The 57671-nt window shown below is 64.5% G+C and carries 43 protein-coding genes, 1 tRNA gene and 2 pseudogenes (1 of these 46 only partly in view); 29 read left to right on the top strand and 17 right to left on the bottom strand.

Annotation, left to right across the window (positions count from 1 at the left end):
• Positions 1–72: 72 nt before the first annotated feature.
• The 8 genes from QP922_RS08175 to QP922_RS08140 all read left to right on the top strand — a co-directional run bounded on the left by QP922_RS08175 (position 73) and on the right by QP922_RS08140 (position 8509).
• Positions 73–1152, top strand: coding sequence for a saccharopine dehydrogenase family protein (locus QP922_RS08175; RefSeq protein ID WP_227486179.1), 1080 nt, complete (start codon positions 73–75; stop codon positions 1150–1152).
• The gene (locus QP922_RS08170) at positions 1149–2192 is read left to right on the top strand and encodes an ABC transporter ATP-binding protein (protein ID WP_284808814.1); all 1044 of its coding nucleotides are present in this window, start codon (positions 1149–1151) and stop codon (positions 2190–2192) included. The genes QP922_RS08175 and QP922_RS08170 overlap by 4 nt, the downstream gene beginning before the upstream one ends.
• Positions 2189–2941: an ABC transporter permease gene (locus QP922_RS08165; protein ID WP_284808813.1), complete on the top strand. Its 753-nt coding sequence runs from the start codon at positions 2189–2191 to the stop codon at positions 2939–2941. Before QP922_RS08170 ends, QP922_RS08165 begins: the two co-directional genes overlap by 4 nt.
• On the top strand, positions 2938–3675 hold the full coding sequence (locus QP922_RS08160; protein ID WP_284808812.1) for an ABC transporter permease: 738 nt from the start codon (positions 2938–2940) through the stop codon (positions 3673–3675). The genes QP922_RS08165 and QP922_RS08160 overlap by 4 nt, the downstream gene beginning before the upstream one ends.
• 73 nt (positions 3676–3748) lie before the next feature.
• The gene (locus QP922_RS08155; RefSeq protein WP_284808811.1) at positions 3749–4432 is read left to right on the top strand and encodes a class I SAM-dependent methyltransferase; all 684 of its coding nucleotides are present in this window, start codon (positions 3749–3751) and stop codon (positions 4430–4432) included.
• Positions 4429–6207, top strand: a complete 1779-nt coding sequence (locus QP922_RS08150; RefSeq protein ID WP_070531852.1) for an ABC transporter ATP-binding protein — start codon at positions 4429–4431, stop codon at positions 6205–6207. Before QP922_RS08155 ends, QP922_RS08150 begins: the two co-directional genes overlap by 4 nt.
• A complete protein-coding gene (locus QP922_RS08145; protein ID WP_284808810.1) occupies positions 6204–7937 on the top strand; it encodes an ABC transporter ATP-binding protein in 1734 nt (577 codons plus the stop codon). The genes QP922_RS08150 and QP922_RS08145 overlap by 4 nt, the downstream gene beginning before the upstream one ends.
• Entirely contained in the window at positions 7907–8509 is a 603-nt protein-coding gene (locus QP922_RS08140; protein WP_204099402.1) for a hypothetical protein, read from the top strand. The genes QP922_RS08145 and QP922_RS08140 overlap by 31 nt, the downstream gene beginning before the upstream one ends.
• 225 nt (positions 8510–8734) lie before the next feature.
• Here the strand turns inward: QP922_RS08140 and QP922_RS08135 are convergent.
• Positions 8735–9435 (bottom strand): annotated as a pseudogene (locus QP922_RS08135) (transposase); the annotation flags it as partial.
• Positions 9436–9795: 360 nt separating this feature from the next.
• On the opposite strand from QP922_RS08135, the pseudogene QP922_RS08130 reads away from it, so the two are divergent.
• The 12 genes and pseudogenes from QP922_RS08130 to QP922_RS08075 form a co-directional block, all read left to right on the top strand.
• Positions 9796–9954: pseudogene (locus QP922_RS08130) on the top strand (three-helix bundle dimerization domain-containing protein); the annotation flags it as partial.
• Between the two features lie 94 nt (positions 9955–10048).
• Positions 10049–12001 (top strand): glycosyltransferase, encoded by a 1953-nt coding sequence (locus QP922_RS08125; protein WP_284808809.1) that lies wholly within the window; start codon positions 10049–10051, stop codon positions 11999–12001.
• Entirely contained in the window at positions 11991–12518 is a 528-nt protein-coding gene (locus QP922_RS08120; protein ID WP_284808808.1) for a phosphatase PAP2 family protein, read from the top strand. Before QP922_RS08125 ends, QP922_RS08120 begins: the two co-directional genes overlap by 11 nt.
• Positions 12515–13516, top strand: coding sequence for a decaprenyl-phosphate phosphoribosyltransferase (locus tag QP922_RS08115; RefSeq protein ID WP_284808807.1), 1002 nt, complete (start codon positions 12515–12517; stop codon positions 13514–13516). Before QP922_RS08120 ends, QP922_RS08115 begins: the two co-directional genes overlap by 4 nt.
• A gap of 36 nt (positions 13517–13552) precedes the next feature.
• A complete protein-coding gene (locus QP922_RS08110) occupies positions 13553–15322 on the top strand; it encodes an arabinofuranosyltransferase AftB family protein (RefSeq protein ID WP_284808806.1) in 1770 nt (589 codons plus the stop codon).
• 126 nt (positions 15323–15448) lie between these two features.
• Positions 15449–16480: an alpha/beta hydrolase gene (locus QP922_RS08105; protein WP_284808805.1), complete on the top strand. Its 1032-nt coding sequence runs from the start codon at positions 15449–15451 to the stop codon at positions 16478–16480.
• Positions 16481–16745: 265 nt separating this feature from the next.
• Entirely contained in the window at positions 16746–18746 is a 2001-nt protein-coding gene (locus tag QP922_RS08100; protein WP_284808804.1) for an alpha/beta hydrolase-fold protein, read from the top strand.
• A gap of 3 nt (positions 18747–18749) precedes the next feature.
• On the top strand, positions 18750–19283 hold the full coding sequence (locus QP922_RS08095; protein ID WP_284808803.1) for a hypothetical protein: 534 nt from the start codon (positions 18750–18752) through the stop codon (positions 19281–19283).
• A 99-nt stretch (positions 19284–19382) separates the two neighbouring features.
• Positions 19383–20318 (top strand): cutinase family protein, encoded by a 936-nt coding sequence (locus QP922_RS08090; protein ID WP_284808802.1) that lies wholly within the window; start codon positions 19383–19385, stop codon positions 20316–20318.
• 91 nt (positions 20319–20409) lie between these two features.
• On the top strand, positions 20410–22269 hold the full coding sequence (locus tag QP922_RS08085) for a FadD32-like long-chain-fatty-acid--AMP ligase (protein WP_284808801.1): 1860 nt from the start codon (positions 20410–20412) through the stop codon (positions 22267–22269).
• Between the two features lie 430 nt (positions 22270–22699).
• Positions 22700–27502, top strand: a complete 4803-nt coding sequence (locus QP922_RS08080) for a type I polyketide synthase (RefSeq protein WP_284808800.1) — start codon at positions 22700–22702, stop codon at positions 27500–27502.
• Positions 27499–29046: an acyl-CoA carboxylase subunit beta gene (locus tag QP922_RS08075; protein WP_042532625.1), complete on the top strand. Its 1548-nt coding sequence runs from the start codon at positions 27499–27501 to the stop codon at positions 29044–29046. Before QP922_RS08080 ends, QP922_RS08075 begins: the two co-directional genes overlap by 4 nt.
• Before the next feature lie 379 nt (positions 29047–29425).
• Here the strand turns inward: QP922_RS08075 and QP922_RS08070 are convergent, their stop codons facing one another.
• The 6 genes from QP922_RS08070 to trmB form a co-directional block, all read right to left on the bottom strand.
• Complete coding sequence (locus QP922_RS08070; protein WP_284808799.1) at positions 29426–30439, bottom strand: HNH endonuclease signature motif containing protein; 1014 nt, start codon at positions 30437–30439, stop codon at positions 29426–29428.
• A gap of 180 nt (positions 30440–30619) precedes the next feature.
• Positions 30620–30967, bottom strand: coding sequence for a DUF3054 domain-containing protein (locus QP922_RS08065; protein WP_284808798.1), 348 nt, complete (start codon positions 30965–30967; stop codon positions 30620–30622).
• Entirely contained in the window at positions 30968–31978 is a 1011-nt protein-coding gene (locus tag QP922_RS08060; RefSeq protein WP_284808797.1) for a lysylphosphatidylglycerol synthase transmembrane domain-containing protein, read from the bottom strand.
• Complete coding sequence (locus QP922_RS08055; RefSeq protein WP_284808796.1) at positions 31975–34332, bottom strand: MMPL family transporter; 2358 nt, start codon at positions 34330–34332, stop codon at positions 31975–31977. Before QP922_RS08055 ends, QP922_RS08060 begins: the two co-directional genes overlap by 4 nt.
• A 7-nt stretch (positions 34333–34339) precedes the next feature.
• Positions 34340–34951: an NYN domain-containing protein gene (locus QP922_RS08050; protein WP_284808795.1), complete on the bottom strand. Its 612-nt coding sequence runs from the start codon at positions 34949–34951 to the stop codon at positions 34340–34342.
• Positions 34951–35724 carry a tRNA (guanosine(46)-N7)-methyltransferase TrmB gene (gene trmB / locus QP922_RS08045; RefSeq protein WP_284808794.1) on the bottom strand — a complete coding sequence of 258 codons (774 nt, stop codon included), beginning with the start codon at positions 35722–35724 and terminating at the stop codon, positions 34951–34953. The genes QP922_RS08050 and trmB overlap by 1 nt, the downstream gene beginning before the upstream one ends.
• 354 nt (positions 35725–36078) lie before the next feature.
• Here trmB and QP922_RS08040 point away from each other — a divergent pair, with 354 nt between their 5' ends.
• Entirely contained in the window at positions 36079–37899 is a 1821-nt protein-coding gene (locus tag QP922_RS08040; protein ID WP_284808793.1) for a phosphoenolpyruvate carboxykinase (GTP), read from the top strand.
• A 54-nt stretch (positions 37900–37953) separates the two neighbouring features.
• On the opposite strand, the gene QP922_RS08035 is transcribed toward QP922_RS08040, so the two are convergent.
• Positions 37954–38712, bottom strand: coding sequence for a class I SAM-dependent methyltransferase (locus QP922_RS08035; RefSeq protein ID WP_284808792.1), 759 nt, complete (start codon positions 38710–38712; stop codon positions 37954–37956).
• A 24-nt stretch (positions 38713–38736) separates the two neighbouring features.
• Here QP922_RS08035 and QP922_RS08030 point away from each other — a divergent pair, with 24 nt between their 5' ends.
• Positions 38737–39819, top strand: coding sequence for a glycosyltransferase family 4 protein (locus QP922_RS08030; protein ID WP_284808791.1), 1083 nt, complete (start codon positions 38737–38739; stop codon positions 39817–39819).
• Here the strand turns inward: QP922_RS08030 and QP922_RS08025 are convergent.
• Together QP922_RS08025 and QP922_RS08020 are read right to left on the bottom strand one after the other, a co-directional pair.
• Positions 39743–41266 carry an MmpA family trehalose lipid delivery protein gene (locus tag QP922_RS08025; protein WP_284808790.1) on the bottom strand — a complete coding sequence of 508 codons (1524 nt, stop codon included), beginning with the start codon at positions 41264–41266 and terminating at the stop codon, positions 39743–39745. The genes QP922_RS08030 and QP922_RS08025 overlap by 77 nt on opposite strands.
• A gap of 11 nt (positions 41267–41277) precedes the next feature.
• Entirely contained in the window at positions 41278–42249 is a 972-nt protein-coding gene (locus QP922_RS08020) for a PorA family protein (protein ID WP_284808789.1), read from the bottom strand.
• Between the two features lie 53 nt (positions 42250–42302).
• On the opposite strand from QP922_RS08020, the gene QP922_RS08015 reads away from it, so the two are divergent.
• The gene (locus tag QP922_RS08015) at positions 42303–43478 is read left to right on the top strand and encodes an acyltransferase family protein (protein ID WP_284808788.1); all 1176 of its coding nucleotides are present in this window, start codon (positions 42303–42305) and stop codon (positions 43476–43478) included.
• Here QP922_RS08015 and QP922_RS08010 read toward each other — a convergent pair.
• Genes QP922_RS08010 through QP922_RS08000 form a run of 3 tightly spaced genes read right to left on the bottom strand, consistent with a single transcriptional unit; the run spans position 43441 to position 47392 of the window.
• Complete coding sequence (locus QP922_RS08010; protein ID WP_284808787.1) at positions 43441–46689, bottom strand: alpha-(1->3)-arabinofuranosyltransferase domain-containing protein; 3249 nt, start codon at positions 46687–46689, stop codon at positions 43441–43443. The two genes, QP922_RS08015 and QP922_RS08010, sit on opposite strands and share 38 nt — an antisense overlap.
• Positions 46690–46691: 2 nt before the next feature.
• The gene (locus QP922_RS08005) at positions 46692–46889 is read right to left on the bottom strand and encodes a DUF2613 domain-containing protein (protein ID WP_284808786.1); all 198 of its coding nucleotides are present in this window, start codon (positions 46887–46889) and stop codon (positions 46692–46694) included.
• Between the two features lie 11 nt (positions 46890–46900).
• Positions 46901–47392: a universal stress protein gene (locus tag QP922_RS08000; protein ID WP_284808785.1), complete on the bottom strand. Its 492-nt coding sequence runs from the start codon at positions 47390–47392 to the stop codon at positions 46901–46903.
• Positions 47393–47450: 58 nt separating this feature from the next.
• Here QP922_RS08000 and QP922_RS07995 point away from each other — a divergent pair, with 58 nt between their 5' ends.
• Genes QP922_RS07995 through QP922_RS07985 form a run of 3 tightly spaced genes read left to right on the top strand, consistent with a single transcriptional unit; the run spans position 47451 to position 52041 of the window.
• Positions 47451–48527, top strand: a complete 1077-nt coding sequence (locus QP922_RS07995; protein ID WP_284808784.1) for a glycoside hydrolase family 3 N-terminal domain-containing protein — start codon at positions 47451–47453, stop codon at positions 48525–48527.
• Positions 48528–48561: 34 nt separating this feature from the next.
• Positions 48562–50265 carry a VanW family protein gene (locus QP922_RS07990; RefSeq protein ID WP_502869595.1) on the top strand — a complete coding sequence of 568 codons (1704 nt, stop codon included), beginning with the start codon at positions 48562–48564 and terminating at the stop codon, positions 50263–50265.
• Positions 50266–50268: 3 nt separating this feature from the next.
• Complete coding sequence (locus QP922_RS07985; protein WP_284808782.1) at positions 50269–52041, top strand: ABC transporter ATP-binding protein; 1773 nt, start codon at positions 50269–50271, stop codon at positions 52039–52041.
• Here QP922_RS07985 and QP922_RS07980 read toward each other — a convergent pair whose 3' ends face one another.
• The 3 genes from QP922_RS07980 to QP922_RS07970 all read right to left on the bottom strand — a co-directional run bounded on the left by QP922_RS07980 (position 52042) and on the right by QP922_RS07970 (position 53092).
• Complete coding sequence (locus tag QP922_RS07980; RefSeq protein WP_070673298.1) at positions 52042–52728, bottom strand: hypothetical protein; 687 nt, start codon at positions 52726–52728, stop codon at positions 52042–52044.
• A 9-nt stretch (positions 52729–52737) separates the two neighbouring features.
• Complete coding sequence (locus QP922_RS07975; RefSeq protein WP_284808780.1) at positions 52738–52926, bottom strand: hypothetical protein; 189 nt, start codon at positions 52924–52926, stop codon at positions 52738–52740.
• A 92-nt stretch (positions 52927–53018) separates the two neighbouring features.
• Positions 53019–53092, bottom strand: a tRNA-Gly gene (locus tag QP922_RS07970).
• 105 nt (positions 53093–53197) lie between these two features.
• On the opposite strand from QP922_RS07970, the gene dcd reads away from it, so the two are divergent.
• Both dcd and QP922_RS07960 read left to right on the top strand, forming a co-directional pair.
• On the top strand, positions 53198–53770 hold the full coding sequence (gene dcd, locus QP922_RS07965) for a dCTP deaminase (RefSeq protein WP_284808779.1): 573 nt from the start codon (positions 53198–53200) through the stop codon (positions 53768–53770).
• Positions 53771–53824: 54 nt separating this feature from the next.
• Positions 53825–55165 (top strand): UDP-glucose dehydrogenase family protein, encoded by a 1341-nt coding sequence (locus QP922_RS07960; protein WP_284808777.1) that lies wholly within the window; start codon positions 53825–53827, stop codon positions 55163–55165.
• On the opposite strand, the gene QP922_RS07955 is transcribed toward QP922_RS07960, so the two are convergent.
• Complete coding sequence (locus tag QP922_RS07955; RefSeq protein WP_284808775.1) at positions 55095–56321, bottom strand: YibE/F family protein; 1227 nt, start codon at positions 56319–56321, stop codon at positions 55095–55097. The genes QP922_RS07960 and QP922_RS07955 overlap by 71 nt on opposite strands.
• Before the next feature lie 121 nt (positions 56322–56442).
• Here QP922_RS07955 and QP922_RS07950 point away from each other — a divergent pair, with 121 nt between their 5' ends.
• A protein-coding gene (locus QP922_RS07950; protein WP_284808773.1) for an HNH endonuclease signature motif containing protein crosses the window boundary here: on the top strand, positions 56443–57671 show its 5' portion. The gene runs 193 nt beyond the window's last position; the window shows 1229 of its 1422 coding nt (coding positions 1–1229); its start codon is at positions 56443–56445; its stop codon lies off the right edge, out of view.

Below are 57671 nucleotides of genomic sequence, written 5' to 3'. Positions count from 1 at the left end.
TCCTCCGGGTCGCGCCATGCGGGCCCGGTCCGCCCGGCACCGGCATGGCGCCGACAACCGAAAGAGGTACCAGTGAACACGATCCGGACCATCAGCGACGTGCCTCGGGACAAGGCCGATGAGACGAAGAAGGGGATCACCTTCGTCGAGAGTCGGCGGGACGTCCTCGTCCCGTACGGCCGGGTCCATGCGGAGGCGGTGGCGGCTGCGACTCGGTTGGCCGAAGCCGGCATTGGCCCGTTCGAGGTGCATGCAGACTCACTCGCCCGTGCTTGCATCGACTCAGGCACCGGGTACATCGACGTCAACGATTCGATCGACGCCCGCCGCGCAATCATGGCCCTCGACGGGGATGCTCGGCGGGAGGGGGTTCCCGTGCTCACCGGGTTCGGCCTGTGCCCGGGCTTGTCGACGGCCCTGTTGATGCTCGGGGCCTGCGCTGCGGGGGCCGAAGAGGTCCGCGATGTGCGGGTCGATCTGCGAATTGGCGCCGACCAGGAATCCGGGGCCGCGTCGGTCGAGTCGATGTTCCGGACCATTCGCGGCGGATACCGCGCGATGCTCGGCGGCGCCATCGTCGAAGTGCGGCGCAACCTGGTGTCGTCGCAAAGCGGAATCGGCTACGAATGCCCGGACATCGACGTCGTACGCGGGGTGTGCCCCTCGATCCTCGGATTTTCCTACCACGTCGCCTTCGATGCTCTCCCCGATGAGTCGGTGGAGAAGATCCGCACGTCGAGACTGTACGCGATGCCCGTCGTCTCCGGTCTGCTCGCCCGTCTCGGGGCGGCCGTGACGTCGCGGAAGGCGCGGGCGAACGGCACTCCGCAACCCGCCGAGCTGGTCATCGCACTGTCCTCCGCCGGCGCGGGCGATGCGGGGTCGGCGGCCGAGACAACCGTCGTCCGGGCGACTGGCCCGGGTTCCTACAAAATGACCGCGGCCATTGCCGCCGCCACCGTTGCGTCGGTCGCGGGGAAGCCGGTCGCGCCGGGGTGCCGGGATCTCGTCAGCCACCCCCGGCTCCTCGAACCGGTCCTCGCCTTCGCCCGCGATGCGGGCATCCATATCGAGGTGCCGCATGACAACCCGACCACGGGGCCGCTGCCGACAGCGGCCCACTGCGATACCAAAGAAAAGGGGAAACGATGACGGATCAAGCTGAACGAGGTGCGGCGATCGTCGTCCGCGACCTCACGAAGAGCTACCCGATTGCGGGCAAAGCCGGCGCCGCGCCCGAAGGCGGGGCAGGTGCTCCGCCGGACGGCGGGCGCAAGGGAAAGCGCGGCGCCCGGATGCGCAAGCATGTGCTCGACAGCGTGAGTTTCACCGTGCCCGCCGGGTCGATCGTGTCGTTCCTCGGCCACAACGGCGCAGGCAAGACCACCCTCATCCGAATCCTGTCGACGCTCATCACCGCAGACTCCGGCGAGGTGAGCATCTTCTCGCGCGATGTGAAAGAGGATCCGGCGGGCGTGCGTGCCGACATTGCCACCACCGGCCAATTCGCGGCGATTGACGAGAACCTCACCGGCCGGGAGAACCTGGAGTTCTTCGGGCGTCTGCGCGGACTCGACCGCGCCGACGCGGCCGCCCGCGCGACGGAACTGCTCGCGCAATTCTCGCTCGCGGACAGTGCCTCGACGCTGGCGTCGGCCTATTCGGGTGGCATGCGGCGCCGCCTCGACATCGCCGCGTCGCTGTGCGTCGTGCCCAGGTTGCTGTTCCTCGACGAACCCACGACGGGGCTGGACCCGGTCAGCCGCGAAGAGTTGTGGGGCTTCATCCGGCAACTGCGGGACGACGGAATGACCCTGGTGCTGACCACCCAGTACCTGGAAGAGGCGGAGGCACTGGCCGACCACGTCCATCTGCTCAAGGACCGCCGCATCGTCGCCAGCGGAACGCCGGAGGAATTGCGCCGCGACTTCGGGTCGCACGTGCTCCGCGTGTCCTTTGCCACCACCGCCGAGGCGGAGGCGTTCGCCCGCTGCCTCGGAGGAACGTGCCTGGACGGCGCCCGCGTCGCGGGGAAGTCGGTGTCCCTCGACGTCGACCCCGGACCGCAGGTCCTCGAGGCGGTGGCGCAGGCGATGGAGGCCTCGGAAGCGTTGCCGGATTCGCTGAGCGTGTCGCCGCCCACCCTCAACGAGGTGTTCATATCGATGAACGCGGGGGGTGCGGCGCGATGAGTGCGACGTCGGTCGCGGCGTTCCTCCGTCGGGATCTGCTGCTGTTGCGACGCAACACCGCGTCGCTGATCTCCATGTTCGTCGTTCCTCCCCTCTTCCTGCTGTGCCTGTACGCGGTGTTTGGGTACTCGGCAGGGCAATCCGGCTTCGGGTATCTGCGTTTCGTGCTCGGCGGCTGCCTGTTCCAGGCGGCGATGTTCACCGCCGCGGCGTCGGCGATGGCGGTGGGACAGGACGTCGAATCCGGGCTCGTCGACCGTGTGCGCGTGTTGCCCGGGGCTACGGGCGGCTATGTCGCCGGCAGGCTCGCCACCGATGCGCTGCGGATGTCCGCGTCGATCGCGGCGCTGCTGATCGTCGCGTGGGCCTGTGGCCTCGACATGGCTCTCGGTGACGTCGCGTGGACAGTCCTGTGGTCACTGCTCGCCGCCGCGGTCCTGTCCCTGGTCACGGACGGGGTGATCCTGATGGTGCCCGCCCCGGTGTCGACGGCCTCATCGATCCAGGCACTGGAAATGCTGCTGCTCATGTTCTCCACCGCGTTCATTCCGGCGACCGCTTTGGACGGCTCCCTGCGCGACATCGTGCGCCACATGCCTTTTTCGCCGGTGATCGAGGTGATCAGGGCGGCGTCCCCGGGCGCCTTCCCGGATCACGCCGGGGAAGAGGCCGCCCTGTGGCTCGGTGTCGCGGTGGTCGCCGGAATCGTCCTGTTCATCCGCCGGTTCACCTCGAGGAGCGAATCATGATCGGCGCCATCTTCGTGCATCTGCGGCGCATCGCCCACATTTGGCTGCGGCGCCCCGACTTCTGGTTCATGACGTTCATTGCTCCGCTCGTGTACCTGTTCATCGTCAACCGCATGTTCGGTGGCCTGGTCAGGCAGCTCACCGGAGAGTTCGAACTCCGGAACGCGGTCATCCTGGTCGTGACGGCGTGGGCGTTCATCTTGGCCATCACGGGATCGTCCACCGTGTTCGTTGAACGCAGCAATGGCCTCCACGAGCGGTTGATCACAATGCCGGCACCGTACGCGGCCGTGCCGACCGCACGGATCATCGCCGAGTTCATCCGGATCATGGCGATGACGGTCGTCGTCGCGGCGGTGGCCGCCTTGCTTTCCGACGGCCCCCCGGAGGTGTCCTGGTGGTGGAGGATCACGGTGACCGGCGCGATGGTTGCCGCGGCGGCCGCATGCACCGGCACGTACATCGCGTTCTCCATCACTAGCCCCCAGGGATCCGTGGCCCTTATCCCGTTGATCATCGTTGCGATGTTCGTCAACACGGTGCTCATGCCCGCCGACCACTTCCGTCCCCTCCTGCGCGGAATCGCCGGGCACACCCCCGTATCCGCGGCCGGCGAGGCCGTCAACGGCACCGGGGCTGCGGGGCTGGTGGTCTGCGCGGCCTGGTTCTTTGGTATCGTCGTGCTCGCGGCGTGGGGCATCGCCGTGAAAACGAGGCCGGGGGAGTCTGCATGACGGCCCGCGAATCCGAGCATCTAACCCGAAACCGCCGCGTGGACGCGGCCCACACACCCGGAGACAGAACCAGATGAAGTCGATCGCCCAGATCGTCCAGAACAACCGCAGGCTCCTCGCTGCCTACGAGGACAAGGTTCAGCCGAGGTTCCTAAGCCGCTATGCGCGCGAACCGATGGACGCCGCCGCCGTGTACCGGAAGCTCCGTGCGCTGGATCCCGGGCCGGATGCGCCGGCCCGGGTCCTCGACCTCGGTTGTGGAACCGGGTGGCTCGCCCGCACGCTCGCCGCTGAGTCTCGCTATCGCAGGGCGAACATCGTCGGCTACGACCTGTCGCCCAATGCGATCCGCATCGCCCGCGAACGCGCCGCCGCCGACGGGCTCGGGGCCCGGACGGAATTCCACGTTGCCGACATCCTCACGCCGCTCGCGGGAGAGCCCGGCGGGGCCTGTGAAATCTGGGTGTGTGGCGCGCTCCACCAAATGAAGGATGCGGGAGCCGCGCTCGGCAGGGTCTCCGGGCTGCTCGCCGACGGCGGCATCGCTTACGTGCAGACGTTCGTCGAGGATCCCGACGTGAACGAGCGGGTCGACATGGCCGTCATGGCGAAGATGGGCCACCGGGTGTTCCGGGGCAGCGAGCTCGAGGACCTCGCCGAAGCCAACGGGCTGAAGCTGGACGGAGCCTCACGCGCCGGCATGGTGTATTTCTGCACTCTCGCGAAGAAAAGCGTGATCGGGGAGGCGGGGAAGTGAGCGCCGTGGACGGGACCGTCGGCCCGTGGTCGCTGCTCGCCCCGATCCGGACCCGGATGCGTGCGGTGGTCGCGTTGTCCGTCCTGTCGTCGGTGGCTACCGTCGCTTCGCTGGTCGGCATCATCGACATCGCGATGACGTACCCGGAGGCCCCGGTGCATCGGACGTGGTTGGCCGTGGCTGTCATCGTCGTCGCCGCGACGGTGCGAATGGCTGCAGACGGCGCCGCCGGCATGCTCTCGCACCGGGCGGATAACGACCTGCAGCTCCACCTCCGGCGCCGGTTGGTTGCCCATATCCGGAAGCTGCCGCTGGGCTGGCTGGACGCCCGGCGCTCGTCGGGGATCATCGGGTCGGTTGAGAAGGACGTCGCGGCCGTCCACCAGCTCATGGGCCACACCGTCGGCGAGACCGTGGTGGCGGTGCTGGTTCCCCTGCTTTCCCTCATCGCGCTCGTCGCGGTCGATTGGCGGATCGCGGCGGTGGCGGTCGTCCCAGTGCTGGTCACCTTCGCCCTGATGGGCATGATGATTTCGCGCGGAGCCGATCTTCAGCGCGACTACGAGCGAGCCTCTGAAAAAGTGACGGCTGCGGTCATTGAGTTGGTGCGCGGCATCCCTGTGATGAAGTCCTTCGGACGCGCCAACCAGGGCGCGGGCCGCTACGATGCCGCGGCGTCGTCGTTCGTCCGCGCGTGGTCCGCCTGGTCCCGGCAGTCGAACATCTATCTCGGGCTCATCGACGTGGTGACGTCCCCGATCACGGTCCTCGCAGTGGTGTGCGGCGCCGGCCTCGCTTTGAGGGACACCGCGGGCGGCAAACCCGAGGGTCTCGTCGCCGGGCTGGTTCTCGGCCTTGGACTCTCCGCGGCGATCGTGCGGGTGGCCATGAACTCCGAACCCATCATCGCGGGGCTCGCCGCTCTGAAGTCCATTGCGAAGGTGCTGAGCACGCCGCCGATCGCCGAGCCCGCCGATCCGGTGCCCGCGCGCGGGGGCGCGCTCGAGGTTCGGAACCTGGTCTTCTCCTACGGGGATGGGCCGCGGGTCCTCGACGGGATGTCCGCGACGTTCGAACCGGGGACCCTCACGGCGCTGGTGGGGTCCTCCGGTTCCGGAAAGTCCACCGTCGCCCGGCTGTTGGCACGTTTCCACGACCCTGTCGAAGGCTCGGTGCTGCTGGGCGGCGACGATCTTCGCGACATCGCCGTGCGCGACGTGCACCGTTCGGTGTCGGTGGTGTTCCAGGATCCGCAGTTGCTCACGCTGCCCTTGCGGGAGAACATCCGGCTGGCCAGGAGAGACGCCACCGACGGCGAAATCATGGCGGCCGCGAAGCTCGCGAACCTCGATACGGTCATCGCGGCGCTGCCGAAGGGCCTGGATTCGGTGGTCAACGTCGACGTGACCTTTTCCGGTGGTGAGGCGCAGCGCGTGGCCATCGCGAGGTCGATTGTCACGGACGCGCCGGTGCTCATCTTCGACGAGGCAACCGCTTACGCGGATCCGGCTTCCGAGGCCCTCATTCAGTCCGCAATCGAGCGTTTGGCTCGTTCGCGGACGGTGATCGTGATTGCGCACAGATTGAGCACGATCCGCAACGCCGACCGCATCCTCGTTCTCGATGGGGGAGCGGTCGCGGAGGCGGGCACCCACGACGAGTTGCTTGCGCGCGGTGGCCGCTACCGGGATCTGTGGCGCGCGTTCGCGCTCGACGACGAACCATCCGCCCCGCGGGGCACTGAAGCAGACGATGAAAAGGCAGGGAACCGATGATCCGGGACTTGTGGTCGATGACGGATCGGCGCTCGAAGATGACGCTGGCGTGGCTCATTGCGTTGGCCGCGCTTGCCGCGCTGGCACAGGGTGCGGCGTTCGTCGCGCTGCTGCCGCTGCTGTCGGCTCTGGCCGTGGGAGATGATGCGACGGCGTGGCGTTTCACCGGCGTCATCGCCGGCCTCGCGGCCGCCCATGCGGTGCTGTCCCTCGCCGCGGGGACGGTCGGCAGGGCGAATTCCGCAGCGGTGCTGTCGTCCCTGCTGCGTTCCCTGGGCGAACGCGTGCTGACGTTGCCACTCGGGTACGTCACCAAGTCCACGGCCGGCCGCTTTTCGGAGATGGCGTCTTCGGGCATGGCGTTCGCGGCGTCCGTGCCGCACGTGATCCTGAGGCCCGTCATCGCTGCTGTGGTTGCGCCGACCGTCATCGCTCTCGGAATTCTGGCGGTGGATTGGCGCGTCGGGTTGGTTCTCGTCGCGTCGGCGCCGGTGCTCTTCTTCGCCTACCGGGCCATTGGCCGGGTTGGCGGGGAGTCGGACGAAGCGCATGCTGACGCCGTCGCTGCCGTCTCCGGCAGGCTGATCGAGTTCACCCGCGGCCAGCAGGTGATTCGCGCCGCGGGCGACGGTTCGGCGGCGGACGCGATGGTGGATGAGGCGATCCAGGCCCAACACGATGCGTTCGCGAAGGCGACGTCGACGCAAGGCGCGGCCATCGGACGGTTGGGCTCGGTCGTCCATGCGGTGTTCACGGCGGCGGTGGTCGTCGCCGTGGCGGTCGCCGCGACGGGCGGGATGTCACCGGCGCATTTGGCGCCGATGCTCATTGTGGTCGTCCAGTTCACCGGACCGATCACCACGGCGGGAGCGTTGTCCGGCGGTTTCGGCGCGGGCCGCAACACGTTGGCTGCGCTGCGTGACCTGCGGGCGATCCCCGCCCTTCCCGAGCCTGCCGCACCGGAGCTGCCCGACGGGCATGACGTGGAGTTCCGCGGCGTGAGCTTCGGGTACGGGGAGAAGAAGGTCCTCGACGGCGTCAGCTTCCGTGCGCCTCAGGGAGCGCTGGTCGCCATAGTGGGACCTTCGGGGGCGGGCAAGACGACGGTCATGCGGCTGCTGTCGCGGTTTCATGATCCGGACTCGGGGGAGATCCTCATTGGCGGGGTGCCCTTGCCTCGGATCGGCACCGACGGCGTGAACTCGCTGGTGACCCCGGTGTTCCAGGAGACGTTCCTCTTCGACGCGTCCGTGCAGGACAACGTGGTCTTCGCCGACCCCGGATTCGGTTCCGGGCCCGGCGACGGAGACCGCTTGCGCGAGGCCGCCCGGCGATCCGGGGTGGACCGCATCGTGGAGCTGCTGCCTTCCGGGTGGGATAACCCGGTGGGGGAGGAGGGGACGCTGCTGTCGGGAGGCGAGCGGCAGCGCGTCGCCATCGCCCGGGCGCTTCTGAAGGATTCCCCGGTGGTGCTTTTCGACGAGCCGACGTCCTCGCTGGATGCGGCCACTGAGCGGGCGATTGTCGGCACGATGGAAGCGTTGCGCGGCGATCGCACCGTGATCGTCGTCGCCCATCGCCTGCACACCGTCCGCGATGCCGACCTCATCGTCGTGCTTTCGGAGGACGGGACGGTCGCAGAACGGGGCACGCACGATGAATTGCTGGCGAAGGGCGGCCGCTACGCCGAGTCGTGGACGTGCCGGACGGGAGGCTCCCCGGGCGCCTGATCCTCGTCCGTCGAGGACTATCGCTCCGGTCCGGTACCGGTGCAGTGGTCCCGCCACGCCGTCCCGGTCAGCGGGTCCTCGACGATGCCCTGGGCGACAGGGTCGTAATTGAAGCCGTAGTGCTCGGTGCGGTGGGCGGGGCACACGTCTTGGACGGTGATGTTGGTGACGCCGGGTTCCCGCACGAAGGAGTTTTAGTGGGGGAGCACGGCATTGTCGTGCCGCGTGCCCAGGAAGGTGTACCGCACGCCCGGTCGAGTGATGTCGCCGATGGTCAGCTCATTCAGCAGCATGGAACCGGAGATCTGCTGTTCCCAGGCAAGCGCGTTCGTTTTGCCGGCGTTTCGGGAGTATCCGTGGCGCATCTCGGGGTGGACGTCAAAGCGATCGGCTGCGCTGTGCGCCCGGGGCCCGTGGTTCGAGGCACCGGTACCGATGAGCTGTTCGACGACCCGGTCCCGGGAATGAGGATGACGGGCAATTCACCGTCCCGGGGCGGCACCGGAAGTCGTTGGCGCCGGGGGCACCAGACCGGGCTTGGCCATGGACAGGGCCCGGGCGGCCGCGGGTGAGGTTTGCCGGCGGCCGGGCCACCGGTCGGGAAACCGCCGTCCGACAGCGACGAGGGGATTCTCGTCACCTCGTCGGGGCGTGTTCCTATATAGGTTGTCAACTCCGCGGGTGGGCTTGTTGGGGGTGTGAACGGCTTCTGCTTCGTCTCGTAGATGTTGTTTTGGGTACCTCGAGGAGCCGATTGGGCTTGCTGTGCAATCGGCTTGGATGGGGGTCTGGTGGCTTTAGGCTGCTGCGGCCTCCTGGATTGTGGGGATGTCTCGGTAGAGCTCGCCGTTTCGCATCATGGCGAAGAGGACGTTGAGGCGTCGGCGTGCGAGTGCGACGACTGCGGCGTTATGTCTTTTGCCTTCTTTGCGTTTTCGTTCATAGAATTGCCGGGAACGCTCGTGGAATCTGATCGATGCAAAAGACGATTGCCATAGGGCGTTCTTTAATTTTTGTTGCCAGCGCGGTTGGGCGAATTCGACATAATGGACGTTCCTGATTGATTTGTCCGTGGTGATAGGCCTGCATAGGACGCTAGGTGCGCTGCATCGGGGAAGTCGGACATATCGCCAACAGTCATGAGGATCTGTGCTGCGCTACGTGGGCCGATGCCGGGCATGGATAAAAGAATCTCGGTTTGAGGAATGTCCTGAATGAGCTTGAGTACCACCTGTGCTTCTATTTCCTTGCGATGCTCTAGTTTGGCCAGTGCGTCTTTGGCGGACATTGCTACGCCAAGTTCGGCGTATTCTGCGCCGGCAATGGACACGGTCTGTCCGTGGATGGCAGCAAGCATGGCATCGATGACAGGCTCGGGATTGCGCGCTTTGTGACTGCGCGCAAAGGCTGCTAGGCGTGTTTTACCGATGCGTCGCATCTTGGTGGGGCCACCGTATTTCGCAAGTAGGTGGAGGATCCATTTTCGGTGAATCAATTGGGGCATGTGATGGCGGGGATTTCTCTGAAGGTTTCGTTTTCCCTTGCTGGCGTTTTTGCAGCATTTCTTGTTTGTACCGGCGTTTATCTCACTTGGGGAGCAGTTGGGAAGAGGTTCGCTAAAGCCGACTCTTTGAGCTGACTGAAATAGGAAGAAAGACACACTGATCATGTGTTGCTATGAGGAGTATCCTTCTTATTGCACAGAGTTAATAGTTGTCAGTTAGCGAAAAATTAGTCAGTATTGTTCTCTACTTTCTCAATCTCCCTCCGATTCGACACTCTCTTGAGCCTCTGACAATTGCGGCCACGAGTTCGTGACCATCGAGGTCGATTTCCTTTTGGCGCCGCAATCATAGGCGACGAAGTCGGCAAGGACATCAAGATTTGGGATATCGCTACGGCAGAAACCGTAGAGGAGACCCGCGAGCTGGCTGACGACCTCGGCGCCCGCGTGCTTTACATGCTCAACCGTCTGGGCATCGAACCCATCTCGGAGGATGCACCCCTCTCGGCTTAGCTTTCAGCCGCGTGGGAACTCAGCTGAAGAGTGCGAAACCACTAATCTTGGTTCCTGAATACTGTCGAAAACTGTGTGGAGAACCGAAGATATCGTGACTGCCAACAATTCTGCTGCGTACGAACCCGTACAGCGCATCCTGCTGCCGAAGCGCGGCGAGCCGAGCGACGTCCGCATGCTCTACCTCATCGAGTCCGAGCAGAACCGCGAGCGCCTCAGCTGGAACGACCGCACCTCCGTCACCATCCCGGCGGGCGAGGAAGCCTCCTTCGAGACCTACTTCAACGCTTTCCCGGCCGCCTACTGGCGCCGCTGGTCCCAGCTGAAGTCCATCGTGTTGGTGATGGACGTCGAGGGCGAGGCCAACATTTCCCTCTACCGCTCCAAGCAGGACGGCCAGCGCATTTCCGTGGCCAACCACGTGGTTACCACTGGCCACCATGAGTTCGAGCTGCCCCTGAAGAACTTCGAGGACGGCGGCCTGCTGTGGTTCGACGTCGCGGCGGTGGCAGACACCGTGCTTGCCGACGCCTCCTGGGCCGCCCCCCACGCCCCGAACCCGCAGCTGCTCCCGGACGGCAGCGAATACCCAGCGCAGGACAAGCGCGTGGCGGTGGGTATCCCGACTTTCAACCGCCCGACCGATGCCGTCGCGGCACTGAAGGCGTTGGCAGAGGACCCGGTGGTGGACGGCATCATCGACTACGTCCTCATGCCGGATCAGGGCAACCAGCACCCGGCAGACGAGCCGGGCTACGACGAGGCGGTGGCGCACTTTGGTGAGCGCTTCCGCGAGTTCCGCCAGGGCAATCTGGGCGGCTCGGGCGGCTACTCCCGCATCATGTTTGAAGCACTGGAGAATACCGACTCGCCCTACATCCTTTACATGGACGATGACATTGCCATCGAGCCGGATTCCATCCTGCGTGCGGTCCAAGCAGCACGTTACGCCGCCAAGCCCTTCATCGTGGGTGGTGAGATGCTCAACCTGCAGGAGCGCTCCCAGCTGCGCACCACCGGTGAGCGCGTCAACCGCGCTGACTTTATGTGGGGCGCGGCCGAGCATGCTGTGTACGACCATGACTTTGCCAAGTACCCGCTGCGCGCCATCGGCACCAAGGAGTCCCGCTTGGACCCGAAGAAGTACGACTCCCGCGCGCTGCACCGCCGCATTGATGTGGAATACAACGGCTGGTGGATGTGCCTCTTCCCGCGCATCGTGGCGGAGACCACTGGTCAGCCGCTGCCGCTGTTCATCAAGTGGGATGACACCGAATATTCGCTACGTGCTGCGTCCAAGGGTTTCCCCACGGTGACGTGGCCGGGTGCAGCTATCTGGCACATGGCCTGGGCAGATAAAGACGATGCCATCGACTGGCAGGCCTACTTCCACCTGCGCAACCGCCTTATTGTGGCGGCGCTTTACCACGAGGGCGACCCGCGCGGCATTACACGCAGCATCTTCAAGTCCACGCTCAAGCACACCATGTGCATGGAGTACTCCACCATGGCCATCCAGCTGGAAGCCATGAAGGATTTCCTGGCCGGACCGGATCGTCTCTTCGACATTCTGGAGTCCTCCCTGCCGCGCATTGCGGATATTCGCAAGGGCTATTCCGATGCGGTCATCATCGAATCCGCCGACCAGCTTCCCCCAGCTACCGGCGCGCCGGGCGTGCCCACCAAGAATGTGGGCGGCCGCCTTGGCAAGATTAAGAAGATTCCGTGGCTTATCCAGTCCGCCAAGCACCTGGTGAGCAAGGAGGACCGCGCTCACCACGAGGCACCGCAGCTCAACCTCACCCCGGAAGAGGCGCGGTGGTTCACGCTTTCCCGCGTCGATTCCGCCACGGTCTCCACCGCAGGTGGCACCGGAGTGGCCTTCCGCAAGCGCGACCGCGACCTGGCCAAGGAGCTGGTGAGCTCTACCCGCGAGCTGCTCAAGGAAATCGAGGATAACTTCGATGACCTGCGGGCTGAGTACCGCGCAGCCCTGCCGGAGCTGACCTCCCGTGAGTCCTGGCGAAAGGTGTTCGATGCCCAGTAAGTTCTCCGTCGCTGAATCCCACGTTCTAGAAAAGATCCAGGATGTGGCCTTCGACGCCCCCGGCGTCCTGCCCACTGCCCGAGCACTTAGCCACTTCGGTGAACATGCACTGGGCTGGATGGCCCTGTCCGCGATGGGTGCGGGCGTGAACTACAAGAAACCGGCGGTGCGCCGCCAGTGGATTGCGGTGGGCGCGGGCGCTTTCACGGCCCACGCGGCCAGCGTTGTGATCAAGCGCATTGTGCGCCGCAAGCGCCCGGACTATGACTACGTGAAGGTCGGCGTGAAAACGCCGTCTAAGCTGTCGTTTCCGTCGTCCCACGCGACGTCGACAAGCGCGTTCCTCGTCGGCGCCGCCCACGTTATGGGAACCCCAGCGCCGCTCGTGGGCGTGCCGGTCATGATGGCCTCGCGTATGGTGCTCGGAGTACATTATCCGTCCGATACCGCGCTCGGCGCCCTCCTCGGCGCCGCCACCGCAGAGGCCTGTCACCGCTATGAAAGGAAGACCCGATGAGCACCCGACGCGTTGATGACGGCGACCAGAAAGTCTTCCACTCGGAGCCGCACACGTCTGGCATCGATACCGGTCGCAAGCGCAAGCCGCCGAAGAACCTTGCCGATGGCATGGTCAAGGCCCTGCGCCCCAAGCAATGGGTCAAGAACGTCCTCGTCCTCGCCGCACCCGCCGCGGCTGGTGCGGACGCGCTGTTTCATACGCGCGTGCTTCTCGACGTCCTCCTCGCCTTCATCGTCTTCTGCATGGGCGCGTCCTCTATCTATCTGATCAATGATGCCCGCGACGTGGAAGCGGACCGCGAACACCCCACGAAACGATTCCGTCCCATTGCGGCGGGCGTGCTGCCGATCGGCCTGGCCTATGCGATGGCCGGTGTGCTCATCGTCGGCTCGATTGGCCTGTCCTTCTTGGCTACTGCGGGGCCGCACCTGGCCATCGTTATGGCGATCTATATCGGCCTGCAGCTGGGCTATTGCTTTGGCTGGAAGCACTTGCCGGTGATCGATATCGGCTTGGTATCCTCCGGCTTTATGCTGCGCACCATGGCCGGTGGCGTGGCTGCGGGCATTGAGCTGTCCCAGTGGTTCCTGCTGGTGGCGGCCTTCGGCTCCCTGTTTATGGCCTCCGGTAAGCGCTACTCGGAGATTCTCCTGGCTGAGCGCACGGGCGCGAAGATCCGCAAGTCCCTGGAGGGCTATACGCCGACCTACCTGCGCTTTGTGTGGACCCTGGCCGCCACCGCGGTGGTCATGTCCTACTCGCTGTGGGGTTTCCAGCTGTCCAATGAGTCTGATGGTCCGGCGGGCGTGTGGTACCAGGTGTCCATGGTTCCGTTTACTATCGCCATCCTGCGCTACGCTGCGGACGTCGACCGCGGCAATGGCGGCGCCCCGGATGAGATTGCATTGGAGGATCGCGTCCTGCAGATCCTGGCGTTGGCGTGGCTGGCCTGCATCGCCATGGCGGTCTATGTCATGCCGGTTATCGGCGGATAAGTACTCGCAACTGTCTCGGTGCTAGACTCTCTCCTCATGCGAAAACCCGATTCACGTACTTTGGCGGCGTTGAGCGCGCTGGCCTCGGTCCTGGTGATCGGGGTTTTCTCGTTCTGGGGAGGATACGCGCGCCGCTGGATTTCTGATGACGGCCTCATTGTCCTGCGCACCGTCCGCAATCTCGAGGCCGGCAATGGGCCGGTCTTTAACGTGGGCGAGCGCGTCGAAGCCAACACGTCCACGCTGTGGCAGTACCTCATTCTGCTGGTGCACTGGGTTTCTGATGCCTCTTTGGATTCCATTGCGGTGAATCTGGGCCTGCTGTTTTCGGTGGCGGCCATGATGCTCGGCGTGTGGGCGACCTCGCGTGGCCTGTATCGTTCCCGCTCCGAAGCCGCTGGCACGGGGTTGAGTGCCGTCCCGCTCGTCGCACCTGCTGGCGCACTGGTTTACCTGGCGCTCCCGCCTGCCCGGGACTTTTTCACCTCCGGGCTCGAATGGGGTCTGTCCATTTTCTACCTCGCGGCCTTGTGGGCTTTACTGCAGCGCTGGGCCGAAGGTACCAGCACCTGGAGCGCCTACGGGCTGGCCTTCTGGGCGGGCCTATCGTGGCTCGTGCGCCCAGAGCTTGCACTGTATGGCGGACTGACCGGCTTTCTGCTTTTGGCCACGCACCGCAATTGGAAGGTGTGGCTCGGCATCCTTGGCGCGGCCCTGCCTATCCCGGGCGCGTACCAGGTTTTCCGCATGGGATACTACGGGTTGGTGACGCCGCATACGGCGGTGGCGAAGTCGGCGTCGGAAAGCGCATGGGCCAGCGGCCTGAACTATCTGCAAGATTTCGTGGGGCCCTACGCCCTGTACCTGCCCGTCATCGTGCTGGCGGCCGCCGGCATCTGGGCTTTCCGTGCGCAGCTGCGCCCAACTGAGCTGCGCAGTTCCACGACGGTGACGTACCTGCTTCTGAGCGCGGTGGTCATCCATGTGCTCTATATCCTGCGCGTCGGCGGTGACTTCATGCACGGCCGCATGCTTCTGTTGCCCCTGTTCGCTGCGCTGCTGCCGGTTTTCGTGCTACCGCTCAAGGGGCTCGTTACCTGGTTGGCTGCGGGCGTGTGCGCGGTGTGGGCTCTCGTCATCGTGCTCAGGGGGCACGACACGGACTGGGATTCCTATGAAAAGACGCTGTCCATCGTGGACGAGCGCGACTTCTGGACCTACGCCACCAACCGTGAGGCAGGCCATCCGCCACGCTCAGCGCGCGACTATCTCACGATGAAGTTCATGAATGGCTACCCGGAGGCGATGAGAAAGCTTGAAGACGGTGATGCCCTCGCCGTTATTTATGTCGAAGATAAAGATACCGACCGCCTCAACTGGCTCACCGTGCCGCGCGAAGAAGGGTGCGAGCAGGCGCCGTCGCTGTTCTTGGTGAACCTTGGTATGACGTCGATGAATGCGCCGCTTGATGTCCGAGTCCAGGACACCATCGGTTTGGCCACCCCGCTGGCGGCGCGGATGCCGCGCGAGGAAGGCGGGCGCATCGGCCACGATAAATCCCTCGCCTTGGAGTGGCAGGCAGCGCAGTCGGGCGCAGATATTGATTACCTGCCGCCGTGGTATGACAAGGACACCACCCGCCGGGCCCGCGCTGCGCTGGAGACCCCGGAGCTCAAGGAGTTGGTGGCGTCGTATAGCGAGCCCATGTCCTGGGAGCGCTTCCGTAAGAACCTGGTCTTTTCCTTGACGACGGGCCGTACGCTACAGCTGTCGGAGGACCCAGCGGACTACCTCCCCGCCGGGTAGGCACCCCCGTAGGAAGACAAAACGCGGGCGGGTAGGTTACCCTACAAAAGATTCTCGTTATTGATCCGTAACCATCGCTGGCGTGTTGGCGATGTACTAGTGGCAGTAAGAATGTTAAGGAGAAACATGAGTGCACTAAGTTCCGCACTGCGGACGCGTGTCATGGCGGTTGTGGCCGCCATTGCTATTGCTCTGGGCCTCGTCGTCACCGCCGGCACCCAGGAGGCCTCTGCGGCTAACCGTGACTGGCTGCGTGGCGATGCCACCGGCGCCTGCGAGTGGGACCGCGTAGGTTTCTGGGTTCAGCGCTGTGATGTCTGGTCTGAGGCTATGGGCCGCACCATCCCGGTGCAGATTCAGCCGGCCAAGAACGGTGGCAACGCGGGCCTGTACCTCCTCGATGGTCTTCGCGCTACCGACCGCACCAACGCGTGGATCAATGACGTTAACGCCGCACGTACCTACGTCGACCACAACATCACCCTCGTGATGCCGGTGGGTGGCGCCGCGTCCTTCTACGCAGACTGGCGCGCCCCGGCCACCTATGACTTGGTGGAACCGGTGAACTACATGTGGGAGACCTTCCTCACTAAGGAGCTTCCGGCTTACCTCGAGGGCAACTTCGGTGTGGCCCGCAACAATAACTCCGTTGCTGGCCTGTCCATGGGTGCTACCGCAGCCATTACGTTGGCCGGCAAGCACACGGAGCAGTTCCGCCAGGCTCTGTCCTACTCCGGTTATCTCACCACGACTCTGCCGGGTGCGCAGACCTTTATGCGCCTCGCGCTTCTCGACGCCGGCGGCTTCAACATCAACGCCATGTACGGTTCCGTCATTAACCCGAAGCGCTTCAGCAATGACCCGTTCAACCTGATTCCGGAGCTGGCCGCTCACGGTACCGACGTGTTTGTCTCCGCCGCCTCCGGTATTCCGGGTCCGCTGGATCAGCAGCGCTATAAGCCGGAGCACATTGCTTCCGGTATGGCGCTTGAAGGTTTTGCTAATGCTACGACCCGCATGTGGGAGCTCAAGGCGCGCGCGATGGGTGTGCGCCTCCAGACGAATTACCCGGCCCAGGGCCTGCACAACTGGGAGCAGTTCGGCTACGAGTTGGAGTACTCCAAGCCGCAAGTTCTTAACGTGATGAACGCGTGGTAGGCGTGTAGACACCTTCCTTGTACGCCGGCTCGTCCGTCGTCCTCTAGCGGAATTATCCTCTGGAGGCGCTGGGCGAGCCGGCTTTGTCGTGTTCGGAAGGGAAAGTGTGGGCGTGTCCCTCTTCCAAAAGTCTCAAGTTCAACTTAAACTTGAGCTCACGTTAGACCGCTCACCGCGTCTGCAGTGGCGTGTTCCGCAGGAGGGGAACCTGCGGAGCCCGCTCGATGCAACGTGCCTTCACTCGACACATCGCAAGGATTCACCAATGCCGAACACTGCGCCTTCTCATAAGTCTGCTCAGCCCTCCAAGGCAGCAGGCCTGCGTTCCCCGTCCGCCGCTCGCAAGGGCCTGACCATCGCCGCACTGCCTACCGCCGTGGCCGTCGGCTTCGCGCTGCTGCCTATGGCTAACGCGCAGTCCTCCAGCTCTAGCTCCGGCGAGGGCATTACCGACATTCTGGGAAGCTCCAACTTCTCCGATTCCTTCGCACCGTCCAACCCGCCACAGCGCACCCCGATTGAGACCGAGTACCCGGACATCGAGGGCCTCCCGGAAGGTGTGTCCGTCTCCCGCGTTGAGTACCTGACCAACCGCCACCTCAAGGTCTACATCAAGTCCGCCGCTATGCCGGACAAGGAGCAGGTCGTGCAGATCCAGTTGGCCCGCGACTGGTACTCCAACCCGGACAAGAAGTTCCCAGAAGTGTGGGCCCTCGACGGCCTACGTGCCCGCGACGACGAGTCTGGCTGGACCATTGAAACCAACATTCTGTCCCAGTTCGCCGACCGCAACGTCAACCTCATCATGCCGGTCGGCGGCGAGTCCTCCTTCTATTCCGATTGGCAGAAGCCGGACAACGGGAAGCACTACAAGTGGGAAAGCTTCCTCATGCAGGAGCTCATCCCAGTCCTAGAGAAGGCATATCGTTCCAACGGCCAGCGTGCCGTCACCGGTATCTCCATGGGCGGTACTGCCGCGATGAACCTGGCGGAGCGCAACCCCTGGGCCTTCAAGTTCGTTGGTTCCTTCTCGGGATACCTCGACACCACGACCACCGGTATGCCGGAGGCCATTACCGCCGCGCAGGCAGATGCCGGCGGCTACACCTCCACCAACATGTGGGGCGACCTCTACTCCCAGGACTGGATTGACCACGACCCGAAGCTGGGTATCGAGAACCTCAAGGATATGAAGGTCTACGTCTCCGCTGGCAACGGCAAGGATGACTACGGCCAGATCGGTTCCGTGGCCAAGGGCCAGGCCAACATGGCAGGCGTAGGCCTCGAAGCGATTTCCCGCATGTCTACTCAAACCTTCGTCGACTACGCCAAGCGCGCCAAGGTCGAGCCGGTGGTCAAGTTCCGCCCGACCGGCGTGCACAGCTGGGAATACTGGCAGTTCGAAATGACCGAAGCGTGGCCGTTCATTGCTGATTCCCTCGGCCTCGATAAGTCCGACCGCGGCGCTGACTGCACCCCGGTGGGCGCCATTGCGGAGGCCACCAAGTCCGGCATCATTGGTTCCTGCGTGAACAACGAGTATGACGTCGCCGAGCGCGGCAAGGCCCAGGACTTCCAGGCCGGTACTGCCTACTGGTCCCCGGAGACCGGTGCCTACGCAGTCTTCGGCCGCATTGGCGCCCGCTACTCTGAGCTGGGTGGCCCGACCTCCTGGCTGGGCTTCCCGACGTCCGGCGAAGGCAAGACCCTCGACGGCCGTGGCCGCTTTGTCCACTTCGAGCACGGCTCCATCTACTGGACCCCGGAGAACGGCGCCTGGCCGATCCCGAAGGATCTCTACGACGAGTGGGGCAAGAACGGCTTCGAGATGGGCGACCTCAAGTACCCGACCTCTGACGTCCACAAGGTCGGCGACGGCGTGGTGCAGGAATTTGAGGATGGTGTGCTGACCCACAACCCGGACGGTTCCTTCCACATTGTGCACGGCGCCATCGGTGCCAAGTACAAGGAGCTCAAGGCCGCCGAGTCCGACCTCGGCTACCCAGTCGGCGAGGAAAAGGCAGTCAATGGCGGCTTCTTCCAGGAATTCGAGCACGGCAACATCTACTGGTCCATGGACTCCGGCGCGCACTACATCCTCAAGGGCGACATCTTTGATGAGTGGGGCAAGCACGGCTTCGAGCAGGGCGAGTTCGGCTGGCCTACCGAAGACTACAAGGAGATCCCAGCCGGCGGTCTGACCCAGACCTTCCAGCATGGCGTCATCCGCAAGGTCATGGGCAACATCCAGGCAGACAAGAACTAAGCCATGCGCACGCGACGACTAAGCTCCTCGGCCGGGGTGACAGCCGCAGCGTTGCTGGCCGCCGGTGCCCTGTTGACCGGCTGCGGCTCCGCAACTGTCGACGAGAGCGAAGCCACCGAAACCTCCGTGGCACCGCTCGAGCGCTCTTCCGGCTCGTCTGAAGGGGCGGAATCCTCCTCGACGTCGAGTTCATCGGCAGCGAGCTCGAGCGACAAGGCCTCGTCCGGCAGCGGCTCCTCCCGCGGTTCCGGCGAAGAACCGGAGGACCGCGGCGCACGCGAAATCTCCGAAATCCCCGCCCCCGCACCCGCCGAAGGCCCGCACCAGGAGTTCCTGGCCGCGCTTTCCGACGGCGGCGTCAACACCGAAGGTGTAGAAGATCAGCTCGTCGGTGCCGCCCAAGCCGCCTGCCAAGGCGATACCGTCACCGTTCCCGCCGTCGCCGGCCAGCTCATCGAGCAAGGCCGCAGCGAGCTCAGCCACGAGCAGCTGATCCAGCTCATCAGTGAGAAGGGCAGCACGCTCTGCGCCGAGTAGGTGTGGCGGGGCGGCGAGGGAGACGTCGTCAAGCGCCCCCAGCCCCATGGCAGGGATTCCCCAGGGAATCCCGCACCTTCCCAAGGTAGAAATTTCCTCATGCGTAAAACAATCACCGTCCTCGCCGTCGTTGTCCTTCTCGTTGTCATCGGCGGCGGAGTGGTCCACTTCCTCAACACCCGCGACCAAGGCGAACCCGGGATTCTCAGCGAACCAGCCGACAACCCCGAGCAGCCCGCCGAGGAGCCACCTGCGCAGCCGGATTGGTGCCCGCGCTTCGAGTTTGTTTCCGCGCCGGGCACGTGGGAATCCGCCGCGGATGATGATCCCATCAACCCCGGCGCCAACCCGAACTCCTTCATGCTCTCCATTACCAATCCTTTGAAGGAGGCGTACGTCCCCGAGGACGTCAAGGTGTGGACGCTGCCTTATACCGCGCAGTTCAAGAACATCAACGCGCAGCACGAGATGAGCTACGACGAATCGCGCGATGAAGGAACCTCCCGTCTGGAGGGCGAGCTGACCTACATGCACGAGACCTGTCCGGACACGAAGTTCCTCTTGTCCGGCTTTTCCCAAGGCGCGGTCATTGTGGGAGATATCGCTGACCGTATCGGTGGCGGCAATGGTCCCATCCCGGCCAGCAGTGTGGCTGGGGTGGCGGTGATTGCGGATGGGCGCCGTCAAGAAGGCGTCGGCATCAACCCCGGTGCCCAAGTAGGTGGCGTCGGCGCGGAGATTGCTCTGCAGCCGGTCTCGACCCTGATCCAGGGCATCGTGCCGGGAGCGACCATGCGCGGAGCGCGCCCCAATGGCTTTGGTGAACTGGCCGACCGTACCTTCCAGATTTGCGCGCCCAACGACTCTATTTGTGATGCGCCGCTGGATGCCAGCAACGGGCTCGATCGCGCAATGGACCTCATTGAGGCCAACGGTGTGCATGCCATGTACGCCTCAAACCCGGACGTTATTGAGGGAACCACTGCCAACCAATGGGTCACGCAGTGGGCTAAGGACACCATCGACGCGCACTAAAAATGGCGCGCCGTGTAACATTCGCCACGCCTTCTCTGATATTTTCAGTGTCAAAAGTACGTGACCTGTCTATCCCACAAAGGAGTCCCACATGGACCTGAAAGCATTGATCGGCCAGTTCTTCGATGAGAAGGGCGCTATCTCCCTGCCGCCGCACCTCACCTTGGCAGGCTTGGCGGAACACGTCTACGCCGCCGAGCAGCAGGCAGGAATCCCCGACCGCCCGGTCATGCGTCAGTGGGTCTTCACTGATAACCCGGATGGTACCCCGCGTGACTTCACCCGCTCCCAGGTCAACACCCGCATCAAGGTAGTGGCCGCGCGTTTGCAGCAGGTAGGAAAAATGGGTGACCGCGTAGCCATCCTGGCCGGCAATTCCCCGGAGTACATCTTCGGCTTCCTTGGCGCCATGTACGCGGGCATGACTCCGATTCCGCTCTATGACCCGAACGAGCCGGGCCACACCGACCACCTGCGTGCGGTGTTTGGGGATGCCAACCCGCCGATTGTTCTCACCAACAACGTGTCGGCCGCAGCCAACCGTGCGTACTTCTCCGACCGCCCCGCCGCCGAGCGCCCGCGCATCATCTCTATTGATTCCCTGCCGGATTCCCTCGCCGCCAGCTGGGTGAACCCGCTGGAGTCCGAAGAGGGCAAGGCGTCCCTCGCCGCGCTGCAGACCGCGCCGGTAGACCACCCGGCCTTCCTGCAGTACACCTCCGGTTCCACGCGCACCCCGGCGGGCGTGCTGCTGACTAACCGCAACATCATGACTAACGTGTTGCAGATCTTCACCGCCGTGCAGATTAAACTGCCTGCGCGCGTGGTCTCCTGGCTGCCGATGCACCACGATATGGGCATCATCCTTGCCGTCTTCGTGACCATTCTGGGTCTCAACTTGGAGATTATGACCCCGCGCGACTTCGTTCAGCAGCCTAAGCGCTGGGTGGACCAGCTCAAGCGCCAGCCTGTCGACGCCCACCTGCAGGGCACCTACGCCGTCGTCCCGAACTTCGCTCTCGAGCTGGCAGCGCGTTATGGTGCGCCGGCAGCGGGGGAGGAGCTGGACTTCAGCAACGTCGATGGCGTTGTGATTGGTTCGGAGCCGGTGACGGAGAGCGCGGTGAACTCCTTCTGGGAGACTTTCGGCAAGGAGGAGTACGGCCTGCGCCGCGAGACCCTGCGCCCGTCGTATGGCATGGCGGAGGCGTCCCTCATCGTCACCACGCCGCAGACCCCAGAGCGCCCCATCATCTCGCACTTCGACCGTGAGCGCCTGGCGCAGGGCGAGGCTGTCATCGTGGAGAAGTCCGCGGACTCCGTGGCCTACGCTTCCTGTGGTCAGAGTGTTATTGCCCAGGAACTCACCATCGTGGACCCGGAGACCCGAGCCGAGCTTGCCGACGGCCTCGTGGGCGAAATCTGGCTCCACGGCGGAAACCGCGCCGCCGGCTACTTGGGCCGTGAAGAGGAAACCGCGTCCACCTTCCACAACACGCTGGGAGAGCGCCTGGCGGAAGGTTCCCGCGTGCCGCATGCTCCGTCGGATAACAACTGGCTTGCTACTGGTGACTTGGCGGCGATTGTGGATAACCAAGTCTACATCACGGGCCGTCTCAAGGACCTCATCGTGGTGGCTGGTCGCAACCACTACCCGCAAGACATCGAAGGTACCGTGCAGGAGGCCTCGTCCCACGTGCGGGCCGATTCCATCGCGGCCTTCTCCGTCGAGGGCGGCAGCACCGAAGAGCTTGTCCTGCTGATTGAACGCGCTGATGGCGCTAACCCCGCCGAGGACGAAGCCGCCTCCGAGGCCATTCGCTCCGCCGTCTCCTCGCACCACGGCGTGACCCCGGCGGCCATTCAGTGGTTCAACGCCAACGAGATTAAGCGCACCTCCTCAGGCAAAATTGCCCGCCGAGTGGCGAAGAAGGAGTACCTCGCTTCCTAGTCTGCGCTCTGCGCTGCCCACCCAGCTCACTATGGCTGGGTGGGCTTTGTCGTGCATGAGGCTAGCTAGCACCTACCGAGCGCACCGAGCCACGTGAGAGCAACCCCCGCTCTCGCGCGTGCGCGCGCCCCGCAACACTCGCCCGCGCAGCCCAAGCCCAACAGGGGCAGATTCCTGCGGGTGGCGTCACCTCGCGCGCGTGCGCGCAGCTCAAGCCGCCCCCTCGCGCGCGCGTGCGCGCGTAAGTGTGCGGATCTGTGGCGAGTTTTCGCTGGTGGGGGAGTCAATGGGTATGTCGGTTATGAAACCCAAGTTAACGAAGTGAGATAATCGTCCGATAACTCGTATAGGAGCGTCGTCGAGCGCGCCTTCGTGCTGCGCAAAATCGACCGCCTTGTGACCAGAGTCCGCGTTAGAAAGCTAGAGATTTATGACCGTTGAAGAGCTTCGTGGCTGGCTGCGCACCTGGGTTGCGCAGACCACCGGCCTCTCCGCAGAGGAAATCACGGACACCAAACCGCTGGAGAACTTCGGACTGTCCTCGCGCGACGCCGTGGTTCTTTCCGGTGAATTAGAAAACCTCCTCGGCATCAAACTCGAGCCCACCGTGGCCTATGAGTACCCCACGATTGCGCAGCTGGCGGAGCGTCTGGTCAACGGGGCCTCTCACAGCGTGCCAGGGGAAGCAGCGGCGGCGCCGCGCCCGGCCGCAATTGAAGGCGGCGACATCGCCGTCATCGGTTACGCCGGCCGCTTCCCAGGCGCAAAGAACGTCGCCGAATTCTGGAACATGCTCGTGGAGGGCCGGCCTGGTACCGGCCCGCTGCCCGTGGGCCGCTGGTCGGAGTATTCCTCCGACCCGATCACCAGCGAGAAGATAGAGCAGCAGAACACCGACGGCGGCTACATCGATGACATCGCCAGCTTCGACGCTGAATTCTTTGGTCTCTCCCCGCTCGAGGCCGCCAACATGGACCCGCAGCAGCGCATCCTCCTCGAAGTAGCCTGGGAGGCCCTCGAGGACGCCGGCGTGCCCGCCAACCAGCTGCGCGGTACCGCTACCGGCGTGTACATGGGCTCTACGAACAACGACTACGGCATGCTCATCACGGCGGATCCAGCGGAGATGCACCCGTATGCCATGACGGGAACGTCCTCTGCCATTATCGCCAACCGCCTGTCCTACGCCTTCGACCTGCGCGGCCCGTCCCTCAACGTGGATACCGCCTGCTCCGCTTCCCTCGTGGCCGTCAACCAGGCCGTCAAGGATCTGCGCGTAGGCGCGGCCGACGTAGCCCTGGCCGGCGGCGTGAACATCCTGGCCTCGCCGCATGCCTCCATTGGCTTTAGCGAGCTCGGCGTCACCTCGCCCACTAGCGCCATCCATGCCTTCTCCGATGACGCTGACGGCATCGTCCGCGCGGACGCCGCCGGCGTTCTCGTACTCAAGCGCCTCGAAGACGCCGAACGCGACGGCGACACTATCGCCGCCGTCATCAAGGGCTCCGCCGTCAACTCCGACGGCCACTCCAACGGCCTGACCGCTCCGAACCCGGACGCGCAGGTCGACGTCCTCCAACGCGCCTACGCCGACGCCGGCATCCGCCCACAGGACGTGGACTACGTCGAAGCCCACGGCACCGGCACCATCCTCGGTGATCCTATTGAGGCCACCGCTCTCGGCCGCGTTCTCGGTCCGGGCCGTCAGGCTGCAACCCCGACCCTCCTGGGATCCGCCAAGACCAACATCGGCCACTCCGAATCCGCCGCGGGCGTCGTCGGCCTCATCAAGGTCATCGAAGGTATGCGCCACGGCGTCATCCCGCCCAACATCAACTACGCCGGCCCCAACCGCTACATCGATTTCGACGCCGAGCACCTGGAAGTCGTCGAGGACCCACGCGAATGGCCCGAATACTCCGGCCAGAAGATTGCGGGTGTCTCCGGCTTCGGCTTCGGCGGCACCAACGCCCACGTTGTCCTTACTGATTACCGCGGGCTGACCCACCAGGCTGCCCCGCAAGTCGCCGTAGGTGAAGGCCAGCCGGTTGCCCTGCCGGTCTCCGGCCTGCTGCCCTCACGCCGCGCCACTGCGGCGGCTGACCTCGCGGAGTACATCGAGGCCGAGAACCCGAACCTGCTCTCCCTGGCCCGCACCCTCGCCCGCCGCAATCATGGGCGCTCGCGGGCGGTAGTGATGGCGTCGTCAAGCGAGGAGGCCATCAAGCGCCTCCGTCAGGTGTCCGAAGGAACCGTCTCCGTGGGCATCGCCGCGGCGGATTCCCCGTCGGTACATGGCCCCGTCTTCATGTACTCCGGCTTCGGCTCCCAGCACCGCAAGATGGCCAAGGACATGATGGAGATGTCGCCGTTGTTTGCCGAGCGCCTCACGGAACTCGACGCCCTTGTCCAGCGCGAATCCGGGTGGTCCATTCTGGAGCTTGTCCACGATGACTCACAGACCTACAACACCGAAACCGCGCAGGTGGCCATCACCGCCATCCAGATTGCGCTGACGGACCTGCTCGCCACCTTCGGCGTGCGCCCGGCCGGCGTTATCGGCATGTCTATGGGCGAAATCGGCGCGGCTTACGCGTCCGGCGGCATTTCGGCAGAGGACGCCATGCTCATCGCCTGCCACCGCGCGCGCCTCATGGGTGAGGGCGAGGCCTCGCTTCCCGACGATCAACAAGGAGCCATGGCCGTCGTCGAACTCTCCGCCGAGGAGATTGACGCCCTGCCGGGCAACATTGAGCCCGCCGTCTACACCGGCCCTGGCATGACCACCGTGGGCGGCCCGCGCGAGGAGGTCCTCGCGCTGGTGGAGAAACTCGATGGCGAGGGCAAGTTCGCCCGCGCGCTCAACGTCAAGGCTGCCGGCCACACCTCTGCCGTGGACCCGCTGCTGGGAGAGCTCTATGCGGAAATTGCCGGCATTGAGGCCCGCCCGCTGCACACCACACTGTTTTCCTCCGTGGACCGCGGCAAGGCCTACCGTCCGGGCACTGTGCTGCACGACGAAGACTACTGGATCCGCATGACTCGCCACTCCGTCTACCTGCAGGACGCGACCGAGTCGGCCTTTGACGCGGGCCATACCCAAATCGTGGAGATTTCCCCGAACCCGATTGCGCTGATGGGCCTCATGTCCACTGCTTTCGCCGCGGGCAAGGCGGACGCGCAGCTGCTGTACAGCCTGAAGCGCAAGGTGGACCCCACCGAGTCGCTGCTGGATGTGCTGGCCAAGCTCTACGTTGCGGGTGTCCCAGTGGACTACACAAAGGTCTTCGGCTCCGGCGCGCTTGTTGCCGCCCCCTCGACCCACTTCCGTCGCCAGCGTTTCTGGACCAACGCCCGCCCTTCCGCTGGTATCTCCGGTCTGCCGGGCGCGCGCGTCACCCTGCCGGAGGGTGCCGTGGCCTTCTCCACGAACGCGGACCAGGCGCCGAGTGCCCTGGCCATTCTGGAGGCTGCTGCCGAGGCCGTGTCCCCGGGCGCGCAGATTGCCGCCAGCGAGGAACATGCGGACCTACCAGCGAAGGGTGAGGTCACCACCATCGTACGCCGCACTCTCGGCGGCCTGTCCGTGGCGGTACATTACGTGGATGGCGCTTCGACCAAGCTCATCGCGGAAGGTTTCGCCTCTACCCTCAACCTTGAGGCGCCTGTCGCCGCCCCGGAGCCGAGCCTGCCGCAGGCCGTCACCGCGCCGCAGTTCGCCGACCCCGAGGTGGGCGTTGATGCGGTGCGCTGGGACCCGGAGAAGGAGAGCGTGGAGGAGCGCTTGGCGCTCATCGTGTCGGAGTCCATGGGCTACGACGTGTCCGACCTCCCGCGTGAGCTGCCGCTCATTGACCTGGGCCTCGATTCGCTCATGGGCATGCGCATCAAGAACCGCGTGGAGAACGACTTCCAGATTCCGCCGCTGCAGGTGCAGGCGCTTCGCGACGCCTCCCTCGCCGACGTCATCACCATGGTCGAGGAGGCCGTCGCCGAGCAAACCAGCGCTGATAACACTGCTGCCGACGGCCCCGCAGACGCTCACACCGCTGACGCTCACACCGCACCCTTCGCGCTCACCGAGAACGACGACACCACCCCAGACGCTTCCACGGTGAGCGCGAAGGACGGCGATGCACACGAAGGCGTGGGCGTAGCGCCGCGCGATGCTTCCGAGCGCATGGTCTTCGGCACCTGGGCCACCTTCACGGGCAAGGCCGCTGCCGGCGTGACCTCCGCGTTGCCGCAGGTCAGCGATGAGGTGGCCGAGAAGATCGCCGAGCGCCTCACCGAGCGCGCCGGCATCGACGTCACCGCCCAACAGGTCCAGGAAGCCGAAGCGCTGGAGAACCTGGCGGACCTCGTCCGTGAGGGCCTGGAGACCGAGGTCGAAGGCAACATCCGTGTGCTGCGCGAGGCCGATGGCCCAGCAGTCTTCATGTTCCACCCGGCCGGCGGCACCACGGTGGTCTACCAGCCGCTGACCCGCCGCCTGCCTGCCGACGTCGCCGTCTACGGCGTCGAGCGCCTCGAAGGCAGCCTGGAGGATCGCGCCGCCGCCTACATCGAAGACATCCTGCACTACGCGCGCGGCCGCAAGGTCGTGCTCGGCGGCTGGTCCTTCGGCGGAGCGCTGGCCTACGAGGTGGCCTACCAGCTGCAGGAGCGCGCAGCCCGCGGCGAGGACACTGCCGAGGTTGCCTTCATCGCTCTGCTGGATACCACCCAGCCGGCGCATCCGGCCCCGAAGACGCTGGAGGAAACCAAGGCCCGCTGGGGCCGCTACGCCGCCTTCGCCAAGAAGACCTACGGCCTCGACTTCGAGCCGCCCTACGAGATGCTGGAAACCGTCGGCGAAGATGCGCTCATGGCCATGCTCGCGGAATTCCTCAGCTCCACCGACGCCTCCGAACACGGCCTCTCTGCCGGTGTACTCGAGCACCAGCGCGCGTCCTTCGTAGACAACCAGATTTTGGGCTCGCTGGATATGGGAAGGTGGGCGTCGGTAAGCGTGCCCGTCATCCTCTTCCGCTCCGAGCGCATGCACGACGGCGCCATCGAGCTCGAACCGGCGTATGCGGAGATTAACCCGGACGGCGGCTGGGGCGTTATCGTGAAGGATCTGGAGATTGTGCAGCTGCCGGGCGACCACCTGGCGGTTCCCGACGAGCCGGCAATCGGTATCGTGGGCAAGCACATGGAGGATTGGATCGAGGAGAAGATTCGCAAGTGACTAGCACCGCTGACAAGCTAGCGGACCTGCGCGAGCGCCTCGAGCGCGCCCAGGACCCCGGTAGTGAGCGCTCCCGTGCCCGCCGCGATGAGGCTGGGCGTTCTACGCCGCGCCAACGCATCGCCGCGCTTCTCGACGAAGGCTCCTTCGTCGAAACCGGCGCCCTGGGTAAAACTCCCGGCGACCCGGACGCGATTTACTCCGACGGCGTGGTCACCGGTCACGGCCGCATCAATGGCCGCCCGGTGTGCATTTACGCACACGATAAGACTGTGTACGGCGGTTCCGTGGGCGTGACCTTTGGCAAGAAGGTTACCGACATCATGGATTTGGCCATCAAGATTGGTTGCCCGGTCATCGGCATCCAAGATTCCGGCGGCGCACGCATCCAGGACGCGGTGACGTCCCTGGCCATGTACTCCGAGATTGCCCGCCGCCAGCTGCCGCTTAGCGGCCGCAGCCCGCAGATTTCCATCATGATGGGCAAGTCCGCTGGTGGTGCTGTGTATGCGCCGGTGACCACGGACTTCATCATCGCCGTCGACGGTGAGGCGGAGATGTACGTGACGGGCCCGAACGTGATCAAGGAGGTCACGGGCGAGGAGATTTCTTCCCACGACTTGGGCTCCGCGCGCCAGCAGGAGCTTAACGGCAACGTGTCCGTCGTGGTGCCCTCGGAGGATGATGCTTTCGACCTCGTGCGCGATTTGCTCGACCACCTGCCGCTGACCTGCTTCGATGAGGCGCCGGTCTTCGACGCGCCGTCTGACGAGGAGGTGGCCCAGGATACTGAGCTGGATTCCTTCATGCCGGATGACACGAATGCCGGCTACGACATGATGGACCTGCTGACGCAGCTTGGCGACGACGACGAGCTCATCGAAATCCAGGAAAACTACGCCCCCAACGTCATCACCGCCTTTGGCCGCATTGATGGCAAGGCAGTTGGCTTTGTGGCGAATAACCCGATGCATTCGGCGGGTTGTATCGATGCGGACGCCGCCGATAAAGGCGGGCGTTTTATCCGTATTTGCGATGCCTACAACATCCCGCTGGTCTTCGTAGTGGATACGCCGGGCTACCTGCCGGGCGTGGACCAGGAGAAGGCCGGTCTGATTCACCGCGGCGCGAAGTTTGCGTTTGCGGTGGTGGAGGCCACCGTGCCGAAGGTCTCGCTCATCGTGCGCAAGGCGTATGGCGGCGCGTATGCCGTGATGGGCTCGAAGAACCTGACAGGTGATATCAACCTGGCGTGGCCGACGGCCCAGATTGCCGTCATGGGTTCCGCTGCCGCCGTGGTCATGATTGCGGGCAAGCAGCTCGAGGCCGCCGAGACCCCAGAGCAGCGCGCCATGACGAAGAAGATGTTCATGGACTTCTACGACGAGACCATGACCGCGCCCTATGTCGCTGCGGAGCGTGGCTACCTCGATGGCATGATTAAGCCTTCCGAGTCGCGACTGGCCCTGCGCCGCGCGCTGCGCCAGCTGGCCGATAAGCAAGAGAAGGATCTGCCCAAGAAGCACACCATCTCCCCGCTTTAGCCCATCGCCCGCGCCGGCGGGATGGTTGCCCTGCCGAATTCTCTACTGGGGGTGGTCAACCTTGTAGCTTGCCGCGGTCCTGCCGCGGTGCTGGGTGGGTTGGCGGGGGCCGGTTAGGGCCATTCCCCACAAACTGCCGGATTTTTCGCGTAAGGCGTAACGTCAAAGGCGTCCTCGCACGATAGATATTAAGTCTAGGTAATCGAATAAAGGAGAACTCTCATGCTGTCTAGCGTTATTGACCTCAGTGGCGACATCATCAACCTCGTCATCATGCTGCTCAACCGCGCCGGTGTTACCGTCTCCGGCTCTTCCCTGAGCTCGAAGTAAGCCAGCGCCTGTAGCCCCTCCTAATGGAGGGGCTTTTTCGATCCGTGCTTTACGGCCAAGCAGGACTGGGACTAGGAACTGGAGGACCGCCACCGGGCGGCAACCAATGGACTCTGCCGTTGATGCGGTCGACCCGACCCCGGCCGGTGGGGCGAGTGGGATCGTCGTCATTAATGGCGTTGTGGTACTGGCATAAAGGCACCAGATTGGCGATGTTGGTAGGACCGCCATCCTGCCAGCGTTGTATGTGGTGCATCTGGCATTCCGTGACGGGTTTATTACAACCAAACCACGCGCACGTCGGATGCTCCGCGCCCAACATGAGCCGCATCTTGTCGTTAGCGAAGCGGCTCGTGTCGTAGAGATTTACCGGGCCCTGGGTGGGGTGGATGAGGGTAACGAAGCCGCGCTCGGCAAACTTCGTGCGCACGAACTCCGCGCCGGTCATCGTGCCGCCGTCGGTGGCCTGCAGGACGATGTCATCGCCTTCGCCGCGCGCAATTTTGTCCAGCTCGTCGAGGCGCACGATGACATGGGCATGCAGCGCCGGCGCGGGCGCACCGCTGCCCTTAAAGACCTCGTGGGCGGCTTTGAGCAGGTCGTCGTTCGTCGCCCGAAGCGTGCCTACCATGTCCGCGATTGCTCGTGGACGGTCCGTAATTGTGATGCTGTGCAGACCGGTAGCGCTGCGGCGCACACGGACACCAGGGCTGGGCTTCGGGGTGAGCTCGGCAAGCCGGCGCTTCGCCACACCCGCAATCTTTCCCACTGGTGTTTCGCACAATTCCACCCGCAGGTCCCAGGCTTTGCGGGAATCTTTCACGCGCGCGACGTGGCGCTCGATGGTGAGCAGCGTATCGAGCGCATGGTTAGTCTCCCGCGCGCGGCGCTGCTTGGCGGTGTAGGCAGTCTGTCCAAAGTAGACGCGGCGCAGCGCATCCAATTGCCGTGCTACCCGAGGAGTCGCGCCGAGTGCGATCATCTCATCGAGCGTGTGGCCCGCGCACAAGGAAACGACGTGCATGCCGCGAGCGAGTACCCCGAGTAAGTCCCCCAACTTCATGGCACATACACTAAACCCGCTCCACCTACCCCGCAACTGGAACGGCAAACTCCTAGCTCAAAGGGGGTGACTATGGTTGGTTGTAAGCGTGGCAAGCCTGGCTGGAGGGTGCCTCCCTAACACGTGAGCGCGTCTTGTGATGGGAAGAAAACAGGCTAGAGGAAATGGCGAAGCCGGATACTAAGCGCGGGAGCGGGAGGTAAAAGCAGCGATGGCGCGCCAGCCAAAGAGCAGCAGCGCCGACATCACCGTGGCCACGATGAGGAAGGACCAGTGCGGCAGGCGGCCGTTGACCAGCATCCACAACGCCATGCCGCCAATGATGGCGCTCAGCCACACGACGACGCCCTGCTTCCACAGGCCGCCCAGCTTCGTCGCCATGATGATGACCCAGCCCACGAGCGCGCCCACGGTCCACGGCCAGAAGGCATCAAGCCAGGAGCTAAAGCTCAGGCCACCATGCGCCAGGCGGGCGAGGACGGCGAAGAGGGCGAGGGCGAGGACGTCGATAAGCGGGGCAACGCGCATTTAGGATTCCTTCCGATTCAACGCCGCGTAAGAAAAGCCATCGCGGGCGTAGTGGGCGAAGTAGATGACCCATCCAATGATAGTGATGAGCGCAAAAGAAATAAGCCGGTAGATGATGGCCGCGGAGGTGGCGTGCACTACGGTCAATCCTGTCGCCACCAGCGGGGTGATGAGGGCGGCCTCAACCGTGCCCACACCGCCCGGGGTGACCTGCGCGGAACCGGCCAGCTTCGCGGCGAGGAAAGCCAAGGCCACGCCAGCAATGGTGGTGTCATCAGCGCCCGCACGCAGCCACGGGATTTCCCCAGTCACTGCCCACACGGAGGCCCACAGCGCGGCCATATCTGCCAAACGGTGGACCAGCGATGCCCCGGCAACCACGGCAAAGGGGCCGCGCGACAGGTGGACCTCTCCCAGGTTGCGCACCTCCTGGATTGCACGGTCCCGCTTAGGCCCGGGCCGCAGCTTGCGCAGCCAGCCCTCGAGGGTCTCCGGGTGCGAGGTCAGCCAAAAGATCCCGCCGAGTGCGGCAAGCATCAGGATGACCGTGGTGATAAGAGATCCCAGGGCCATGTCGGCGTTGAGGAAAAACACCCCGCCGAGCCCAATGAGCGCGAGGAACATCGAGCTAATGATCGAGGATAAAAAGAGGAAGTAGCTGCACAGCGCCACCGACGCGCCCCAGCGGCGTTGCACCTGGAAGGTGAGCAGGGCCGAAAAGGCGGGGCCCGCTGGCAGGGTCGTGGACCACGCGTTGGAGGCCAGCGTGATGGCGTAGGTTTCGCGCAGCGGGACGTTGACGCCGCCGGCGGCGATAAGCCGCTTCATCACCTCGGCCATGCCCGCGATGGAGAGCAGCGCAAACACCACGACGAGCACCACCGGCAGCGGCTCGGCGTGGCGCAGGCGGCGTAGGCCTTCGGTGATGAAGTCGAGCTGGTCGCGGAAGAACCACGCCAGCGCCGCTAGGATAATCAGGGAAATTATCCAGGTGAGCCACTTCTTATTCATCGACCATCCGTGGAATTGAGGCGCTTGACCAGCTCGGAGAAGGGGATGAGCTCCGCGTCAGTGTCGGCGCTGCGGTCCCCGCGTACGGCGGCTTCGTTCGCCTCGCTTGCCGACGCCTCCTCAACCTGTTCAGCCGGAATCGCAGGGGAGGGGTGCGGCTCTGCCTGCTCGGCAGGCGCTCCCTCTGCGTCGCTCAGCGCTGGGGCGGTGGGCGTCGGCGCGGCAGCGGATGCGGTGGCTAGGGCCGGCTCGGCAGCTGGAGCGTTGTCGCCGCCGAGACGGTGGGTCAGGCGGGTGAGGAAGCGTGGGGCCCACCAGTTGTCCTCGCGCAGCAGGTGCATGACGGCGGGGACGAGGAGCATGCGGACGATGGTGGCGTCGATAAGCAGGGCGAAAATCATGCCGAAGGCGATGTACTTCATCATCACGATGTCGGAGAAGCCGAAAGCCCCCGCCACCACAATCATGATGAGCGCCGCGGCCGTAATGATGCCGCCGGTGTGCGCGGTGCCAGCAGCGATGGCCTCATCGGTGGACGCACCCCGGCGGCGGGCTTCCACCATGCGCGAGACCAAGAAGACCTCGTAGTCCGTGGACAAGCCAAAGACGATGGCGATGATGAGCACCAGAATCGGGCTCATCAGCGGGCCAGCGGTGAAGTTGAGCAGGCCGGCGCCGAGGCCATCGACGAACATGAGCGTCAAAATGCCCAGCGTGGCCCCCAGCGACAACAGCGTCATGATGATGGCCTTGAGCGGCAGGATGAACGAGCCAAAGACCAGCGCCATGAGAAGGAAGGTGGCCAGCACCACGTAGAGGGCCATCCAGGGCAGGGTATCGAAGAGCGCATCGAGGGACTCGACCTCCATGGCCGGGGTGCCGCCGACGTAGAGCTCCACGCCCTCCGGCGCCTCGATGTCCTCGAGCTCGTGGACGATGCGTGCGTAGTCCTCACGGTCCTGGATGCCGGCGCCGAGGACGGTGGTGCCGTCGACAGTCGCGGTCTTCGGGCCCATCGGCTCGGTAAGGCCCTGGATGGAGCGGGCTTGCATGACGACGTCGACAAGCTGCTCATTCGTCGCATTCTTCACCACGAGCTTGACCGGCTCGGTACGGAAGGAGGGGAACTGTTCGTTGAACTGGTCCTGCGCCACGCGCGCGTCCTGGTTGGGCGGCAGGTAGGTCTCGTTGATGCCGCCGAATTTCACGCCCAGCACCGGCAGTGTCAGCGCGATGAGTAGCGCGCAGATGGCGGTGGTCATGAGCCCCGCACGGCCCATGGCCCAGCGCGGCATCCGGTACCACCACGTGTCTTCGATGCGGCGCCCGCGGCGCGAGGTCTTGCGCACGGTCCACTTATCGATGTTGTGACCCAGCATGCCAAAGAGCGACGGCAGCACCATGACGGAGAGCAGCGCGGCCAGGCCCACGGCGGAGATGGAGCCATAGGCCACGGACTTGAGGAAGGCCTGCGGGAAGAGGAAGAGCCCGGAGAGGGACACGGCCACCATGGCGGCGGAAAAGACCACCGTCTGGCCCGCGGTGGCGGTGGTGATCGCTACGGCCTCTTGTGTATCGCGTCCCTTGTCCAGCTCCTCGCGGAAGCGCGACACCATGAACAGGCCGTAGTCGATGGCCAGACCCAAGCCCAGCAGCGTGACCACGGCCTGCGCAAACACGTTGACCTGCTGGAAGCCAGCCAAGATGGAGAGGATGCCCAGAGAGCCCAGGATGGACAGGCCACCCACGACGAGCGGCATGAAAGCCGCGACGACGGAGCCGAAAACCACGAGTAGCAGCAGCCCGACGAGCGGCAGGGCAGCCTTTTCCGCGCGGGAGATGTCCTTGGCCATGCCTTCATCGAGGGCGTCGGCTACGGCGGTGGCGCCCGCGACCTGCACGGGCAGGTCGCTTGCGTGGAGCGAATCCTCGATGGCGCGGAAGTCCTTGAGCGTTTGCTCGCCGTCGCCTTTCAGCCCGATGGCGGCGAAGGCCGTGGAGTGGTCCTGCGTGATGAGGTTTGGGTTGCGCTTATCAAAGTAGCTGGTGACGGAGTCAATCTGTTCCGGATGCTGAGCCTTGAGGTCATCCAGGAAGGCCTTGGCCTCGGCGGCGTGGGTTTCGGGGTCGTCGAAAAGCAGGATGACGTCGCCGGAATTGTCACGGCCGAAGGTCTCCAGTTCGATCTGTGCAGCGCTTGTCGACGCCGCCCCCGGGTCCTCCCAGCCCTCCTGACTCATCCGGTCACCCAGGCGGGTGCCGAAGCCGAAGAAGAGGCCGAGGATGAGCCCGACGATAATAAGCGGAATGACCTTGCGGTGGGCATAGGAAAAACGGCCCCAAGAATAAAACATGCGGCTCCTAATTGTGCTCGGGCGCGCGGTCCGGCAGCAGTGCGGACAGCGGGCGGAAAGGCTGCAGCCAGGCGCCGCCTGGAGGCAGGTTGTCCAGGTTCACGCGCGGCAGCGGTTCGCGGAAGACGCCCTCGATGTCTTCGAGGTCGACGAACTCGATATCGGGGTGGGTCAGCGCCCAGGAGGTGTGCTCGTGGAAGCCGAGGACGCACGTGGGCAGGCCGGAAGCAGAGAGCTGTTCCAGCAGGTGCTGGAAGTTCTGGCCGTCGGCCGAGGCCACGATGACACCGGAGAGGTTCTCGCGGTTGGCCTTGATGTGCTCGATCATGTCGGGGTCGACATCATCATCCTCGGAGAGCTTGGGCTTGGCAAAGACGGCAAAGCCAACATTGCGGATGGCTTCTACCCACGGGCGGATAACATCGGCGCCGCCGGGGCTGACGTTGGTAAACACAGCGGCCTCGGGGGTGGCGTCGTTGTCGTCGGCGAGCTCCACGAGCCAGCGCCCAATCGCATCAAAGCGCGGGCGGTAAGCCGCGGTGGGCCGCCCACCAAGGATGGCGCCGAGCCCCATATCCATGTTCGGCGCATCCCACACCAGGAGATAAGTTCCGGCCATTATTTCTTCTCCCACAGGTACTCGGTGATGACGTGTTCTTTATCCAAGCCTTTGCCCTCAAACTTGGTGATGACCTGGCGGTCCGTCAGGATGGGGCACTCCGGCCAGGGCCAGCCCTTGTAATCCAGGGAGGGCTCGACCTCGACGAGCTCGTTAATCCACTCGGCGTAGCCGGCGTGGTCGGTGGCCACGTGGAGCACGCCGCCGGGTTTCAGGCGGGAGGCAAAAAGGTTGAGCGTGCCGGATTGGATAATGCGGCGCTTATGGTGGCGGGCCTTGGGCCACGGGTCGGGGAAGAAGATACGGATACCGTCCAAAGACTCCGGCGCAATCATGCGCATGAGCACCTCGATGCCATCGCCGCGGACCATGCGGATGTTCTCAATGTCGTTGCGGACGATCGAGCCCAGCAGCTTGGCCAGGCCTGGCTTGTAGAGCTCGACGGCGATGATGTTGGTGTCCTGCTCGAGTGGCGCCATGGCTGCGGTTGAGGTACCGGTGCCGGAGCCGATCTCGACGATGGTCTTCGCCCCCTCGCGGCCGAACCAGGCGGGGATGTCGAGGGGTTCGTCGGCAAGCAGGCGTCCCAACCGTGGCCAGTGCTCCTCAAAGAGGGCGTTCTGGTTGTCGGTGAGGGTGCCGCGACGGAAGGTCACGTTGCCGAGGCGTGGGTAGTCCAAATCATTGTTGAACTCGGCGTTGAAATCCGTCTGGAGGCCGCGGCCGTGAGGCATCTGCGCGGCGGGATTCTGGGAAGAGTCTGCGCTATTCATCAGTTGACATTGTTCCCTTAAGCAGGGGTGAGGGGCAACGTGCCGCGCCGTGCAGGAGGTCCCGGTCGCGCCCGATCGGGCGAGTCGGGGGTAAGAGTACGGCCGTACGGTACGTGCGGATAGGGGATTCTTCACCCCCGTGCAGGGGTGAGATCCTCTCCTGGGTGCTGTATTTCACAGTCCTATACCCTTGGGATAGTCGGTATGAGCTGGGTGGATATAACCAGGGTGGCCCTCATTACAGATCTTGGTATCACCAGTGTCCGTACTCTGGAAGGTGAGACGTCGATGGCGGAGAAATTCCCCATGGACGCTGAAAAGTGCCCTGGCCCACCGAACACAGGAGAATATGAAATGACCGCAACTATTCCAGGCCTTGTAGGTGACTTGCCCACGAAGAATGAGAAGCTCATTTCGTGGATTAGCGAGAGCGTCGAGCTCTTCCAGCCGGAAGAGGTCGTGTTCGTTGACGGCTCCCAGGAGGAGGCCGATCGCCTCGCTGCTGAGCTGGTAGAGAAGGGCACCCTCATCAAGCTCAATGAAGAGAAGCGCCCCAACTCCTACCTGGCGCGCTCCAACCCTTCGGACGTTGCCCGCGTGGAGTCCCGTACCTTCATCTGCACCGAGACGGCTGAGGATGCCGGCCCGACCAACAACTGGGCCCCGCCGGCAGCCATGAAGGAAGAGATGACCGAGGCCTTCCGTGGTTCCATGAAGGGCCGCACCATGTATGTCGTGCCTTTCTGCATGGGCCCTATTAGTGACCCGGACCCCAAACTCGGCGTGCAGCTTACTGACTCCGCTTATGTCGTGCTGTCCATGCGCATCATGACCCGCATGGGCCAGCAGGCTCTGGACAAGATTGGTGAGAATGGCGACTTTGTCCACGCTCTGCACTCCGTCGGTGCTCCGCTGGAGCCGGGCCAGGAGGACGTCGCGTGGCCGTGCAACGAGAAGAAGTACATCACGCAGTTCCCGGCGACCAAGGAGATTTGGTCCTACGGCTCCGGCTACGGCGGAAATGCCATCCTGGCCAAGAAGTGCTACGCGCTGCGCATCGCTTCCGTCATGGCGAAGGAAGAGGGTTGGATGGCAGAGCACATGCTCATCCTCAAGCTCACCAACCCGGAGGGCAAGAACTACCACATCGCAGCCGCCTTCCCGTCCGCCTGCGGTAAGACCAACCTGGCCATGATTACCCCGACCATCCCCGGTTGGAAGGCTGAGGTTGTGGGCGATGACATCGCCTGGATGAAACTGCGCGAGGATGGCCTGTACGCCGTCAACCCGGAGAACGGCTTCTTCGGTGTGGCACCGGGTACCAACTACGACTCCAACCCGATTGCCATGAAGACGATGGAGCCGGGCAACACCCTGTTCACCAACGTCGCGCTGACCGACGACGGCGATGTCTGGTGGGAGGAAATGGGCGAGGCCCCAGAGCACCTCATCGATTGGCACGGTAACGACTGGACTCCGGCTTCGACCACCAAGGCTGCGCACCCGAACTCCCGCTACTGCGTGCCGATTACGCAGTGCCCGTCCGCTGCGCCGGAATTCGATGATTGGAAGGGCGTCAAGATTGATGCCATCCTCTTCGGCGGCCGCCGCGCAGACACCGTCCCGCTGGTGACCCAGGCCTTCGACTGGAACCACGGCACCATGATCGGCGCCCTGCTGTCCTCTGGCCAGACCGCTGCCGCTGAGGGCAAGGTCGGCGCTCTGCGCCATGACCCGATGGCCATGCTGCCGTTCATGGGCTACAACGCCGGTGACTACCTGCAGCACTGGATTGACATGGGTGAAAAGGGCGGCGACCGTATGCCGGCCATCTTCCTGGTCAACTGGTTCCGCCGTGGCGAGGACCGCCGCTTCCTGTGGCCGGGCTTCGGCGAGAACTCCCGCGTTCTCAAGTGGATTGTGGACCGCATCGAGGGCAATGTCGACGCCGTTGAGACCGTCGTGGGCCACACCGCCCGCCCAGAGGATATCGACCTCACCGGCCTGGACTTCGACATCGAGGACGTCCGCGAGGCCCTTGCCGTCAACCCGGAGGACTGGGCTGGCGACATGGAAGACAACAAGGAGTACCTGCACTTCTTGGGCTCCCGCGTGCCGTCTGAGGTGTGGGATCAGTTCAAGGCGCTCAAGGAGCGCGTTGAGGCTGCCTCCTAACCTTTACTGTTAAGAATGCTCCCCTGCGGGGGAGCATTCGGCGTTTTACGGGGGTTAAGCGCGCAGGACGAGGACCAGGTTGGAGGTCAGGAACTCGCGCAGCACCGGCACCTTTGCTACCCACCAGGCCCACCACGGGTGGTAGCGCGGGAAAGCGGCGACGAGCAGCGTCGCATCACGCGACGATATGCGTCGCGCCCAGTCCAGGCCCTCACGAGCGGAGAGCGCAAAGAGCGAGGTACCGAAGACGTTCTTCGGCGGGTGGCCGTGGCGGCGGGTATAGCGGTCGCGGGCAAAAGCGCCGCCCACGTAGTGCTCCCACAGGCCGGTCTCGTGCCCGCCGAAGGGTCCCAGCCACACCGTGTAGCTCAAGACCACCAGCCCGCCGGGCTTGGTTACGCGCAGCATTTCCTCACCCATATCCCACGGGTTGGGGATGTGCTCGGCCACGTTGGAGGAATACGTGATGTCGAAGGTGTCATCCGCAAAGGGCAAACACGTGCCATCGCCGCGCACAGCCTGAGCCACTGAGATACCGGCGGCGGCCATCTCGCCCACGTCCGGCTCTAGCCCCACATAGCTGGCCCCGCGCTGGGCAAAGGCCGAAGCGAAATAGCCGGGCCCGCCCCCGACGTCGAGCACGCGCGCGCCGGTGAGGGAGAGGGAGTGGTCGCGGGTAAGGGCGTCGATAAGCGCAGCGGTGTCCTGGGCTAAGCCGCCGTAAAAGACCGCGGGCGCTGACTGCTCGAAGCGGAAGGAGCGCAGCAGCCGCCAGGAGCGGCGCAGGGTGGCCAAGCTACGGGTGCGTTTCATAACCCACTAGGCTAGTTCCTCGACATGAAAATCCTTCTTTTGTGCTGGCGCGATTCTACCCACCCGCAAGGCGGCGGCTCCGAGCGCTATCTCGAGCGCGTCGGCGAATACCTCGCTGCCCAGGGCCATGAGGTGGTGTACCGCACCGCGCGCCACATGAACGCCGCTAAGCGCGAGCGCCGCAACGGCGTGCTCTATTCGCGCGCCGGGGCCAAGTTCAGCGTGTATCCGCGCGCGCTGTTGTGGATGCTGTTCGGCGCGCGCGGCGCTGACGTGGTGGTGGATACCCACAACGGCATCCCCTTCTTCGCGCGCCTGGCTACCCGCGCGCCCGTGGTGATCCTGACGCACCATTGCCACCGCGAGCAGTGGCCGGTAGCCGGGCCCGTCTTGGCGCGGCTGGGCTGGTTCCTGGAATCCCGCGTGGTGCCAAGGCTCTATCGTGAGAACACGTGGGTGACGGTCTCGGAGGCTTCGAAGCGTGACCTGGAGAAGCTGGGCATTCGTGACGCGCACATCATTGAGAACGGCGTGGACCCCCTGCCGGAGCACGTGCCCACCTTGGAGCGCGAGGCCGATATCCACCTGGTGACGCTGTCGCGCCTGGTGCCGCACAAGCAGATTGAGCACGCCATGGACACCGTGGCCAGGATTCCGGGCGCGCTTCTCGACGTCATCGGTTCCGGCTGGTGGGAATCTCACCTGCGCGAGTATGCGCGCGCCCACGGGGTGGAGGAGCGCGTGCGTTTCCGTGGTCAGGTGACGGAGGACTATAAACATGCGCTGCTCGCACGGGCCGACGTTCACCTCATGCCGTCACGCAAGGAAGGCTGGGGGTTGGCAGTCATGGAGGCGGCCCAACATGGGGTTCCCACGGTGGGTTATGCATTCGGCCTGCAAGATAGCGTTATCGACGGCAAGACGGGCGTGCTGGTGCACCACGATTCCGAGTTCGCCTCAGCGGTGCGCATGCTTGTCGACGACCCCCTCCTCCGCACCCGCCTCGGCTCCTCTGCCCGCGAATTGGCCGCTACTTTTTCCTGGGAGAAGACCGGCGCGCGTTTCGAAGAACTACTAGAAGCGGAAGTGCGCACCAGGCGGCGCTAAGCGCCCACGGTACGGGTGCCGGTTGGGCGTTCGTGGTGGCAACGATGCGGCCGTCCTCGACGACTGCGCCCACGCCGAGCTCCTCGAGCCGGTCGAGGTCGCGCGTGGTCCAAGCTTCGGCGGCCGCGAGGTAGCGCGGCGACGGTTTATCCACGGTCACGCCGTCGACGGTGAGTTCGCCGGAGTCGAGCTTGTTCGCGGCCTTGGAGTAGGGGTCGAGGGCAATGCCGCCGTCGACTGGCACCATGGCTGGGCGGTCGGCGAAGAAGGTCAGGCGCCCGTCGAGCTCTTCGACGAGCTGGCGGTCGATGCTCATTTCGCGCGGCTTCAACACGGCGAGCTCCCGCGGCGCATCGGGTGCTTGGAGCAGGCAGGCGCACAGCGCGAGCGCGGCCGGAAGCTGGCGCAGAGACGCGATGCCCGCCACGGCCAGTGGCAGGGCAAGCAAGGTGAGCTTGGAGGAATCGCGCAGCAGGCCGGCGCCGGGGATGTGATCCACGGCGAAGGCAGTAAGGTTCGGCGCCAGTGCTCCGAGAATGGCTAGGCCCATGCCGGCAACCGCCAAGATCGCCAGTGGACGCAGCTCGCGCCGGGGCAGGCGGGCAGCACCCAGGATGGCCAAGGCGGCGACCAGGACCCCGGCCAAGGCGAAGCCCTGCTCGCGGGAGGCCGGTACCGCCGCGGCATTCCAGATGCCACCGAAGCCGAGTAGCGAGCCGACCGTGCCTACGTAGGCCTCCGCGCGTGGGGCAAAGGCCGCGGCTTGGGCGGCGGGGTCGCCGTGGGCGCCGGGGGCCATGGGCGCGGCCGGAAGTCCGGCCGCGAGACTGGGAACCAACCACGGTAGCCACAGCAACACCGAGCCGCCCGCAAAGAGCCACCTTCTTCGCCCTTCGCGCTCACAGACAACCGCGATGAGCCCCCCGAAGAGCCCGCCGGTGGGCGTCAAGGACGCGGCCCACAGCGCCAGCCACGCCAGCCGAGGGCGACCCTGCAGACAACCCCACGCGATCACGGGCGCTAACCATGCGGCTACGACCAGGGACCATTGGCCCTGCAGGAGGCGCTCAATGACGAAAGGATTGGCCACCGCGCACGCCATCGCCGCGGCTGCTGCCCACGGGCCAGACGTGCGCGCCCACCGGCACGCTACCCACGCCGAGACACTCGCAGCAGCAAGGATGAAAACCCGCGCCAACCACGCACCGCCGAAAAGAGCGAGCACGCCATCTTGCGGGGCATTGCGCGCAGGCAGGTCGCCGGCGCCGAAGGCCGAGGCGCTCAAAGCGGGCCGGTCAAGCAGGACCATATCGCGCCACAGGAACTCACCCGGCAGCAGAAAAGGCCAGCACACCGCCAGCACGAGCACCCCACCCCAGAGCCCAAGGGCCCACTTCGCTGCCCGGAAACTAGAGGCCGGAAGAGCAGATCGCTGCGAGGAGGACACAGCAGACGCCCTTAAGCGTTCTGGCTACGGCCACGCATGAACATCGCGGCCGCTACCGCCAACAACACCACGCCGATGGCCTTGCCCAGCCAGCCGACGATACCCAAGACCTTCACCGTGTCGATCACCCGGCGCACCGAGTCGAGGCGCTCGGTGAGGGTATCGGGGGACCAGGTGAGGGGGACGTCGAGAAGCGCACGCTCCTTAGTGTCATCGGCGTCGACCATAGCCTGGGCCTGGGTGGCGTCGGTGGCCCAGAAGATGCGGGGGTGCTGCTCCTCCTTCACGATGGTGCCGGTGGTGGGTTCTACCCACACCGTGCGGCTCACCGCGTAGTAAGGCTCAAGGATGACGTGCGAAGCCGGCTTGAGGTGGTAACGCTCCAGGGACTCCGGCGAGTAGAAATCGCCCGCCGGGCCGGCGCGGTGAGCATCAAAGCCAAAGACCTGGAGAAGCGAGACCGGCGCGACGTCCTGGTGGAAGACGTAGGTGGGGATGCTGTCGAGCTTTTCATCGCGCAGAAAATCGATGGGTTTGGCGCTTTGCGTCAAGGGATCGAAAAAGGGATAAGAACGCTGCTCCGCGCCGGCGGGGAAGAAATAGCTCATGCCATCGCGCTCGATCTCGTTGTCCACCTGCAGGTCAAAAGCCGGGATCTCGATGTGCTGCGTCGTGTTGGGGCCGGCGACCGGATAGGTGGATTCGCGGTTGAGCAGGGAATCCTCGGTGACGTGCACGATGGTCTTGCCATCGACGATGAGGTCCATGGTGGACTGTGCGCGTGTCACCGCATCCTTGTCTACAGGGGAGGTTGCGGTGTGCCGGGTCAACGTGGCGTCGTCCTGGTCCGCGCGGACTTCGAAGGTCAGGTCCGTGGCTAGGGGCCTCGACTGGTTGTTGTACAGCGGCGGCAGGATGGACCCGAGGATGAGGAAGACCGCGGCGGCAATCGTCACCTGCGCTAGGCGGGAGCGAAGGAACACGTCAGCTCCGATCGGTCGAGGGATGTACTGCAAAAATAGTATCGTAGTGGGCCATGCGCTTTCTCCCTGAGCTCGAAGGCGTGCGTGCGCTGGCAGCAATGGCGGTCGTGGTCACGCACGTGTCCTTCCAGACGTCTACCGGCTGGGCCTGGGCCGAGCGCTTGGACTACGGCGTGGCGGTCTTCTTCGTGCTCAGCGGGTTCTTGCTGTGGCGTCGGCGGCACGCGCACACGACGCGGCAGTATGTGCTCTCCCGCGTGGCGCGTTTGGCGCCGCTGTATCTGGTGTGCGTGGTGGCGGTACTCGCCTTGCTTCCCGACGCCTCCCCCTTAACCCTCCCTCAGCTCCTCACCAACCTGACCGGCACACAGCTGTATATCGCCGATGGGCTGGTGCCTGGGCTGACGCAGTTGTGGTCGCTAAGCGTGGAGTTTGCTTTTTATGCGGTGTTGCCGCTTTTGGCGTGGATGTTGGATAAGTTTTCGGCGCGCCCGCGGGTGGCGCTTATTGCGGGTGCTGGCGTGCTGAGTCTGTTCTGGGGCTTCCTGCCGTTTGTGGCCGGATATGAATCTGGCGATGTCAATACGCAGATTTGGCCACCGGCGTATTTCTCGTGGTTCGCGGTGGGAATGCTGGCTGCGGAGGCTGAATCGGCCGGTGTGCGCGTACGCGCTGGACGTATTGTGCGTGCCGTCTGCTGGGCGGTGGCCGCGGGGTGCGTGTGGCTGGCTAGCCGCGAGTGGTTCGGCCCGCAGGGCTTGGTCCATCCGGCACCGGATGAGTTTGCGCGGCGCATTGCGGTGGGCGCGGTGTGCGGGGCCTGCATTGTGGTGCCGGTGGCGCTGGCGCCCCGTGAGAGCTGGCTTTCCTCCGAGTGGATGCGCGCACTGGGCCGCTGGTCGTATGGGGTTTTCATGTGGCATGTGGCGGTGCTGGCCATCGCTTTTCCGCTTTTAGGCGTGTCGGCCTTCTCCGGTTCTGCCTGGGATTTCGCGGTGGTGCTGGTCTTTACGGTGGTGGTCAGTTGCGTGCTGTCTGCTGCGACCTACACGCTTGTCGAGGTTCCCGGCCGCGACCTTATCCGCTCCCTTGCCAGCGGCCGTATTGCCGTCCCGCGCTCCCTGCCCCGCCAAGCCGATAGTCCTGCGAACTCCGCGCGCTCTGCGGAACCATATGCGGCCGGCTGGGTGCCTAGCGCGTGCTGCGGTGTGGGAGGCAGGCGCAGGTAATAGCCGCGACGCAGAGCAGCTGCACGAGGAGCGAATCGCCGGCGTAGCCGTCCGTGGGCCAAGGCGCGCGGGCGAGCATTGCGCCCGCGGCCAAGGTGAGCGCGCCCGCCAGGTAGTCGGCGCGCAACGTGGTCCAACGCGTGATGGCCCACGCCGCAGCAGCGGCGGCCACACCGGGAAGGCCCGCGACGAGAGCCAACATTGCCACGGTGAGTAGGGCCAGCAGGACACGCGCCGAGGTAGACGAGTGGGCAACACGGGTGGGGGAGAGCGTTCGGGAAGCAGCGGTGGTGCTGGAGCTCGCTGGGAGGGTGGTATCGGCGGCAGGGCTGGTTGAGGTCGAATCGTGCGGCGCGCAAGCCGTCGGCGAGGCAAAGGAAGCAGCTTGAAATCGGGCCCCGCGGGCTATGATGAGCAGGCACAGCGCGGTGGTCAGCGCGGCGAGTGCGCCGCCGAGGCCCAGGCCGACGCGGTAGGCGCGGTCGGCTACGAACGACATGTGAAAGGTGCCACCGGCGCCGGCGGGGATGAGGAAGGCTTGGGTGTCGGCGTCGATGGAGCGCGGTTCGAGGCGCAGTTGTTCCGAGTCGGAGTCCGGCGCTGAATCTTGTGCTGAACCTGGCGTCGAGACTGCGGCTGTGCCGGGGGAGCGGAGCTCGCCGCGCAGGCCCTCGTTGAAGGCACGGCCGGTGATAAGGAGGCGGTCATGGTCGGCGGGCTCGATGGGCTCGCCAGAGGTGAGCCGGTCATAGCCGGAGTTGGTGCCGGATGGGGCGGCAGGCAGGGGCGCGGGCAAGGAGGACGCGGTATCTGTCAGGGCCGCCCAATCGCCGGTGGTGCGCACGAGGTGTTGTCCGGCGGACAGGTCGAGGGTGGAGCCTGGGGCGTGGGGGGAGCCGTCGATAAGCACGGGCTTGGTGCCGGCAACCCGCACGGTCATGGCGCGCGGAGCGGTGAAGGAGCGGATGAGGATGCGTTCGTTGTCCTGCTGGAAGAGGAACTGCTCGGCATCCGGCGAAGTATCGGGAACGGTGACGAGGCGGCGCGGGGAGGGCTGGTCCACGATGGAGGCCTCCGCAATTCCGGTGCGGCGCTGTGGCTCGATGCGGATGGTGGAAGCATGCGCGCCGGGCACGCGGATATCGCGGGCGCGGAAGGCCTCCATGGTGACCGTGACCTTGGAATCGCCGTTGTGGATGGTCACCTCAGTCGTGCCGGTGGTCATCAGCCGCAGTTTCGGCGAGGTCCACGTGGAATCGGAGTGCAGCTCTAACCAGCCGGAATCGCCGGGCGCTGGCCACCACGCGGTGGAATTCTCGTCGTCGACGGCCGCGGTAAGAGAACGCGCCGGGTTCGCCCCGCCGAAGGCAGAGGCATCCGCGGCAGACGACGACGCGGTAACGCGGCCATCGTGCTCCACCACCTGGGTCAGCGGGCCAGCAGAGGGGTAATCGCGCAGTCGATTGCGCACGGTGGAAGGGTCATCGGGGGCCAGCGGCGCGGAGACCGGGCCGGTGAGCGTGCCATAGTTGCGGTCGCGCAGCACAGGCGTATCGGTGACGATGTCCGCGTCGGAGGCGACCAGTTCGTGAGGTCCGGAGAGGAGCGCGAGCGACTCCCCGCCGCCCGCCACGCGCGGCGGGGTGGCAGGCGCCAGGTTCATGGAGAGGTCGGGGTCGAAAACCACGACGTCGACCTCACCGAAGGTGTGGACCTCGCCCGGGATGTGCACCGAAGAACCAGAGATGAGGTCGTGGCGCACCGCGACGGCCCCGATGCCGAGGCGCTGCAACACTAAAGGCGCAGACGCGGGGTCGCGGGCAATCTGCGCCATCGCCCCGTCCAGGCCACGGATGGCTTCGGGCGGGATGAGGGGGATGGCGTCGCGGACGGCCCAGGGGACGTCGAGAAGCGGCTGCGCCGGCTCATCGCGCGTCCAGCCCCAGTCCTGCCGGGCAAAGGAGGCCGGCGGGTAGATGAGCACGCGCGTATCCAAGCTGTTCATGAAGGAGGCGGCCTCGTGCCAATAGGCCGGGACCTCCTCGTACGCGCCCTTGGGCAACAGCCGGCCTGCCCACGCGGGAGCGGTCGCCCCCATCATCACGAGGCACACCAGAAGGCCTGCTGCTTGACGACGCCCCAAGCCCAAAGAACGCGGCAACCTCACCCGGGCGGCAATCGCGGCCACGCCGAGCACCAGCGGGATGCGCGCCAGCGGGTCGAATTTATGCACGTTGCGCAGCGCGGCCAGCGGGCCGTCGAGCGCGTCGAGGTACCACGCAGCATGCGTGCCGAGCACGGCCACGCCCACCAGCAGCATGAAACTCCACACGCGCGGCAGGCGGGACAACCCCATAAGACCAAGAGCGGCCATACCGGCCGTGAACAGCACGAAGACCGGCTCGGTGGCCAGCTCATTGCCGGCGATGCGCTCGGTATCCACAAAGGGCGCCCAACTTGTGGTGCCGCGCAGGATTTCCGCTAGGTTGAGCCAGCGCGTGGTCACGTGAGCGGATTCGATGAACTCGGTAAAAGGCGGGGCATAACGGCCCAGGATGAGCAGCGGGATAACCCACCACGCGGACACCGCAGCGCACCCGGCCAACCACACCAGGCCGGTCTTGCCCGCGCGCCGCCACAACAGAATCAACCCCGCCGGCAGGCAGGCGGCAAGTGTGGCCGTGGCGTTGACCGCGCCCATGCACGCCACCGCCACCACCGAGGGGGCTGCATCCCGCCAGCACAGCTGGCCCGGCCGCAGGAAGGGCAGCAGTACCCAGGGGGCGAGCATGACCGGCCAGGTCTCCGAGGAAATTGCGCCTAACGTCGTCAGCGTGCGCGGCGAGAGCGCAAAGAGCACTCCGCCCACAAGCGCGGCATAATCCGGCGCGGCGGGAAGAACAGTGCGGACCAGGCGGAAGAAACCCAGAAAGCCCACGGACAAGACCAGGAACCACCAGGCGCGCTGCGCTATCCAATCCGGCAGCGGGTCCGCCAGAAGGAAGAACAAGCCCTGCGGGAAGAGGAAGCCATATGCCTGGTTCTGCAGCTGGCCCAGCGTGAAAGTATCGGTATAAGCATGCAGCGCACCAGCTAGAAAGCCCGCGGGGTTGGCCACCAGATCATGTTTGGTATCGGCGGCGGTGAGCCCCCATGGCTGCACCAAGACCACGAGGGCTAGAAAGAAAAGCCCCCCGCTGCGTGCGCGCACGTTTACTCGCGCGAGCCGTACTCCGGCCCGCCCATCACGGCGTCGGAGGCCTTGACGGAATTATCACTCGGTACGGCGTCTGCCTGCGAGAACTGGGCAATACCCAGGATGGTGACGACTCCCAACGCCACGCCAACGACAGCACTGCCCAGGGCAGGGCCCACGGTGCGCTTGTTGAGGGAATCGCTATCGAATGCCATGGCGCCAGATTCTAGCAGTCCTCGTCCTCGTCGTCGTTCTCCGGCGGCACGATAAAGACCGGCAGACCCGCATTGCGCACGATGTATTCCGCCGTCGAGTTCGTCCACAGCGAGCGGAAGCCGGTCAGCGCGCGGGTGCCGGTGACGATGACGTCGACGTCGAGTTCCTGGGCGGCGTCGACAATCGCGCTCTGAATCGACGTCACCGACTCCACCAGGTGGGCATGTCCGCGCAGGCCCAAGGATTCCGCCTTGGCGATTCCCCGGCGGCAAATCGCCACTGCTTCCTCATAAGCAGGGTCTTCCTCCACGCTGTCCGGCGAGATCGTGGACTGGTGCAGGCCAGTGCGGCTGACCGCACGTGCGGCCTGGCGCGCGGAGGTTTCCCACGCGGTGAGGATTTCGACGTCGGTTGGGCGCAGCAGGTTCGCGGCGTATTCGAGGGCGCGGTCGGCGCGGTCGGAGCCGTCGTAGGCGATTAGCAGGGTCTCTCCGTTGCTCATGTGACCATCCTAACAACCGGGTGTTGCCCGTGCGGGCCCTTCAGGCAGACTGGTGGGTATGAGAAAAGCAATGCCCGCCCTCCTGTTGAGCACCGCGTGCGCCCTCAGTGCGTGCGGTTCGGAGCCTGTGCTTTCCGACGTCCCGACAACGCCCACCCCAACCTCGTCCGCCGCCCCAGGTGCTGCGGACAAGACCAGCGAGGCCGAGACAACCGAGTCCGAAGCGCCCGAGGACGTGCGGGCCCGTGCGGCAGCGAAGCTTATGCCGCCGGCACTGAACTATGAGGATGCCCGCGCGAAGCTGGACGCAGGTGTGGGCGGGCTGTTTATCCCGAGCTGGGCCGACCCGGAACTACTCAGCGATGGTCCGCGGGGAATCAACGCCCTGCGTGAGGAGATGGGGCGTGACTTCGAGGTGTCCATTGATTTCGAGGGCGGCCGCGTGCAGCGCTTTTCTGAGATTTTGGGCGACTATCCTTCGCCGCAGGCCATGGCGGAGGGCCATACCCCAGAAGAAGTGGAACAGATGGCCACCGAGATTGGGCACAGCCTGCGCGCGCACGGCGTGACGGTGGACTTTGCTCCAGTACTTGATGTGGATGGCGGAGGCCTGGAGGTGGTGGGGGACCGCGCCTTCTCCACCGACCCAGAGACCGCCGGCGACTATGGCGCGGCTTTTGCCCGCGGGCTACAGTCAGCAGGTGTTAAGGCCGTGTTCAAGCATTTCCCCGGACATGGGCGTGCCTCCGGGGATACGCACCTGGGTGAGGCCGTTACCCCGCCCCTGGAAGAACTGCATGGCCACGAGTTCGTGCCCTTTCACACAGCTCTTCCGCAAGCCCCGGAAGCAGCACTCATGATGGGCCACCTCGTGGTCCCCGGCCTGGGTGAAGAACCTGCTTCCCTTAACCCGCGCGCCTACCAGCTAGCCCGCGAAGAACTTGGCTTCGAAGGCGCCATTTATACCGATGACCTGGGAGGAATGGCCTCCATTTCGGAGAACTTCAGCGTGCCGGAAGCCGTGGCCGCTGCCCTCGCCGCAGGTGCTGACATGCCGTTGTGGTCCACCGACGACGACATCAACGCGGTGATCGATGCGGCCGCAGACGTAGTGGCCCAGCAGGATACCGACTAGGAAAAACTAGCTGGCAGACGTTAATCTCGTACACGTGAAAAAGGCAATCGGACACAGCCAATACCGACGCGACCGCAACCGCCGGGGACTCAAGGTCACCCTCGGCGTGCTCGTCGGCCTCGTGCTCATCGCCGGCATCGCCTACGCCTGGGATGTCATGGCTAATCAGCACAAGGTGCCGCGCGCGACGTCGGTAGGCGGCGTTGACATCTCCCGCATGGAGCGCACCGCCGCGGTAGAGAAGTTGGAAGGTGAACTCGGCGACGTGGCCACCCGGCCCGTCGTCGTGCGCGCAGGCGAGAAATCCTCCGAGCTTATCCCGCAGGATTCGGGGCTGAGCCTGAACTACCAGAAGGCCGTTGATGGCATCCCGGATGCCTCGCTCAATCCTTTTGCTCGCCTCTACAGCTTCATCAAACCTACCGAGGAAATCCCGGTCGCCGTCGACGTCGATGATGCCCAGCTCGACAGCACGCTGGAACGCGTAGGCGAAGGGCTCAAGATTGAGCCGGAGGACGGAAACCTGGAGCTTATCGACGGCTCCCTCAAGGAGACCAAACCCAAGCTCGGCCAGGCAGTTGAAGAGGGGGAGCTGCACGAGGGCGTCGTTAAGCACTGGCTCGACCCTGACGGAGTGGAGGTCACGCCCATGGTGGTGGAACCACAGATCAACGCTGCGGCGATTGAGGCCATGCGCACCGGTGATGCCGCCCGCGCGCTGGATAATCCGCTCACTCTGAAAGGTGAGAACAACACCGCCGGCACCCTGCGCAAGCCGGAGATTTCCCAGTTCGTTTCCATCGCCGCCGAGGACGGTGAGCTGCGCCTCAAGGTAGATAAGGACCGCGCGCGCGAGCTCTTCCAAGAGCGTATGCAAGGCTCCGAGGTGCCCGGCACCAACGCCAAGATTTCCTTCAGCGGCAATGACAAGCAGATCACGCCCTCAGTGGATGGCTCCGTCATCGATTGGGAGAAGACCCTCGACGGTTTCGAAGACCGCGTGAGTAGCGAAGATGACCGCGAGTGGGACGCCGATTACAAGCCGGACCCCGCGGATTTCACCACCGAGATGGCGGAGAAGGCCACCTTCGATGACACCGTATCGGAGTTCTCCACCGGTGGCTTCTCCGGGGCATCCGGCACCAACATCCGGCTGGTGGCCCAGCAGGTCAACGGTGCCGTGGTCAACCCCGGCGAGACCTTCTCCCTCAACGGCTACACCGGCCCGCGCGGCACCGCGCAGGGCTACGTGGAGTCCGGCATCATCATCGACGGCCACGCCGGCAAGGCCGTGGGCGGCGGCATCTCCCAGTTCGCCACCACCTTGTACAACGCCGCGTACTTCGCCGGCATGGAGGATGTGGCGCATACCCCGCACTCCTATTACATTTCCCGCTACCCGGCCGGCCGCGAGGCCACCGTGTACGAAGGTGCGATTGACCTGCAGTTCAAGAACACCTCCAACCACCCGGTGCGCATCGAGACCAGCTTTGGCAGCGACATCACCGTGCGCTTCAAGGGCGTAAAGACTGTTGAGGTCGAGTCCATCAACAACGGCCGCTGGGCTAAGACCGAGCCGCAGCGCAAGTCGGTGAGCGAGGATTGCTCGCCGTCGTCTGGCGCGCCGGGCTTCACCACCTCCGATACCCGCGTTATCAAGGACCTGTCCGGCAAGGAAATCTCCCGAGAAACCACCACCACGGTCTATGACCCGCAGCCTATCGTTACCTGCGGTTAAATCATGACGCGGCCGATGCACACCGCGGTGAAGGACCCCGCGGACGTCGATCAGCTGGCCCAGCACCCGGTGAAGTTTGGTCGCGTCGCCGGCCTTTTTGCCCCGCACCGCGGCACGCTGCTGCTGGTGGTTGCGCTCATCGTGGCGACCTCAGGGCTGACGGTGGTGCAGCCGTTCCTCGTGCGCCGCACCGTGGATGAGGCCATTCCGAACCACGACACCGCGCTGCTTTTGTGGCTTGTCGGCGGCATGCTCGCCATCACCGTGGTCTCTCAGGCAATCGGCGTTATCCAGTCCTTTTTATCCGCGCGGGTGGGACACACCATCATGCACGAGCTGCGAACGCAGGTCTTTGCCAACCTGCAGCGCCAATCGCTGCAGTTCTTCACCAACAACCGCGGCGGTGAAATCCAATCGCGCTTGACCAATGACATCGCGGCGATGCGCGGCATGGTGACTACCACCGCGACGTCCGTGGCCAGCAACCTCACCATGACGGTGGCCACGCTGGTGGCGATGGTGGCCCTCTCACCGACGTTGTCGCTGCTGTCCTTGCTGGTGTTGCCTCCTGCCGTGTGGCTCACGCGTCGCGCCGCCGTTCTGCGCCGCAGCCTCATGGAGAAAAACAGCCAAGCCCAGGCGGAACTCCAACAGACCATTTCGGAGAACCTGTCCGTTTCCGGCATGCGCCTGGCCACCACGTTGGGCGCGCAGGATCGGGTCTATTCGAGCTTTTCGGCCACCTCGCGCTCCCTCATCCGCTTGGAGCTTGAGTCCCAATTGGCCGGGCGCTGGCGAATGGCGCTGACCCAAATCATTTTTGGCGTGATGCCGGCGCTGATTTATCTCGTTGCCGGCCTGCGCCCGGGGATTACGATTGGCACCCTCATCGCCTTTAGTACCCTGCAGACCCAAATCTTCCGCCCGATTACCGGCCTGCTCAACGTCGGCGCGCAGTGGGTGGCGTCCATGGCGCTGTTCAGCCGCATCTTCGAGTACCTGGACTTGGAGCCCGAGCTCACGGAAGCCACCGAGCCCGCCCAGCTTGCCGACGCCTCCCTCACCCTCCACCACGTCTCCTACCGCTACCCCGGCACGGACACCGACGCGCTTAGCGACGTCTCCCTTTCCATCCCCGCCCACACCACCACCGCGCTGGTGGGGCATACCGGTTCTGGCAAGTCCACCGTCGCAGCACTTATGGCGCGCTTGGCTGACCCGACCTCCGGCTCCGTGCTTTTGGGTGGTGTCGACCTGCGCGATATTCCATCTGAGCAGCGCGCGGAAGTCATCGGCGTGGTCTCCCAAGAGACTTACCTCATCCACGGCTCGGTGCGCGAGAACCTGCTCTTTGCGCAGCCCGATGCCACGGAGGAGGACATGTGGACGGCCCTTCATGCCGCACACGTGGCCGACGTGGTCAAGGAGCTTCCCGACGGCCTCGATACCCTCGTGGGCTCGCGCGGCTACCGTTTCTCCGGTGGTGAGCAACAGCGCATCTCGCTGGCCCGCACGCTGCTGCGCCGCCCGCAGGTTCTTATCCTCGATGAGGCCACCTCCGCCCTCGACAACGAAACCGAGCGCGCTATTCAGGAGGCTGTCTTCGGCGCGGACGCCACCCGCCTGGTCATCGCCCACCGCCTGTCCACGATTTACGACGCCGACCAGATCGTTGTCCTCGACTCTGGCCGCGTGGTCGAGCGCGGCACCCACTCCGAGCTTCTCGCTCGCGACGGCGCCTACGCCGCGCTCCTTCGCGCCGCCTCCGACGCCTAGTTACCATTCGGCAAGGTTTGCTTTCGGGCTATTTCCAGCCTCATCTGGGATGGTATGGCCGAGTTCTCGGAGAACGTCGATGGCCAACTGTGGGTTGGAACGAATGATTGCCTTCTTTTGCGAGTTACGGAATTCTTCTCGCCCCATCAGCACGCGCTGTTCCCAACCATCGAGAGCTGCAACGCCAAACTCCCGAATTACAAGTTCGACTACATCTTCCAAGCACACGCGGAAGCGGTGACCTCCCATAGGGAAGTGGATATCTTGTTGCTGGAAAGCCTTGTCTTTCTGCCCAGTTGAAGCCAGTAAAAGTCCAAGAGCAACGGAGTCGGAATGAAAATGGAAATGGGAAACAGGTTTATTAAGTGCGTCCCGTTCGTATTCAAAGCGGACGATAGGAGGCCGCTTTTTCGATTGGCGATAACAAATCTTAAAGCTGCTTGATGCTACAGCCAGATACTCGCCTGAGCTGTTCTCGCACATTGCGTAAGATGCTTCGAGCAATGCGGGTTTAGCATTTGAGGTTTGTGCCTGCAGTGGTTTCGACAGCTGAAAACTGAACCTCTTGAGTTCAGAGTTAAAGGCTTCGCCAGTGATGACGGTTTGTCCGGGCAGGCAATCATCCAAAAGCTTTGTGGCTCTGGAAGCGAACGTGTTAGCTAACTCAGCTAGACGGTCTGCATCCATATCTCCGAGCTAATCTCCAATAACGAATGAGAGGGCTTCGTAGCGGTTGAGAATGTCTTCGTCCGCAATGGTGATTTCGTCGATAGCGCGCAACGCGTAAAGCTCATCGATAGTGCGCGGGCTCAAATCCTGAAGGAGCTGTGCGCGTTCCGAGCAGAGTTCGGCGGTAGTGCGTGGGGTAAAAATAGGTGCGGACACGGTGACTCCTTTCCTTGTGGCTCTAAGCATAGACGCAACAGTGGACACGTGCGGTGGAGCTAAGGAAACCCAGCCTGAGCTGGGTAAACAAGTGGAGCCGACGACGGGAATCGAACCCGCGCCAGCAGCTTGGGAAGCTGCAGTTCTACCATTAAACTACGTCGGCACAATGCAGGTAATGCACTCATGAAAGCTTAGCACCGCCACAGCGCGCGCCCGCAAATGGCCCTGTAGGAGGGGAGTGGGGTCGTGGCCGCGTAGACTGATAGCCGTGCTTCTTTCAGATCGTGACATTCGTGCCGCCATCGCCTCCGAAGGTCCTGATGCTTTGAGCATCGAGCCTTACGACGCCGAGATGGTCCAGCCGTCCTCCATCGACGTGCGCCTCGACAAGTTCTTCCGCGTGTTCAATAACTCGCGCTATACGCATATTGACCCGAAGGAAGAGATGCCGGACCTCACCAGCGAGGTGGAGGTGGCAGACGACGATGCCTTCGTTTTGCACCCAGGCGAGTTCGTGCTCGGCGCCACCTTGGAAAAGTTCACCCTGCCGGCCAACCTGGCGGGCCGCTTGGAAGGCAAGTCCTCCCTGGGTCGTCTCGGTTTGCTAACGCATTCCACGGCGGGCTTTATTGACCCGGGTTTTTCCGGCCACATCACCCTGGAGCTGTCCAACACTGCGAACCTGCCCATTACCCTGTGGCCGGGGATGAAGGTGGGCCAGCTGGCCATCTTTACGATGTCCTCGCCTGCGGAAGCACCGTACGGTTCCGGCATACTCGGCTCGAAGTACCAGGGCCAGCGCGGGCCGACGCCGTCGAAGTCCTATCTGAACTTCCGTTAAACAATCCGCATCTCGCTGGGCGAGCCGGCATTACAGCGCGTAAAATAGCCGGTTATGCGTATGACTGTTATTGGTACCGGCTACCTAGGTGCGACACACGCCGCCTGCATGGCGGAGCTTGGCCACGAGGTACTCGGCGTAGATGTTGATGAAAACAAGATTGAGGCTCTAAAAAACAGCCGCGTGCCGTTTTACGAGCCTGGCCTGCCGGAGGTCCTCGAGCGCAACATCGAGGCCGGCCGCCTCGATTTTTCCACCAGCTATGACGATGCCGCCGAGTTCGCGAACGTGCACTTCCTCGGCGTCGGCACGCCGCAGGCCCACGGTTCCTATGCCGCGGACCTGACCTACGTGAAGTCCGTCATCACGGAGCTCGTACCGCGCCTGAAGGGCGAGCACATCATCTTCGGCAAGTCCACCGTCCCGGTGGGCACCGCGGCGGATCTGCAGCAGATGGCCAACGAGCTTGCCCCGGAGGGCACCAGCGTGGAAATCGCCTGGAACCCGGAGTTCCTGCGCGAGGGCTACGCCGTCAAGGACACCATCGCCCCAGACCGCATCGTTCTCGGCGTTGGCGAGTCAGGACTCGCCGAAAGTCGTGCCGAAGAGGTCGCCCGCGAAGTTTACGCCCAGCCGCTGGCGCAGGATACCCCGTTCATCGTCACAGACCTGCAGACCGCCGAGCTGGTCAAGGTCTCCGCCAACGCCTTCTTGGCCACCAAGATTTCCTTCATCAACGCTGTGTCTGAAATCTGCGAGATTGCGGGGGCGGACGTCGTCAAGCTTGCCGACGCCATCGGCCACGACGAGCGCATCGGCCGCAAGTTCCTCGGCGCTGGCCTGGGCTTTGGCGGCGGCTGCCTGCCCAAGGATATCCGCGCGTTCATGGCGCGCGCTGGTGAGCTCGGCGCGGACCAGGCCCTGACCTTCCTGCGTGAGGTCGACGCCATCAACATGCGCCGCCGCGATCGCGTCGTGGACCTCGCTAAGCAGGCTTTCGACGGCTCCCTCCTAGGCCACCGCGTCACCGTCTTGGGCGCTGCCTTCAAGCCGAACTCCGACGACGTCCGCGATTCGCCGGCACTGTCCGTCGCGGGTTCGCTGTCCCTCGCTGGCGCTGCCGTGACGGTCTTCGACCCGCAGGGAATGGAGAACGCGAAGAAGGTGTTCCCGACCCTCAACTACGCGCCGACTGCCGACGCCGCCCTCAAGGACTCCGAACTCGTCATCCTCGCCACCGAGTGGCAGGAATTCCGCGACCTCGACCCGGCCGTCGCCGGTGAGCTGGTTGCCCGCCGCCACATCATCGACGGCCGCAACGTGCTCAACGTCGATGCTTGGCGTGCCGCCGGCTGGACTGTCGACGCTCTAGGCCGCGTCCTTCCGGCATCGTAAACGCCGCAATTGCCGTGGTCAGTGGTACCGCGAGGGTCAAGGCCACGGCACCCAACAGCGAGCGCATGACCTCCGTAGCCACGAGGTCACTGGAGAGAATCTGACCCACTGGGCGCTGCGCGGCCGCAATCAGAATGAGTAGCGGCAACGCGGCACCGGTGTAGGTCAGCACGATGGTATACACCATGGACGCGATGTGGTCGCGCCCCACCTTCATCGCGGACGCAAACAGCTTTCCCGGCCCTGCCGTCGGGTCGGCGGCATGCAGCTCCCGCACGGTCGAGGCCTGCGCCACCGCGATGTCGTTCAGGCTGCCCAGCGCGCCCACAATGAACCCGCACAGCAGCACGCCCACGACGGGTACCCCGGGCATGTAAAGCAGCAACTTGAGGTTGTCTTCCGAGCTTGCGCCGGTCAACGCCGTGCTGCTTATCGACGCCCACCCCAACGCCCCCGCAACCCCCAACGCCACCAAGACGCCACCCAGCGCTGAGGCGGATTTCCAATTCACTCCGTGGACGAGTGGTACGACGAGGAAGATGATCGCGGCGCAGGCCACCATCGCCAGCGGCAGCGGCGCGTGCCCTTCCACCAGCGAAGGCACGAGATAAAACAGGACGATAGCCAGGCTAATCCCCAAACCCACCAGCGCACGCAGGCCATGCCACGCGGCAAAGCCCACGATGATGAGTGCTGAGATGATGGCCCACAACGCGAGGTTTCCGCCGCGTCGATAGTCGGCGAAGGCGTACGTTCCGTCCGCTGAGCGTGACAGCATGACCTCGTCGCCGGGATTTAGCGTGGGGTCGCCCGCCACCCCATAAAATACGAGTTGCGTTAAGCGGCCTTGGTCGTCGCCGGATGTGAGGTCAAGGAGAACGCGCGTGCAGGACGTGTCATCGCCCGAGGCGGGGATAAGCGGTGCCTCGTCGAAGGCTTTGCCTGTGTGTGGGTCGCTGCACAAATGGTTATCCACAGTCGTGACCGTGCCGTCAACCTGCGGCTGGTTGAGCGCATACGTTGACGCGAAGTCGGGGCTGGTGTGCTCAGTCAAGGCACTGGTGGGGCGGAGTATAAGCAGGCCAGCCACCGTTGCGAGCGCTGCCACTGCCAAGAATCCGAGAAGTCCCGTCCGCCATGGGCTTAGGCTAGTCATGCTTACTATTGTGAACGATTGTCATGAGAATGAAAACTTATGCTGACGCGGTCAACAAGTTATCCACAGGCTTTTTCTTGAGCCCTTGTGCAGGTTTTAGGCGCCCAATAGCGTCGTTGTCATGAACCTTGTTGAAGCGCATCTTCGCAGCCAGGCGGCGGGCATCGAGCTCGTCGCTGCCGTTGCGGGGCTCAGCCTTGACCAGCTCCGGGCGTGGGGTCCGGAGTCGGTGGCGCAGTCCTTGCTCGCGCTTTACGACGTCTACTTTTCCCCCACCACCTTCTCCCGCAAACAAGCCCGCGCCGTGGATGCTGCCCGCGCCAATGGCCATGACCTGCCTACGCTCATGCTTATCGAGCGCTTTACCCGCCGCCTCAAACAACGTGAGGCCTGGGATTTGCGCATTGAGCTGTGCAGCATCAAAGGCGATGAAGAGGCTGTCGCTCGGCATGCCCGCACTCGCATCCGCGAGCTCCTCCCTCCGCCCGCGCCGAAGCCGGGCGTGAAGATTCGCCGCGGCAAGGAGATGTCGAAGCTCACGGTGACGGCCCCGCCTTCGGTTATCGAGGACCTTCGCTACAACATCGACGAGGACGATCCCGTGGGTTCTTTCACCGCCGCGTTTCGCGAGGGCCGCCTCGCCCGCCCCGTCGCCCAAACCTTCGCCGTCATGGAGCTTCCCGAATACGCCAAGATTCTCGGGCGCCTCGGGGACCCCTCCACCCCGCGCCCCGATTCCCACCCTGCCCCGCCATCCCCCGGCGCCTCTGTCACCCCACACCCGTCTGCCAACCCAGCCGCTGGCTCCACCGCCAATCCAGGCACGTCTGCCAACCCAGCCGCTGGTTCCGACTCCGTGCAACATGCCGGTCCAGGACCAGGCACCACGGTGCCACCTGCTTCTCCGGACCGCTCCACCGCGGTGCAACCTGGTCCTGCGCCGGATCTCGGGGACATCGTCGTCCAGCTGTCCAATGGAGCGAAAATCACCGGCGCGGAACTCATCGAGCGTGAGCTCGCGGAGGAGGGGCTCGTCATGCTCGTCGACCGTGTCAAAGGTCCCGTCGAACTGCACCGCACCCAGCGCCTCGCCTCTGACAAGCAGCGCACCATGGCCATCGGGGAGCAGCCCACCTGTGCGTGGGATAGCTGCCTGTGCGGCGCGGACTACGCCCAGATTCACCACATCACCGAATGGCGCAACGGCGGCGACACCAACCCCGAGAACCTCACCCCACTTTGTGAATACCACAATGCCATCAACGGCTTGCCCGGTCGTGGGCGCATTGTGCGGGAGAACGGGCGCATTAAATGGCAGCCGCCAGGGCCTCGCGATCCGCGCGAACCGGT

Source organism: Corynebacterium sp. MSK218, from assembly GCF_030232655.1.
Lineage (GTDB): Bacteria > Actinomycetota > Actinomycetes > Mycobacteriales > Mycobacteriaceae > Corynebacterium.
The sequence above is the reverse complement of the archived record's forward strand: the minus strand, read 5'-3'. Positions and strand labels throughout refer to the sequence as shown.

Coding starts and splice junctions, on each gene's coding strand:
- QP922_RS08170 (WP_284808814.1), top strand. CDS start 1,149: ATGACGGATCAAGCTGAACGAGGTGCGGCGATCGTCGTCCGCGACCTC.
- QP922_RS08165 (WP_284808813.1), top strand. CDS start 2,189: ATGAGTGCGACGTCGGTCGCGGCGTTCCTCCGTCGGGATCTGCTGCTG.
- QP922_RS08160 (WP_284808812.1), top strand. CDS start 2,938: ATGATCGGCGCCATCTTCGTGCATCTGCGGCGCATCGCCCACATTTGG.
- QP922_RS08155 (WP_284808811.1), top strand. CDS start 3,749: ATGAAGTCGATCGCCCAGATCGTCCAGAACAACCGCAGGCTCCTCGCT.
- QP922_RS08145 (WP_284808810.1), top strand. CDS start 6,204: ATGATCCGGGACTTGTGGTCGATGACGGATCGGCGCTCGAAGATGACG.
- QP922_RS08120 (WP_284808808.1), top strand. CDS start 11,991: ATGCCCAGTAAGTTCTCCGTCGCTGAATCCCACGTTCTAGAAAAGATC.
- QP922_RS08115 (WP_284808807.1), top strand. CDS start 12,515: ATGAGCACCCGACGCGTTGATGACGGCGACCAGAAAGTCTTCCACTCG.
- QP922_RS08110 (WP_284808806.1), top strand. CDS start 13,553: ATGCGAAAACCCGATTCACGTACTTTGGCGGCGTTGAGCGCGCTGGCC.
- QP922_RS08105 (WP_284808805.1), top strand. CDS start 15,449: ATGAGTGCACTAAGTTCCGCACTGCGGACGCGTGTCATGGCGGTTGTG.
- QP922_RS08100 (WP_284808804.1), top strand. CDS start 16,746: ATGCCGAACACTGCGCCTTCTCATAAGTCTGCTCAGCCCTCCAAGGCA.
- QP922_RS08095 (WP_284808803.1), top strand. CDS start 18,750: ATGCGCACGCGACGACTAAGCTCCTCGGCCGGGGTGACAGCCGCAGCG.
- QP922_RS08090 (WP_284808802.1), top strand. CDS start 19,383: ATGCGTAAAACAATCACCGTCCTCGCCGTCGTTGTCCTTCTCGTTGTC.
- QP922_RS08085 (WP_284808801.1), top strand. CDS start 20,410: ATGGACCTGAAAGCATTGATCGGCCAGTTCTTCGATGAGAAGGGCGCT.
- QP922_RS08080 (WP_284808800.1), top strand. CDS start 22,700: ATGACCGTTGAAGAGCTTCGTGGCTGGCTGCGCACCTGGGTTGCGCAG.
- QP922_RS08070 (WP_284808799.1), bottom strand. CDS start 30,439: ATGAAGTTGGGGGACTTACTCGGGGTACTCGCTCGCGGCATGCACGTC.
- QP922_RS08065 (WP_284808798.1), bottom strand. CDS start 30,967: ATGCGCGTTGCCCCGCTTATCGACGTCCTCGCCCTCGCCCTCTTCGCC.
- QP922_RS08060 (WP_284808797.1), bottom strand. CDS start 31,978: ATGAATAAGAAGTGGCTCACCTGGATAATTTCCCTGATTATCCTAGCG.
- QP922_RS08055 (WP_284808796.1), bottom strand. CDS start 34,332: ATGTTTTATTCTTGGGGCCGTTTTTCCTATGCCCACCGCAAGGTCATT.
- QP922_RS08050 (WP_284808795.1), bottom strand. CDS start 34,951: ATGGCCGGAACTTATCTCCTGGTGTGGGATGCGCCGAACATGGATATG.
- trmB (WP_284808794.1), bottom strand. CDS start 35,724: ATGAATAGCGCAGACTCTTCCCAGAATCCCGCCGCGCAGATGCCTCAC.
- QP922_RS08040 (WP_284808793.1), top strand. CDS start 36,079: ATGACCGCAACTATTCCAGGCCTTGTAGGTGACTTGCCCACGAAGAAT.
- QP922_RS08035 (WP_284808792.1), bottom strand. CDS start 38,712: ATGAAACGCACCCGTAGCTTGGCCACCCTGCGCCGCTCCTGGCGGCTG.
- QP922_RS08030 (WP_284808791.1), top strand. CDS start 38,737: ATGAAAATCCTTCTTTTGTGCTGGCGCGATTCTACCCACCCGCAAGGC.
- QP922_RS08015 (WP_284808788.1), top strand. CDS start 42,303: ATGCGCTTTCTCCCTGAGCTCGAAGGCGTGCGTGCGCTGGCAGCAATG.
- QP922_RS08005 (WP_284808786.1), bottom strand. CDS start 46,889: ATGGCATTCGATAGCGATTCCCTCAACAAGCGCACCGTGGGCCCTGCC.
- QP922_RS08000 (WP_284808785.1), bottom strand. CDS start 47,392: ATGAGCAACGGAGAGACCCTGCTAATCGCCTACGACGGCTCCGACCGC.
- QP922_RS07995 (WP_284808784.1), top strand. CDS start 47,451: ATGAGAAAAGCAATGCCCGCCCTCCTGTTGAGCACCGCGTGCGCCCTC.
- QP922_RS07985 (WP_284808782.1), top strand. CDS start 50,269: ATGACGCGGCCGATGCACACCGCGGTGAAGGACCCCGCGGACGTCGAT.
- QP922_RS07980 (WP_070673298.1), bottom strand. CDS start 52,728: ATGGATGCAGACCGTCTAGCTGAGTTAGCTAACACGTTCGCTTCCAGA.
- QP922_RS07960 (WP_284808777.1), top strand. CDS start 53,825: ATGCGTATGACTGTTATTGGTACCGGCTACCTAGGTGCGACACACGCC.
- QP922_RS07955 (WP_284808775.1), bottom strand. CDS start 56,321: ATGACTAGCCTAAGCCCATGGCGGACGGGACTTCTCGGATTCTTGGCA.